Origin of the sequence: Ochrobactrum sp. P6BSIII (genome assembly GCF_014138065.1) — a bacterium.
In the GTDB taxonomy this organism is placed as follows: Bacteria; Pseudomonadota; Alphaproteobacteria; order Rhizobiales; family Rhizobiaceae; genus Brucella.
Window position 1 is genome coordinate 57,672 of record NZ_JACGXB010000002.1, and the last position, 57,671, is coordinate 115,342.

Sequence of the window (57,671 nt, forward strand, 5' to 3'; positions counted from 1 at the left end):
AGCTCGTTCCTGGCTTCACCATCACCCCGGAAATTTCGTACACCAAGTTCGGTGGCGAATGGCGCGATCGCGTTTCCGAGAAGGACGCTTGGGGCGGTATCGTTCGCTTCCAGCGCTCGTTCTAATAACGGGTATGAAGATCGGATATCGGGGTAACACCCCGATATCCAAACAGGCTTCGCCTAGGCTCATGTGCGCAGAAATGTGTCGAGTCGTCTGATGAAGCTTGAAAAGACGAACTGATAATAATGTGACCTCCAGTCCATTGTTATAGGCAGGCGACAGGTCTCCGATCTGTCGCCTGTTTTTTATTGTGGCGTCTGCTTCCCTCTTTGAGGCGCACCATTCCGGGTCGAGCACAGTCGTTCCCCGGTCGTTAAAAACATGCCACTCCCCTGGAAAAACGCTGTCGTCTCAGGTCATCACGCGCTGATCACATTGGCGTGCCCAAGCGTGAATGGAACTCCCGCGCGTAGTGTTTCCTGTTATAAATTTGTCATGGAGGATTTACCGCGCGTGAACATCATCGTGACAGCACCCAAGACGGACGGAACAGTGACGCAAACCGGTTTGAGCAATCTTCAGGTGGAGGTAGCGCATAAGATGCTGGCGCTCATCACCAAGGAGCGCTGGCAGATCGGTGATCGCATTTCCGATGCTGCCATTGCGCGCGAACTGCATGTTTCCCGCTCCCCGGTCCGGCAGGTTTTGCATCTTCTGGTGCAACGGGGAATTGTCGCGCAGGCGCCGAACCGTGGTTATCTGTTGCAGCGTTTTCCCGAGCATGATGAGCTGTCGAACGAGATTTTGCCACCCTCCGATTTCGAAGACCTCTATCACAGGCTGATGAACGCCCGCGCGTCCGGTGCAGTCGGTCTCGAAATTTCGGAAGCCGCGCTTGCCGACCAGTTCGAAGTAACGCGCGGCACGGTGCGTCGGACATTGATGCGCTTTGCTGCTGAAGGGTTGGCTGAGCGTCTGCCCGGCTACGGTTGGCGCTTCGCGGAAACGCTTGATAACGAACATGCCGTTCATGAAAGCGATTCTTTTCGGATGGTCATCGAATGCGGTGCGCTGACGCAAGCCGACTACAGTCCGGTACGGTCCGAGCTTCAGGAGTTGAAAAAGGCGCAGATCGAGATACTCGAACGCTCGATATCCGATTTTCCAGACGGTTACTGGTTCGACGTCAATGCGAACTTCCATGAAACGCTTGTATCATGGGCGAATAACCGCTTTCTTACCCAGACCATCCGCTGGCAAAATCATCTGCGGCGACTGACGGAATCCTGCGAAGTTGATCGTCTGTGCGACGCGCGCATTCATCAGGCTTGCACGGATCATCTGGAAATTCTCCAGGCCATCGAGGCCGGGGATTTCGAATTTGCAGCTGCGCTGTTGAAACGACATATCGCCCGTCCATCGCATGACGGCGTATAATTCGATATCGCAATTTGGATATTAAAAAAGACCGGGATCTGAAACGATCCCGGTCTTTTTGTTTGTTAGAGCATTTCCAGCAAAAGTGCGTAGCGGTTTTGCGTAGGATAATGCGTAAAAACAAATAGATAGAGCGGTTCCACGATTCCGTTTTTACCGGAACCGCTCTAGATCTTTGCCGCCTGCACAAAACGCGGGTCGAAAGTCTGCGCGAATGAAATGTCCGCGTTGGCAAGCTCCGGATCGAGCGCTTTCAGCATTTCATAGAGGCTCTTGAAACCCTCTTCGGCAATCAGGCCCTTTTCGGAATACATGGCGCGGGATTTCTCGAAACCCGTCTTGTAAAGTTCGCGGTCGCCGAGCAGATATTCCTCCGGCACAGCGTCGGCCACGTCGTCTGCCGAAGCCTTGTGAATCCAGTCCAGCGATTTGGCGAAAGCATTGACGACACGCTGCGTGGTGATCGGGTTCGCATCAATGAAGCTCTGCTGCACGTAAACCGTCGCAGCCGGATTGGTGCCGCCAAACAGCTGGCGCGTGCCTTCTTCGGTGCGGGTGTCGATCAGCAAGGTGATATCGCCATCGACCTCGAGACGGGTGATGACCGGGTCGAGATGGACCAGAGCAGCGATTTCGCCCTTCTTGATCGCTGCAACCGCGCTCGCACCGCCGCCAACGCCGATGATGGACGCGGCGTCTTCCGACAGACCGTTCTTCATCAATGCATATTGCAGGAATAGCGAAGTCGAGGAGCCGGGCGCCGTGACGCCGACATTCTGGCCCTTCAGGTCAGCGATGGTCTTGATCTCGCCTGCGAGGTCCTTGCGCACGCCGATACAGATGCCCGGAAAACGTCCAAGCTCGCAGATTGCTTTGATGTCCTGGCCCTTGTTCTGCATACGGATCGTGTGCTCGTAGGCGCCGGTCACGACATCCACCGAACCGCCGATCAAGGCTTGCAGCGACTTTGCGCCGCCGCCAAAATCGTTGATGGTCGCTTTCAGGCCCTGTTCTTCAAAGAAGCCTTTGCGCTCGGCAATCGTCAGCGGCAGGTAATAGAACAGCGGCTTGCCGCCGACACCGAACATCAGTTCGGGCTTTTCTGGTGTTGCCGATGCATCCTGCGCATAGGCAGGCAGGCGGGAAGCAATGCCAGCCAGCCCAAGAGCTGCAGCGCCCAGCAGGGCGTCTCTGCGACTAATCTTCATGATTTTCCTCCTAGTAAGAATTCATGCGCCGTTATGCGTTGTGGGTTGCCGCTTTCGGACGCCAGACAAGCAAGCGTTCCTCGATGATGGTCACGCCCCAGTCGATGATCAGGACGAAGACGGTTAGTACCAGCATTCCGGCGAAAACGCCGGTTACGTCGAACACGCCTTCGGCTTGATGGATGAGATAGCCAAGACCGGCGGACGAACCGAGATATTCGCCCACAACCGCGCCGACGACGGCAAAGCCGACGGCGGTGTGGAGGCTCGAGAACATCCACGACAAGGCTGATGGCAGATAGACATTCCGCAGCAATTGTCGCTCGTTCATACCGAGCATGCGGGCATTGGAAAGCACGGTCTGGTTCACTTCCTTCACGCCCTGATAGACATTGAAGAAGACGATGAAGAAGACCAGCGAGACGCCAAGCGCAACCTTGGACCAGATGCCGAGGCCGAGCCAGAGAGCGAAAATCGGCGCAAGAACAACGCGGGGCAGGGAGTTGGCGGCTTTCACATAGGGGTCGAAAACAGCTGCCAATATGGGCTTGCGCGCAAACCAGAAGCCGATCAAAACACCGGCAATCGAGCCGATGGCAAAGGCGAGCATGGCTTCAAGCAGTGTGATGCCGAGGTGATACCAGATCGTGCCTTCGGCGAACCATTTATAGATGCGCAAGGCGACATCACCCGGCGCGGCAAAGAAGAACTTCGCTTTGGCGGGGTTGCCGAAAAGATGTGTGGCGGTGAAGACGTGCCACACGAGAACAATGGCGACAGCGACACTGAGCTGCGCCAGAAACAGCACGGGCTTTTTCATGCGCGTTCTCCGCTTGTCTGCTGGTAGCCTTTGAGGACTTCTTCCTTCAGCGCGCCCCAGATTTCACGGTGAATTTCGTGGAACTGGTTGTCGAGGCGAATTTCGGAGATTTCGCGTGGGCGTTCGAGCGGAATGCGATATTCTGCCATGATGCGGGCGCGTGGGCCAGCCGACATGATGACGACGCGGTCGGCAAGAGCGATAGCTTCTTCCAGATCATGCGTGACGAACATGACCGCTTTCTTGTCCTGCGACCATAGATCAAGCAGCAAGTCGCCCATGATGACGCGGGTTTGCGCATCGAGCGGACCGAATGGCTCATCCATCAGCAGATATTTCGGGTTGCGGATCAGCACCTGCGCCAGGCCGACGCGCTTGCGCTGGCCGCCGGAAAGCATATGCGGATAACGGTCGCCGAAGCTCGAAAGCCCGACGCGGGCAAGCCATTCCTGAGCCTGCCTGCGGGCCTCGGCCTTGGCCGTGCCGGCGATTTCAAGGCCGATGGCGACATTGTCGAGAACGGTCTTCCAGGGCATCAATGCATCCTGCTGGAAGAGATAACCCGCCTTGCGATTAAGCCCTTGCAGGCGCTGGCCGTTGATCTCGACGATGCCTTGCGCAGGCGTCAGAAGACCAGCAACCGCGTTCAGCAGAGTGGATTTTCCGCATCCGGTCGGCCCGACAATGGCGACGAATTCGTTTTCCGCGACCTTGAGATTGCTTTCGGCAACCGCATCAAAGCGACCGCCATCGGCCAGCTTGAACGATATCTGCACATTCTTCAGCTCGATGGCCGTCGTATCGGGTTCGCTCGATTGGGCGAGCTTCACTTGGGCGTTCATCGTCTTCTCTCCTCGGGAAGCCGACGAGGCGCCTTGCCGCAATATTGCATATAATCACTCCTCCGAAGGCGCAGCTTCAACGATGGGGGTTGAGCAAGACGGCCTGAAAAGGGGTGGCCTTGCATGTCGCGAATGAAGCGCGCAAACGTTCAATTCAGCCTTTCCTATACCGGGCATGCAACAAGGCGCAATGGAAAGCTGCTCGCGCTTTGCATTATATCTACATAAATAAGTCTATACGAAATAATATTGCTGTTTGGCAATGTGCCGCAAATTGGCTGCTGTACAAAAGGTCAAGCCATCGGTTTTGTCTTAATTGCATGCTGTCCGGCTGCTCACGCTTGCCCCTCGCGGCGCTATGCGCCTATATAACAGACCAGTTCGTACATTTCTAAAACAGCCTAACGATTATAATGGACAGCGCAGTGGAGCTTGCACAGGCCCGCGCGGGACGGAAAAACGATCCCGACAGCACCAAGGAAAACATCCTCGAAGTCGCGACGGAGGAATTCGTTCATTCGGGATTTTCGGGTGCGCGTGTCGATACGATTGCCGAAAAGACCAAGACGTCCAAGCGGATGCTCTATTATTACTTCGACAGCAAGGAAGGCCTCTATCTGGCCGTTCTGGAGCGCGCTTATGCCAAGATCAGGGCGCTGGAAAACCGCCTTCAGCTTCAGGACTTCGAGCCGGAAGAGGCGATGCGCCGATTGATCGAAGCCACATTTGATCACGATGATGCCAATCCCGATTTCGTTCAGCTGGTTTGCATCGAAAATATCCATCGCGCCGAACACCTGAAAAATTCCAGCATTTTCCAGCGCACCAATTCCGGCGTGATCGGGATCATTGCGGGAATTCTGGCGCGCGGTGAAGCAAGCGGTGTGTTTACCCGCAAGGTCGATCCGGTTGACCTGCATCAGATGATCAGCGCCGCCTGCTTTTTCCGGGTTGCCAACCGGCATACATTCGGCGCGCTTTTCGATCGGGATTTGATGGCCGATGAGTGCCGGACACGACATCGCAAACTGATCGCGGATATGATCCTGGCATACCTGAAATCGTGAGTGTCTGATCCAAAAGTCGCCATGCCGGTCTGCAAATGGCAATTTCTGTGCTTACCTAGGCTCACGTACCCAAATGTACGCTCCGTTCCGGTTCTCGAAATCACCATTTTCGCCACGGCTGCCGCTTTTTGATTCAGACACTACGTGCCCTTGGCGTTGCATTCATTTCCGTGCGCTTTGCAAAAATAGTCGTCATGCCAGATTGACCTGACTAACTAGTTCGTACATTTTCTCCATAAAGAAACCTGCTGTGCGAAAATGGCGGGACGATAGGGGTGGAGTTTAAATTCCGTGACGGAAACAGTGACGCGGTCGGTTCGCGTAGGCTTGATTGGCAGCGGCATTGGCGCCTCTCGCACTCCAGCCATGCATATGCACGAAGGACGCTTGAACGGCATCGATTACCGCTATGATCGGCTTGATCTGTCAGTGCTGGGCGTAGGCGTGGAAGCGCTGCCTCAACTCATGGATCAGGCAGAGAAAGGCGGCTTTGCCGGGTTAAACGTCACCTATCCCTGCAAACAGGCAGCGATTCAGTTTGTCGATGAATTGTCGCCGGATGCGGCGGCACTTGGTTCGATCAATACGGTAACATTCAAAAATGGCCGCAGGACGGGCTACAACACCGACTGGTGGGGTTTTGCGCAAGGCTTCCGCCGCGCTTTGCCTGACGCCCGGATCGACAATGTTGTGCTGATCGGTGCAGGCGGGGCGGGAGTGGCAGTTGCGCATGCACTGGCGACGATGGGTGCGCGAACCGTTCAGGTTTTCGATCTGGATGCTGCCCGAACCGAAGCTCTGATCGCGCAACTTGCACCAAGGCACGATGCCTGTCGGTTTGAACGGGGCGAGGATATTGCCGCCGCGTTGGAGGCTGCTGACGGATTGGCTCATGCCACGCCGACCGGAATGGCCAAGCATCCCGGCGTGCCGCTGGATACGAGCCTTCTGATGCCCCGGCATTGGGTGGCGGATATCGTTTATTTCCCGCTTCAGACCCAGCTTCTTCTCGAAGCGGCAAAGCGTGGATGCGGTGTCGTCAATGGCGGTGGTATGGCTGTCTTTCAGGCCGTCGGCGCGTTCGAATTGTTCACGGGTGTGACACCAAAAGTCGACCGCATGATCGAGCATTTCAGCTCTCTTGGCGAAGGCGGCGGCATTTAAAAAACGGCCCGCATGAAGCGGACCGTTTCTGCTTGGGGGGGGGGGAGAATAGGGTTTACTCCGCAGGCTCCAGTTGTGGCACCGCGTCGGTGATGACCGGTGCGCCAGCCAGTGCGGCTGCAAGCTTGTCCTGATCCAGCTCGTTTTCCCAGCGTGCGACGACGATGGTGGCGACGGCATTGCCAACGAGGTTGGTCAGTGCGCGGCATTCCGACATGAACCGGTCGATGCCGAGAATGAGCGCCATGCCCGCAACGGGAACCGACGGAACGACGGACAAGGTTGCCGCCAGCGTGATGAAGCCAGCACCGGTAATGCCTGCGGCGCCCTTGGAGCTGAGCATCGCCACCAGCAGCAGCAGGATCTGGTCGCTCAACGACAGCGGAATGTCCGTCGCCTGCGCGATGAAGAGGGCAGCCAGCGTCATATAGATGTTGGTGCCGTCCAGATTGAACGAATAGCCGGTTGGAATGACGAGGCCGACGACCGAGCGCTTGCAGCCGGCGCGTTCCATCTTGTTCATCAGTGCTGGCAGGGCTGCTTCCGACGAGGAGGTGCCGAGCACCAGCAACAGCTCTTCCTTGATGTAACGGATCAGGGCCAGAATGGAGAAGCCGTTATAGCGCGCCACGGCACCCAGAACCACGAGTACGAAAAGCAGCGAGGTCAGGTAGAAAGTGCCGATCAGCATGGCGAGATTGGCAATGGAGCCAATGCCATATTTGCCGATGGTGAAAGCCATCGCGCCGAAAGCACCGATTGGGGCAGCCTTCATCAGGATCGACACCAGCTTGAAAACCGGTGCGGTGAGGACATGCAGGAAGTCGGTGACAGGCTTGCCGCGATCGCCAACGAGGGCGAGGGAAATACCGAACAGGACCGAGAAGAACAGAACCTGGAGAATGTCACCCTCGGCAAAGGCGCCCACAATCGTCGTCGGGATGATGTTGCTGAGGAAGCCGGTAATGCTCTGCTCATGCGCCTTGGTGGCGTAATCCGCGACGGCCTTGGGGTCGAGAGAGGCCGGGTCGATATGCATGCCAGCGCCCGGCTGCACGACATTGGCCACGATGAGGCCAACAATTAGCGCGAGCGTGGAGAAGGTGAGGAAGTAGATCATCGCCTTGCCGGCAACGCGACCGACCTTCTTCATGTCGGTCATTCCGGCAATGCCGGTTGCGACCGTCAGGAAGATGACGGGGGCGATGATCATCTTCACCAGCTTGATGAAGGCATCGCCGAGTGGCTTTAGCTGCGTGCCAAGCTCTGGATAGAAATGGCCGAGCAGAATACCGGCGGCAATCGCAACCAGTACCTGAAAATAGAGATGCCGATAAAGCGGGATGCGGCCGCGCGGTTCATCCGCGGTGCCTGTCGGAACTGCAATCATTGTGTCCTCCGTTTGGCTCAGTCTGGATACTGTCCAGCCTCCCGAGCCTTTCAGTCTGGGATTTCAACGGCCTCGACCGCTGTTGGAGGTTCTATTTGCAATGTCCGTGCCAGTTTGTGCGGTATCAATTATCCTATTGAATAATATGCATATTATTAGAAATGCAGTGTTGAGCTTACCCAATACTGTGCGAACTTTTACACATTCCCCTTTTCTATTTGTGCGAAATATCGCACAATAATTTTGATGAACAAGCTTTTGCCGCCTATCATTGACGAAGCAGCTCTTCGGGCCTCCAATCGCCGGGCCTGGGCTCTGTTTGCGCTTATATGCGCTATGTTCTTCGCGCTTGCATTCTGGCTGGTCGGCAACACCGCGCATGAGCGGGCCGTCGTGGCTTTGAGCGAACAGGCGCGCATCGATGCCAATCTCAACACGGCGCTGCTACGCGCTGTCCTCGACAAGCAACGCGCTCTGTCGCTTGTCCTGTCGAAGGATCAGGAACTGGCATCGGCGCTTCAGGACAAGACGGTTACGACCATCGCTCCCGCGAACCGGAAACTGGAAACGCTAGCGGAGGGCACGCAGGCGGCGGTGATCTATCTGGTGGGTATGGATGGGATCGCGATTGCGGCCAGCAACTGGCGCGGACCGGTCAGTTTCGTCGGCAATGATTACAAGTTCCGGCCCTATTTCCAGCAAGCCCTGATCAATGGCGGCGAGGAATATTTCGCGCTCGGCAATGTGAGTTTTCGCCCGGGCCTTTACATCTCGCGGCGCGTTGATGGCCCCAATGGGCCGCTTGGTGTCATCGTCGTCAAACTGGAATTCGACGATCTGGAACAGGATTGGCGCAATGCGGGCCGCCCCACTTTCGTGACAGACGAGCGCAACATCGTGCTCATAACCAGTCTGCCGTCATGGCGTTTCATGACCATCGGTCGGATCGGTCCGGAACAATCGCAGTCCATTCGCGACAGCCTGCAATTTGGCGATGTTTCGTTGCAATCTCTGCCGTTGTCCATGACGCCGGTGGGCGAGGGCGATGTGCTGTTGATGAATGCACAACTACCGGGCGAGGGGCGCAGCACGCAGTTTCTGGCCATACATTCCGCGGTGTCGTCCACGCCCTGGCAGATGTACAGCATGGCCCCGACAAAACCGCAGATTCCCGGCGCGGTGCGCGAGGCGCGCCTGATAGCCTTCATCATTCTGGCGGCTATTGCGACAATCGCCGGGCTGCTGCTGCGCAGGCGGCAGAAGGTCGTGGCGCGCATTGCCGCCGCCGGGCGTACGCAACTGGAGCTGGAACAGCGCGTCGAGGAACGCACCCGCGATCTCAGTCTGGCACGAGATCGCCTCGAAGCGGAGATCAGCGATCACCATCGCACGGAATCCATGTTGCAGGGGGTGCAGCAGGATCTGGTTCACGCCAACCGTCTGGCCATTATGGGGCAGGTTGCAGCGGGCGTCGCGCACGAAATCAACCAGCCTGTCGCGACGATACGGGCCTATGCGGACAATGCGAAAACCTTCATCACGCGAAGCCAGCTGGATGCCGCGACCGAAAATCTTGACGAAATTGCCGCACTGACCGACCGCATCGGCACCATTACCGGCGACCTCAAGGCTCTTGCCCGCAAGGGGCGATCACCTTCCGAGCCGACACCGCTCAGCCAGGTCATAACGGGTGCGCTCGTGCTGCTGCGCAGCCGTTTTTCCGGGCGTATGGATCAGCTCGATATTGAGTTGCCGCCGCCCGATCTGCGCGTCGTCGGGCATTCCCTTCGACTGGAACAGGTTCTCATCAACCTGTTTCAGAACGCGCTGGAAGCGGTGGAAGTCAAAGGCAATGAAGGCCGTATCGAAGTGCGTGCCACAGAAAAGAGCGAGACGGTGCTGGTCACCGTATCGGATAACGGGCCGGGCATGCCGCAACATATTCGCGACAACCTGTTTTCGCCCTTCAACACGTCGAAGGAAAAAGGCCTTGGTCTCGGTCTGGTGATCGTCAAGGAAATCGTCACCGATTATGGCGGGACCATATCTGCGGAAAGCAGTGTCGAAGGCACCGTATTCCGCGTCGAATTGAGAAAAGCATGATGGATAATTCTCTTCCCGTTATTCTGGTCGATGATGATAAGGCTTTGCGCCGCGCCACGCGGCAGACGCTGGAGCTTGCCGGTTTTACCGTCGCCGATTATGCCAACGCCATCGACGCACTGGCGGATATCACAGCGGATTTTGAAGGTGTCATCGTTTCCGATGTGCGGATGCCACAGATTGATGGCCTGCAATTTTTTGCACGTATCAAAACCATCGACGCGGATCTGCCGGTGATATTGATTACCGGCCACGGTGATATTCCAATGGCGGTTCAGGCCATTCAGGACGGTGCCTATGATTTCATTGCCAAGCCCTTTGCGGCCGACCGTCTGGTGCATAGCATTCGGCGTGCCGGTGAAAAGCGCCAGCTTGTGCTCGAAAACCGTGCGCTGCGTTCCGCAGCGACGGATGCGGAAGGTGATCTGCCGCTGATCGGTCAGACGCCTGCGATGGAAAACTTGCGCCGCACGCTGCGCGACATTGCGGATACGGATGTGGACGTGCTGGTGGCGGGCGAAACGGGCAGCGGCAAGGAGGTCGTGGCCCAGCTTCTGCACAATTGGAGCCGTCGTCGCAAAGGCAATTTCGTTGCACTCAACTGCGGCGCGCTACCGGAAACCGTGATTGAAAGTGAATTGTTCGGCCATGAGGCCGGTGCTTTCACCGGCGCGCAGAAAAAGCGGTTGGGACGCATCGAACATGCAAGCGGCGGCACACTGTTTCTCGACGAGATTGAAAGCATGCCCGCAGCAACGCAGGTGAAGCTGCTGCGCGTGCTGGAAATGCGCGAGATCACCCCGCTTGGAACCAATGAGGTCCGCCCGGTCAATCTGCGTGTGGTGGCGGCTGCCAAGATCGATCTCGGCGATCCAGCGCAACGTGGAGATTTTCGCGAAGACCTCTATTACCGGCTCAATGTGGTGACGCTATCGATACCGCCGCTGCGGGAACGCCGCGAGGATATTCCGCTGCTTTTCGCGCATTTTCTGACGCGTGCGGCAAAGCGCTTCAATCGCGATGTGCCGGAGATCGACGCCGCCACGCATCGCCATCTGATGGGCCATGCCTGGCCGGGCAATGTGCGTGAACTGGCGCATTTTGCTGACAGGGTGGCGCTCGGTGTTTCGTCCGCTAACGGCGGGGTTCGTCCAGTGTCGGATGATCAGGAATCTTTGCCGAAGCGTCTGGAGCGCTATGAGGAAACGCTGATCCGTGAAACGCTTGCCGCCCACGGCGGCAATGTGCAGGAAACGATCAAGGCGCTCGGCATTCCGCGCAAGACCTTCTACGACAAGATGCAGCGCCACGGCATTACCCGCGCTGACTATCGATCCAGTGAATAGAGCATTTCCAGCAAAAGTGCGAAGCGCCTACGCGGGGAAATCAGTCCGCTGGACCGATTTCTGGTCCCGCTTCGATGCGTCGGAGAATACGTGAAAAATAGATGGAGCGGTTCCGACGATTCCGTCATTACAGAAACCGCTCTAGCACTAGAATGAAGGAGAGCGGGCTCCTCCCCAAGAACCCGCTCTCCAGATGCATCGCCCCCCGCTTCGAAGCGATGCTTGTTTTGTCAGCCTAACTATTAGCTTTCTATATTTATGTTGCAAGCAAAACGTTACGCAGTTTTGCGGGAAATAATCGCTGTCCTCAACCGTTGCCAACGATGCTCTGCTCAAGAAGTTTAAGCGCATCCTTTTTGGTAAGTTCGGTTGGATTGCCGCCTGCTGTCGGATCAACAATTGCCATTTCGGCAATCAGATCCTTGCGGGCGTCGTCCATCTCCAGCCCCTTGATGAATTCCGGCAATGTGTTCGGCACGCCGAGGTCCTTACGCAGCTTCACAATGGCAGCGACGAAGCCGTCGAAACCGCCCTTGATGCCCAGATAATCTGCAAGCCGCTCAATCCGCTTTTCGATCGCGGCGCGGTTGTGGTGCAGCACATAGGGCATGAAGACGGCATTGGTCATGCCGTGATGGGTGTCGTAGAGCGCGCCAATCGGATGCGACAGCGAATGGATCGCGCCGAGCCCTTTCTGGAAAGCGGTCGCGCCCATCGCGGCAGCGGCCATCATATTGGCGCGCGCTTCGATGTTGTTGCCGTCGGCATAGGCCTTGGGCAGATTTTCGAAAACGAGGCGGATGCCTTCAACCGCAATGCCGTCTGCCATGGGGTGGAAGCCCGGTGCGCAATAGGCTTCAAGGCAATGCGCCAGCGCATCCATGCCGGTGCCTGCCGTGATGAAAGGCGGCATGCCGGTGGAGAGTTCCGGATCAGCGATCACGGTAACCGGCAGCATTTTCGGGTGGAAAATGACCTTCTTCGTGTGGGTGGCTTCGTTGGTCAACACGCCTGCGCGGCCTACTTCCGAGCCGGTGCCGGCGGTGGTGGGAACGGCGATCACCGGCGCGATGGCATTGCTGTCGGCGCGGGTCCACCAATCGCCAATATCTTCGAAATCCCAGACCGGGCGCGTTTGGCCCGCCTGAAAGGCGACCAGCTTGCCCAGATCGAGCGCCGAGCCACCGCCGAAGGCGATGACGCCATCATGTTTGCCATCCTGGTAGACCTTGACGCCCGCATAGAGATTGCTCTCAACCGGGTTGGGCTTTACGTCGGAAAACACGCCATACTGAACGCCCGCCGCATCGAGAATGGCCAGCGTGGAAGCGACCACGGGAAGTTTCGCCAGACCCGGATCGGTGACGAAAAGCGGACGCGCAATGCCTGCCGCCTTCAAAACGGCTGGCAGTTCCTTGATGCGCCCGGGTCCGAAAAGAACGGTGGTCGGGAAGTTCCATTTAGCGGTCAGTGTCGTCATATCAATTGCTTTCAAAGTGGGGCAGAACAGGGATCAGTTCAGATTTTTTCACGCAGATGGAAGGATTTTGGTCGGGTCAGATTGCCGTAGCCAATCGGCGAAAGGGAAGCGCCTTTGCCCGTATCCTTGACACCCGTCCAGACAAGGCCGGGATCGAGATAATCGCAACGGTTCATGAAAAGTGTACCGGTTTCGATGCGATCGCCCAACGCCGCGGCGCGGTCGGTATCCGTGGTCCACAGTGAAGCGGTCAGTCCATAGATGCTGTCATTCATCAGGGCGAGCGCTTCTTGATCGTTGCGCACTTTCATGATGCCGACAATGGGGCCGAAACTTTCCTCGCGCATGACGCTCATCTGGTGATCAACGTGGGTGAGCACTTCCGGCGCGACATAGGGCGAACCGGCCACATCATGATCGACCTTCATGTTCACATGCGCCTTGGCGCCCTTGCGCAGCGCTTCGGCCTTTTGCTCGCGAATGAGATCGGCGAAACGCGCCTGCGCCATCGGTCCAAGCGTCGTGCCAGCATCCAGCGGATTGCCGACAACATATTGGCGCGTCAGATCGATGAAGCCGTCGACAAAGCGATCATAAACATCTTCGTGCACATAGATGCGTTCGATGCCGCAGCAACATTGACCCGAATTGAAGTAAGCGCCATCGACCAGATTGGCCACGGCGTGGTCCAGATTGACGTCCGGCAGAACATAGGCCGGGTCCTTGCCGCCAAGTTCCAGTCCCATCGTCATGAAGGTGCCTGCGGCTGCCTTTTCGATGGCTCGTCCGCCGCCGACCGATCCTGTGAAATTCACATGATCGACCGTGCCCGAAGCCAGCAGTTTTTCGGTGGAGGCATGATCCAGAACGATATTCTGGAAGACACCCTTGGGCAGTCCGGCCTTCTCAAACGCCTGTGCGAAGCGTTCACCAGCCAGAAGTGTCTGCGTTGCATGTTTGAGGATGACGCTGTTACCCGCCATCAGGGCCGGAATGATGGTATTGACGGCAGTGAGGTAAGGATAGTTCCACGGCGCAATCACCAGAACGACGCCAAGCGGCACATGTTTGACATAGCGGCGGAAGCCGTCTTTCGGCGCTGGGAGATAAGGTTCCAGCGCTTCCCCGGCAATGTCGATCATGTACTGACCACGTTCCTGAACGCCGCCATTTTCGCCGCCATAACGGGTCGGTCGCCCCATTTGCCAGGCAATCTCCGGCACGATTTCATCCTGCATCGCGGCAAGCGCTGCAAGCGCAGCACGGCAATAACGCGCCCGCTCTGTTATGCTCAATTCGGCCCAGGCAAGTTGAGCTGTGCGCGCGGCAGCAACCGTGGACTGGATGGCGGTTTCGCTCAAAAATGGGCGCTCGGCATAAACCGAACCGTCGATAGGCGAGATGATCTTGGCGGTGCCGCTCATCGGGCATGTCCTTCATATGTCATTCGAGATGGTGGCCGGTCAGTAGCGTTCGAAGCCGCGATGCAGTTCCCAGTCCGTGACACGACGATCATATTCGATCTGCTCCCAATGGGCCGTGTGAACATAATGGTTGACCACATCCTCACCGAGCGCCTCTTTCAGGAAAGACGAGTTCTTGAGAGCAAGGGCGGCTTCGCGCAGCGTATAGGGAATTTCCTTCAGTTTCACCGCGCCATAGGCATCGCCCACGAAAGGCTCTTCCAGTTCCAGCTTTTCATCGACGCCCTGAAGCCCGGCGGCGATCAGCGCTGCGAAAGCGAGATAAGGATTGAGGTCGGCCCCGCCGATACGGCATTCGATACGGATCGCCTTGGTGCCTTCGCCGCAGAGACGGAAGCCCGCCGTGCGGTTGTCTTCGCTCCAAGTGATCTTGGTCGGCGCAAAGGTGCCAGCCTGAAAGCGCTTGTAGGAATTGATGTAAGGCGCAAGGAAATAAGTGTAGTCGGTCGCATATTTCAGCTGTCCCGCCACCCATGACCGCATCAGCGGCGTCATCGTATGCGGTGCTTTCGGGTCGAAGAAGAGCGGCTCCTTGCCGTCGGCGCTCCAGACGGAATTGTGCACATGGCTGGAACTGCCCGCTTTGTTGTAATCATATTTTGCCATGAAGGTGATGCATTTGCCGTGCTGTTCGGCAATGTCCTTCATCGCGGTCTTCATGATCACATGCCGGTCGGCCATTTCCAGCGCCTCGGCATAACGCACATTCAGCTCTTCCTGACCCGGGCCCCATTCGCCCTTCGAGTTTTCGACGGGAATGCCTGCCGCAGCCAGTTGATTGCGCATGGCGCGCAGAACCGGCTCTTCTCTGGTGGTGAGGTGGATCACATAGTCCTGAATATATGGCGAGGCCGTTTCCATGGCCTGCCAATGCTTGTTGCGGGCCGTCTTGTAGGACTCGTCAAAGATATAGAATTCCAGCTCGGATGCGAAATAGGCGCGATAGCCGCGCTCATGCAGGCGGGCGAGCTGCTTTTTCAAAATAGCGCGTGGCGAATGGGCCAGATCGTGATGGTGGTGATCCTGCACGTCGCAAAGGATGATGGCAGTCTTTTCCAGCCATGGCGCAAGCCGGATGGTGGAAAGATCCGGCTTCATGACGAAGTCGCCGTAACCCTTGTCCCAGCTTGCGGCCTCGTAGCCCGGCACCGGCTCCATGTCGATATCATCGGCAAGGAGATAGTTGCAGCCATGGGTTTCGTCATAGGCGGATTCCACGAAGAACGGCGCATAGAAGCGCTTGCCGATCAGGCGCCCCTGCATATCCACGATGCAGGCGAGAACCGTATCGATATCTCCGGCGGAAACGGCTTTCTTGAGTTCTTCAAACGATAGGGATCCAGCCATTCTTGTGCTCTCCAAAAATTATCCGATGGGAAGCTCTGGCCGGATGAACCGGCCAGAGTTGCTGGTTAGTGGGCAGTTTCGCCGACGGCTCGTTCTGCGGCTGCGATTTCAGCCGCACGTTTGGCGATCCGGTCGCCAACCGGCGGGCCCTGGAAGCGCTTGTTCTCGACGGTCAGCCAGAGAACACCGGCAAGCAGGACGAAGCCGACAACGATCCACAGCACCTTGTCGTTTGGCGGCTGCACGGCGATGTAGAAGATCACTGCCATGCCGACGACCGAAAGGAATGTCACCAGCTTGTAGAGGCCACCCGACATCGCCCATGGTCCCGGGTTCGGCCATTTCGGCGTGCCATAGGCGAAGATCGCCAGAACGAGCGGAATGGTGAAGGACAGGAACAGGAAGACGAGCGTCGAGTTGACGACGATGGTGTAGAGGTTGGTGCCGCCGATGGAGACGAACTGCGCCGCGAAAACATAGATGATTTCGAGGAAGGCAGCAGTCCAGATCGCGGCAACCGGCGTGCGGTATTTCGGCGAGACACTGGCGAGCGTCTTGGAGCCGATCGGCATGCCGTCATCGCGAGAGAAGGCGAACAGCATGCGTGATGCGGACGTAACCGTCGCCAGACCGCAGAGAAGCTGCGTGATGACGATGGCGAAATAGATCACATTCTTCAGCGGTCCGGGCAGGATAGCGTCCATGGTACCGAAGAACATGCCCCAGCCTTGTGCGGCGGCTGCATTCATGTCCGGGATCGCCAGCGTGATGGCGCAGATCATGATCCAGCCGACGAGCGAAGACCAGAACACAGCCGATACGATACCGCGCGGAACCGTATGGGCTGCCTTGATGGTTTCCTCGGAGGTGTGGGCCGAGGCGTCATAACCGGTGATCGTATAGACCGGCAGCAACAGGCAGAGCAGGAACAGGTAGCCCATATTGTCGCTTTGCGGGAAGACTTCGCCGCCCGCTGCGCCGGAATAGTTGGTGAAGGTCCACAGACGCGAGAAATCCAGCGCTGGCGCATAGACCAGACAGCCGACGACCAGAGCGGCAGTGGTGACGAAGATGATATAGCCCGAAATGTCGGTCAGGAATGTCGTAACCTTGATGCCGAGATGGTTGAACAGGGCCTGCCCGATTGTGATGATCGAGACAAAGAGCACGATATGCCCGGCCGAGGTGTCCATGCCGATCAGGTGGCCGAACGTCCCCTGAAAGAAGAAGGCGGTGCCGATATTGATCGCGCCCAGAACGGTGATCAGCCCGAGCAGATTGAGCCATGCGGTCAACCAGCCGGTGAAACGGTTACCGAGAATGGACGCCCAGTGATAGAGGCCGCCAGCGGTCGGGAAGGCCGAAGCGATCTGCGCCATCGACAGGGCGAACATGCCGGAAATCAGACAGCCGACAATCCAGCCAATACCTGCGCCGGCGCCGCCGACCGAGGAAATAGCCTGGGCGAAGGAGTTGATACCGCCAGACAGGATGCAGATGATGGAAAATGAAATTGCGAAGTTCGAAAATCGGCTCATGGAACGTTGCAGTTCCTGAGCGTAACCCATGCCATGCAGGACTTTGATGTCCTCGCTTTTATCTTTATCGGAGTAATCTGAGCTCATGGTTGTTCCCCTTTGATCTCTGCTCTCTACTCACTCATGCGGATGGTACTTTCAGTCTTCTTCTCTTGTCATAAAACCTGATCAGGCTTTCAGGTTGCGGAAGATTTCCGCAAGCCGTGAAGCCCATGCTGTCTGCGCCTTTGCGTCAGCGATTTCGTTATTGCGGATTTCGATCATGGCGCAGGGCGCATTGCGCGGGCGCGCATGGCGTTCCAACGTGTAATAAACGCGGTCGGAAGGCGCATAAGGCTCGTTAACGCCCACATTGAGCGCGGAATCCTGCTTCAGTGCTTCAATCAACGGTTTGGCCACGCGATCATCCGCATCGTGAATGATGCCGATTTGCCAGGGCCGCGCCACATCGCGATAGACAGGCGTGAATGAATGGATCGTGACGATCCATGATGGCAGGCCGCGTGCTGCACGCGCCGCGATCAGTTGTTCAATGCGCGCATGAAACGGCCGATGCGACAGGTCGATTCGCGCCGTGCGTTCGAGCGAGTTCAGCTCGTGATTGCCCGGAATGACGGTCATCTCGCTGACTTCCGGAATGAGGTCCGGCGCGTCGAGCGGTCGATTGCAATCAATCAAAAGGCGCGACAGACGCGACTCAACCAACGGCGCGTCGAGCGCGGTGCTGAGATGCCGTGCAACCTCAACCGCACCGGGGTCCCAGGCGATATGGGCGCGCAGGGCATCTTCGCCCAGACCCAAACCGTCGAAACGTTCCGGCACATGATTGGAAGCGTGTTCGCAAACGAAAAGCCAGGGGCTTTGCCCTGTTTCGTTGACGACAAAAACCGGCTCATGCGAAGCCGGGCGTTCCTCTCGCTCGTCCGCCATATGTTTGTTCCCTGCGCTGTAACTTATGTTACGTTTTTTAAAATTCTGCGCTATTGCGGATTATTTGATACGCCGTATGATAATTTGTCAAATATAATTTGGCTCACAATTCACAAGTGTTGTCGGGCCGAAACGTCGAATGGAAAACGCTTTGTCGGAAACCGCCAGCGTCGCCGAACGCATCAATGAACGGATCGATACGATGCCCGCCGGAGAGCGTGCCGCAGCCCAGACATTGATCGCCAATTACCCGATGCTGGGATTGAAGACGGTGGCGGAATTTTCGGCGCAGGCAGGGGTCAGTTCACCGACGATCCTGCGTTTCGTGAACCGGCTCGGTTTCCAGAACTATCCCGAGTTTCAGGCGCATCTGCAAAACGAGCTTGCGGCGCAATTGCAGTCGCCGCACCATCGCAATGAACACTCGGACAAAAGCCCGGACACGGCCTATCCGGCAGTGGAACACACGCAGGAAAATATCCGCGAAACGTTCCGTCACCTTGGCGCCAAGCAGTTGCGGCAAGCGGTGGCAGCGCTTTCGAACGCCAAGGGCAATATTTATCTGATCGGCGGTCGCTTCACCGACCCGATCGCGCAATATATGACGGCGCATATGACGATCATCCGTCCGCATGTGTTTCATCTTGGCGGACAGGAAAGTATCTGGCGCGACAGGTTGCTCGATATGGGCAAGCGCGACGTGCTCGTCGTTTTTGACATTCGCCGCTATCAGGACAGTCTCCTGAAGCTTGCGGAAAAGGCGCGGGCGCGAGGCGTGGAGGTCATTCTCGTGACCGACCAGTGGCTGTCGCCGATTGCCCGTGTTGCACGCCACGTGCTGGCTGGCCGCACGGCTGTACCCTCCGCATGGGATTCGTCGGCGGCCCTGTTCGTGCTGGCCGAAACCCTCATTCGCGAAATGACGCGGATGCTGGAAAAGGACAGCGCCGCGCGCATTGCCGAACTGGAAGGATTGCGCTGATTTTGCCGAAACGGCGTTCAACTCGTTTCAATAGTGTAACTTTACGTTACTGAGTAGTCGAGAAAAGCTATTTAAGTCATTGCTAACGTTGCGTTAGGTTCTGGTTCCTCCCAACCAGAAAATATCCAGAAATTATTAGCAACATGGCTACAACCTATTCTCTTCCGGATTTATCCGGCATTCTCCCCGCGCGCAAAATAAAGGTAGGAAAAGCTGGCTTCGCCGATCGCTGGCGCATGCTTTTTCTGGCGCTTATTTTCCCTGTCATTTCGTTCGTCGTGGTCTGGGCCTGGGGTCCGGGCCTCTATGCAGATTATCAGATCAAGCAGGATCCGGTGGTGATCGAAGATGCCACCATTTTCGACGGCAATTGCCGGACAAAGAAGATGATCACCGACTGCAAGGCCAATATCTCCTATGAGTATGAAGGCGAGCGCCTGATCAAATCCGTCGATTTCTCTTTCGTCAGCTTTTCAAGCGGCGATTATGAAACCGATGTCGTGATGCAGAAATCGCACCCTGAAAATGTCACGCTGTCGCTGGCTCTCGATGAGTTCTGGAACCGCCTGACGGTGGGCGTCGTCCTGCTTGGCATCATGCTTGGCTGCTCTGTCCTGTTCATCAAGCGTTTTCTCAACATTTCGAAGACGGTCGGCGCCGCGAAAAGCGAAGCGGAATTGCAGCTCTACTGGGCGAAAATTCTTTCGCGCAAGGACAGCATGGGCAAGTCGCGCATCGGTTACAGCCCGCTGACCGGCGTGAAAAAGCCGCCGCACATCGTGACCGTTTTCGGCAAGAAGGAAGCGCCTTTCTTCCATTATGACGAAAAGAGCGATGAGACATTCGGCGTTGTCGCAGCGCATCCGGATGGCACGTTGCCGATCCTTCTCGATGAACAGCTTGAGCGCCTCGAACTGACGCCTGAAGAACGGGCAAAGGCGGAAAACGCGCTCGGCAATCTGGCGACTGCATAACAACAAAAAGCGCCGCCTGTTTTCAGGCGGCGCTTTGCTATTCAAGTACCGATGCGGCTGACTTCAGTCAGCCAACCCACAGGCGCGCAAAAACAGCGTCGAGACTTCTTTTTCGATGCGCTCGAAATCCAGCGGGTCGTCTTTGCCGACTTCCATCATGCTGCGCACCTGCGTTTCAAAATCGGCATAATGCTGTGTCACCGCCCAGATATGCATCTGGAACAGCAGCGGGTCGACCGGCTTGATACGGCCGGTATCCACCCATGACTGGATCAGCTTGACCGCGCGATGGGTGGCGGTGACATGCTTGGTCCAGTGGCGGCTGAGATAGGGCGCACCATTGGCGATTTCTGTGGTGAAAAGCCGCGACGCTTTCGGGTTCTTCTGGCTGTAGTCGAGTTTCGCCCGGATATATTGGCGTATCACCTTGGCCGGGTCGTCTTCCGCGCTGGCATCAAGGAAGATATCCTCCCACTCATCGAGGATGAAGACGATGATGTCCTCGTAGAGTTCTTCCTTGCTGGAAATATAATAATGCAGCTGCGGCTTGGTCAGGCCAGCGCGGTGCGCAATGCCCTGTGTGGATGCGCCAACCAGACCCTTTTCCGCAAATTCATCGATAGCAGCGGTGCGGATCGCGCCGAGAATGCGCCGCCGGCGGTCGAGAACCTTGTCCCGTCCGGTCGGCTCGATGTCGTCATTCTCGTCGTCGATCGTCATATTTGTAACCGTGGTCAGAGGAGAAGCCGCCGGGCATTTCAGAAACGCGGGGCGGCTTTCCGTTTTCGTTGGGGGGACTTACTGGCCCAGCTGCTTTTTGATGTCGAGGCCTGCGCCCTTATTGACGAAAGCGTCGGTTGCAACCTTGCTCATGTCGAGTTCTTCACCACTGACGATGCCGGACTTGCGCGCCAGCTCGTAGAACGCCTTGACGCGGTTCATGTCGATGGCGCCAATGCCCTTGGTGACCGCGTCGCCGCTGTCGATCAGCTGAAGTTCCTTGAGATTAGCCAGTTCGGCGTCGAGCGTTTCCTTGCTCATATCCGCATTGTCCTTGAGGATCATCTCATAGGCTTTGCTGTGGTCGCCATACATGAAGTTGACCCAGCCTTCGATGGAAGCCGTTACGAAACGCTGCACAAGGTCAGGGTTCTTGTCGACCAGCTCCTGACGCGTTTCGATGGTGTTCGCATAAGTGTTGTAGCCCTCATCGGCGAGCAGGAACGTCTTGACCTTTGCGCCTTCCTTGGCCGCATAAAGCGGTTCGGCGGTCGCATAGGCCTGCTGCACGGTCTTCTTGTCGCCGAGGAATTGGGCGAGGCTATAGCCATAGGGGCGCAGCTGTTCGTCCTTGAAGCCGAATTCCTTCACCAGCCAGGGCCAGAACGAGAACTGGCCGTCCTTGGAAATCAGGATCGTCGGTGCGTTCACCAGATCCTTGAAATCCTTGTATTCGCCGTCATGCGCCATCAGCGCCTGCGGGTCCTTCTGGTAGAAGGCAGCCACAACCGTGGTCGGAACGCCATTGGCGACATTGTTGAAGGACAGGAGCAGATTGCCGGTGAGCAGGAAGTCGAGGCGGCCTGCGGCCAGCATCGGACGGTTGTTGACCTGCGGTCCGCCCATCTCGATCTTTACGTCGAGGCCGTATTTTTCATAGGTGCCATCGGCGAGCGCCTGATAGAAACCGCCGTGACCGGCCTGCGCCAGCCAGTTGGTGCCGAGCGTCACCTTGTCGAGCGCAAAGGCCATCTGTGCGGAAAGGCCGAGCGAGAAAGCGGCTACTGCCGCAAAGAGTGCTTTTTTCATTCGTTTCGTTCCCCTGTTATCAGTTCGAAAGTGCCATGTCGGCGGTCCAGCCGCGCGTTTTGCCGGGATTGAGCAGACCGTAAGGATCGGCCAGTTTCTTGAATTCGATCTGCACGCCGTCGATCTCCTTCATGCCGCCATCCTCGATGGTATAGGCATGGGGATCGTAGATGTCGCAACCGTCGACCTGTTCCAGCTCGGCGATGAGATTATACATCGCATCACGGTCTTCGAAGCGGACGAGCGGCAGGCCAAAAATCTGCACTTCGCCTTCAAGGCGCGCCATTTCATGGTGCATATATTGCGTGTCGCCATAACGTTCGATCTGGCGATTGACCAATGCCGGGTCGAAGGGGCGCGGATAGGCAACCTGAAGATAGGTCCAGCCCGGTTCCGCCTTCAGCGCCTGAAGCGTGGTGTGGTTCCAGCCACATTCATAGGCAGGCTGAAGGCCAGCCTTGTGCAATTCCTCCAGTGTCATGGAGAACGACACCTGACCGTTGAATTCGGTCGCGAGTTCTGCGAAGCGCTCGCGCTCCTCCGGCGCGATCATGGCGAAAACGGCATCCTTGTCGGATGGGAACAGATCGCCGAACTTGGTGTAGAAGCGCGCAAAGCGACGATCCACAGTGGTCAGAAGATAGCAATCCAGATTTTCTTCCAGCGCCTTGAGGCAGAAGTTCAGCGTTGCTTCATAGCTATCGAAAAGCGCCGCGGTATGGATCCAGTCGGTCGCCTTGGTCAGCCCGATTTCCAGCTCCAGAATGATGCCGTTGGTTCCATAGGCATGCTGGACCTTGTGGATATCGCGGCCCGTCAACTCGATGATTTTCGGTTCCGGCTCGACGGTCAGAACCTTGACCGAATAGACATTGCCATCATCGCGCAACATGCCGTGGCGCAGCGAGCCGATACCGCCCGAACCGCCGGAGAAGAAGCCGCCAATGGTGGCGATGCGGCGGGTGGACGGATACATCAGCAGTTCCTGTCCGGTTTCGCGCACGGCATCGTCAAGACGCGAAATGCGTGCACCGCCTTCAACGCGCACCTTGCCCGGCTCGATGGCGATGATGCGGTCGATCTTGGTCATGTCGAGAATGACGCCGCCTTCAAGGGGCACGCACTGGCCGTAATTGCCGGTGCCGCCGCCGCGAACCGTGATCGGAATGCGCAGTTTCGCAGCTGCCGCCGCCACGCGGCGCACTTCGTCCTGATCCTTCGGAATAACGACGAGGTCACCGACATAGTGGCCGATATCTTCGGTCAGGATCGGGCTGTACCAGAAGTAATCGCGGGAGCGCAGCTCGACCTGCTTGGGGTCGTCATAGATGCGGATGCCGTCGATTTCGGCGCGGAATGCGGCCCAGTCATAGATGCGCTGCGGGGCGACAGAATTCATGGGTTTCTCCCGTAAACATGGTCCGAAACAATGCCGTCGCGCCAGACACGGCGGAGGGCTTGCGGACGGCTGATGAGATCGTTGAGGTCTTCGGCGTCGTGCCAGATGAAATTGGCGGCGCCACCTGCTGACAGCACCTGCACGCGCTCGCTCCTGATCAGGCGTGCGGGCAGGGTGGTGATGCTGTCGAGCCATGCGTCTGGCTCCAGATGGCAGACAGGCGCTGCAAGGCGCAGGATCGCAAGCGGATCATAGTCGCCATAGGGGTAGAAGGCATCGCGCACATTGTCGGAGCCGAGCATGGCTTCAACACCAGCCAGTCGTGCTTCTTTCAACGGAGCCACGCCACGAAGACGCGGCGATTTTCCGCCGATCCGGTCTTGCAGATAGAGATTGGTGGTGGGCAGCGAGACAAGCGCGACGCCTGCTTGCGCGGCGGCATCGAGAATGCGGGTCAGTTCATCCACAGTTCGCAGCGAAAGCGAGCAGGCATGGCCACACAGCACGCGGCCCGCCATGTGATGCCGCCGGGCGGCATCCACGATCAGCGAAAATCCGTCGGCTTCGACATCCAGACCTTCATCGACATGAAAGTCGAGATCGAGATCGTTTTCGACAGCGAGAAGAAACATTTCCTCGATCTTGGCTGCAAGATCGGCATTGCGATAGAAGAACGCGCCCAGCACGCCGCCATCGGCTTTCACCCGGGTCGCGATATCACGACCGGCTTCCAGCACCAGATCGCCGTGGACGAGGGCCGCGAGTTGAAGGTCGATGCGGTCTTTCCATTCCTGACGCAGTTCGTTGAGAACAGGCCAAGCAGTCGGAACTTCCGGGCTCGTCCAATCCACATGGCTGCGAATAGCGCCGACGCCCTGCACGAAAGCCGCCTCAAGGCCGCGTGTGGCGCGGGCGCGGATGTCTTCGGCATGCCAGTTCTGGCGGTCGGTGTTCATCAGGTCGATAGCGTCGAACAGGCATTCGACCTTGGTGTCGCCATTCTGTGCAATGCGCTGGATCGTGAATGTCTTGTCGAGATGCACATGCACATCGGCCAGAAGCGGCGTCACACACCCGCCGCCGGTCGACTGCGACGGCGTGATCGCGGCAATACGGCCATGCTCGACATGCAGGTCATATCGGCCCGGACGGCCTGTAATGGCAACGCCTTGTAGCGTGTCAGCGGGCTTCATCTTAGCGATCTCTGCGGATTTCGCTTTCGTGCCAGCGTCCAAGGACAAGGCGCGACAGCCAGCTGGTGATCAGGAAGATCACAATGCCGAGCAGCGAGACGAGGAAAAGTGCTGCAAACATGCGCGGGATTTCATTGCGGAAGCTCGATTCGAGAATACGCGATGCAAGGCCGGTGCTCTGGCCTGCGGTGCCAGCGACGAATTCAGCCACCACAGCGCCGATCAGCGACAGGCCACCGGCGATTTTCAAGGCCGCCATGAAATAGGGCAGAGCGCTCGGAGCCAGCAGATAGCGCAGGCGCTGCCACGGCGAGGCGCGATAGAGCTTGAACAGATCACGCAGATTGTGGTCGGCGCTGCGCAGTCCGATCACCGTGTTCGACAGGATCGGGAAGAAAGCGACAATCCATGCGCAGATGAGCAGGGCCGAGAAAGTATCGCGCACATAGATCAGGATAAGCGGTGCGATGGCGATCACCGGCGTCACCTGAAGAATGACGGCAAAGGGGAAGAAAGCCATTTCAATCGGGCGCGACAGCGCAAACACCATGCCGAGCAGAACGCCGCCAATAATGGCGCAGGCCAGCGAGATCAGCGTCAGCTTGACGGTGAACCACATGGAGGCCATCAGCGACGGGCCATCCTTGAAAAGCGTCTCGGCAATCAGCGACGGAGCCGGGATCAGGTAATGCGGCACTTCATAGAAGCGCACCAGACCTTCCCAGATGCCGAGCGCGATGATGATCGCCAGCGTCGGCATGAGAATGCGGAGGTTGCGCTCGCGCCGCGCGAGACGATCCTGTTCGGAATTGAGGACTGGCAGTTCGTTTTGCATCTGGTTCATTTGCATGTCCTCAGTGATCGATATCTTCAGAGGAAAGCGTCGCGGTCAGCGTATCGGAAACCTTGGCGCAATATTTCGCGTAAGAATCCGTGGTGCGGTAGTTTTCAGCCCGCGGATAAGTGCCGATGATGGGAATATCGGCCACGACACGGCCCGGACGCGCCGCCATCACGATCACGCGGTTGGAGAGATAGACCGACTCGTAAACGCTGTGGGTCACGAAAATCACAGTCAGCCCGTGCTCCTGCCAAAGGCGCAGCACGTCATTATTGAGCTTGAAGCGTGTCATCTCGTCGAGCGCTGCAAAAGGCTCGTCCATCAAAAGCAAACGCGGACGCGTGACCAGAGCGCGCGCAATGGAAACGCGCATTTTCATGCCGCCAGAAAGTTCACGCGGAAACGCATTGGCAAAGCGTGACAGGCCAACCTGCGTCAGCACCTCTTCAATGCGGGGTTTGGCTTCCTTGCGCGAAACACCGGAAAGCCGCATCGGCAGATAAACATTGTCGTAGACGCTGGCCCAAGGCATCAGCGTCGGCTCCTGAAAAACGAAGCCGATGTCCTGCGCGCCTGAAGGGCCCTTGCCGGGGGCGTGGCCATTGACGCGAATTTCGCCCGCCGAAACCGATTCCAGTCCGGCGATCATGCGCAGAGCCGTGCTCTTGCCGCAGCCCGAAGGCCCAAGAAAGCTGACGAACTGGCCTTGCTCGATCTTGAGCGACATGTCGTTCACGGCCATGACGCCCGTGCCGTACTGCTTGTAGACACCGTTGATGTCGATCAGTGGTGACTGGTTCTGCGAGTTGGGGGCCACGCTCATCGTCCTTACCAGGCAGGTTGGTTATTGAGCCAGGAGAGCGGCGCGCGCTCAATCTCGCCCAGCGCTTCAATCAGCCGGTCGGCAGCGAAATCGATGGTCTTGCGGCCCTTTTCGGCGGTTGCAATCGATGCATTGCCGGCTGCGCCATAGGCGTTGATGTCTTGCATCTGCCATGCGGGCTTTGCGCCGCCGCCGAGGCTGATATGCTTGTAGTCGTCGGCAAAAACTTCAGTCAGCGCGCGGAAATCCTGCGCCTTTTCCATGACCACCAGATCGGGATGCATTTCCAGCATCACCGATGTTTCCATGTCGCCAGCATGAATGCCATGCTTCAGGTCGTGCTCGCTGTAAACGCCATCGGGCATGCCAAGGCCGAACCAGTTGAGGCAGAAGACCATCATATTATGCTGCACGCGCAATTCGCGGGCAACAATGTCCATCACCGGAATATTGCCGCCATGGCTGTTGAACAGCACCATCTTGCGCACGCCGCTTGCCGCCACGCATGCGCCGATCTCACACCACATGCGGATGACCGTCTCGACTGAAAATGTCAGCGTACCGGGATAGCGCTTGTGTTCATTGCTCTTGGCGATGGCCTGTGTCGGCAGGAACAGAACATTGCTTGTATCGGGCAGCCGCTTGATCAGCTCCGCCACCATGCCGTCGGCGACGGCTGCGTCCACACACATCGGCAGATGCGGTCCGTGCTGCTCGATTGCGCCAACGGGCAACACCACCACGAGCTTGTCGCGCTCGAGACGCGAAAACGCCTCGCTGGTGTAATCGGACCAATATCGTTTCAAGGCGGCGCTCCAAGTTTGTTTGGCGTATTGAAGCAGGAACCTTACTAAACAATCTGACCGATTGGTCAAACTAAATGTTTAAAAATCGCGGGCGGCGTGTAATTAAGATGTGAATCCGTGGTAGATGCGCCACGCGACAGACCAGCACATGACTATGATGCGCGGAAATTTCCGGAGGTCCTATGGACGAGAGATGCATTATTATAGGCGCGGGCCATGCGGGCTCGCAGGCCGCAATCAGCCTTCGTCAGGAAGGCTATGCCGGAGACATTGTCCTCATCAACGATGAGGCGGATATTCCCTATCATAAGCCGCCGCTTTCCAAGTCTTATCTCAAAGCGCCGGAACATGGCGGCCTGGTGCTGCGTCCGGAAAGCGCCTATCGCGACAACAATATCGAGATGCTGTTCGGGCATCGGGTCGAGGGCGTGTCGCCGACCGGGCGCACGGTGACCCTTGATGACGGCCGCGTGCTGAACTGGTCCGATCTGGTCTTTGCAACGGGTGCCCGCGCGCGCATTCCCGATATGCCGGGCATCGATCTTGACGGCGTGGTCACGCTGCGCCGGATGGAAGATGCGCGCCGCATTGCCGATCTGATGCCGACGATCAGCAATGTTGTGATCATCGGCGGCGGATTTATCGGGCTTGAAATGGCGCATAGCGCGCTGGCGCTCGGCAAAAACACCGTGCTGATCGAAGCAGCTCCGCGTGTTCTCGGTCGCTCGGTCGCGACGCAAATCTCCACACATGTCGAAACGCGCAGCCGCGCCGCCGGTATCACGCTGCACACCGGGCTTGGTGTGATAGCAATTGAGGGCGAAAACGGTCGTGTAACGGGCGTGAGGACCAGCGATGGGACCGTTTTCCCGGCGGATATAGTGGTGATCGGCACCGGCGCGCTGCCGAATGTGGAACTTGCCGCTGCCGCGGGACTGGCCATCGACAATGGCATTGTCGTGAACGACCATATGCGCACATCCGCGGACCATGTTTACGCCATCGGCGATTGTGTGAGCTACGATCATTTCCATGCCGGTCGTCGTGTGCGGCTGGAATCGGTGCAGAATGCGACCGATCAGGCCAAGCATGTGGCCCGCAGCATTGTCGGTCGCGCCACGCCGTTCCGCGAAGTGGCTTGGTTCTGGTCCGATCAGGGCGACATGAAGCTTCAGACGGCAGGCCTGTCGTTTGAAACCGACCGTCATATTCTGTCGGGCAATCCCGACGATAATGCCTTTTCGGTTTTCCATTTTGCCGGTGACAGGCTGGTTGCTGTCGATTCCATCAATCGTCCGGCGGATCACATGATCGCCCGTCGTCTGCTGGCTGCCGGTATCAATCCCACGGAAACCGATATTGCGGCGGGTGCGCCCCGTTTGAAGGAACTTCTGGCCAGCGCGCCCAAATCATAAGGATTATTCGATGAGCACTTTGCAACATTTGCTGCCCGCCGACATGGCCGCGCCTTTCGCGGCCTATAGCCACGGCGTGAAGGTGAAAGCTGGCGCCGAACTGGTATTCTGCTCGGGCCAGCTTGGCATTGCGCCGGACGGAAGCGTGCCGGAAGATGCAGGCGCGCAGGCAGAGCTTTGCTTCGAGAATATCCGCCGCATCCTGCGCGATGGCGGCATGGAGCTTTCCAATGTCGTGCGCATCAACGCGTATGTGACAGACCGTGCGCATATGCGTCCTTATATGGACGTGCGCGACCGGCTGTGTCCACACCCAGCGCCAGCGTCGACATTGATGATCGTTTCCGGCTTCACCCGCGAGGAATTCAAGGTCGAAATCGAAGTCGTCGCAGCGCTCTGATTCTTTACGCGTGACAAGAAGGCGTATCGCCTTTGCCTGAAATGGGTGGTAGGTTTGCACAGCATTCTCCACTCCCTTCAGGCCTGTTCATGTCAGAATTTCAGTCTTCCGCTGCGATGCGGGAACCTTCGCCGCGCTCGTCCGAGCGTATGGCGGAACTCGCGCTTGCCATTGGCGGTTTCGGCATCGGCACCGGTGAATTCGCCATCATGGCGCTTTTGCCGGATATTGCCCGCGATCTCAATGTATCGATCCCGCAGGGCGGGCATCTCATCAGTTCCTATGCGCTGGGCGTGCTGATCGGCGCGCCGGTTCTGGCGGTCATTGGTGCGAAGCTCGACCGGCGCAAGCTGCTTTTCCTGCTGATGGGCCTCTTTGCCTTCGGCAATCTCGCCAGCGCTTTCATGCAGGACTATTCCAGTCTTTATATGATGCGCTTCATCGCAGGCTTTCCGCATGGCGCTTATTTCGGCGTTGCATCGCTGGTTGCCGCATCGCTGGCCGAGCCGGGCAAGCGCGCGCAGGCGGTAGGGCGTGTGATGATGGGTCTGACGATTGCCACACTGTGCGGCACGCCGCTGGCGACATGGCTGGGGCAGGTGGCTGGTTGGCGCGCCATGTTCGGCTCTGTCGGCCTGATTGCCATTCTGACGATGGTGATGGTGACGCTTTATGTACCCAGGCTGCCCGCAGCTGAAGGCGCGTCGCCGCTGCGTGAACTGGGTGCGCTGCGCCGCAGGCAGGTGCTGCTCACGCTTGCCATTGGCGCCATCGGCACCGGCGGGCTGTTCTCCGTCTTCTCTTATGTCGCCGCCACCGTGACGGAGGTTTCGCATATCGATGTGAAATGGATGCCGCTGGTCTTCGTCATGTTTGGTCTCGGCATGGTGCTGGGCAATATTGTCGGCTCCCGGCTGACTGACCGTTCCGTCATGGGAACCGTCGGGATCGTGCTGCTTTACGACATGGCGGTGATGCTGGCCTTCCCGCTGCTGATGCAGCATCCACTCACTGCTTTCCTCAATGTGCTTCTGGTCGGTGGTGGCTTCGCGCTGGTGCCTGCACTGCAAACCCGTCTGATGGACGTGGCCGCCGATGCACAGACGCTTGCAGCGGCGCTCAACCATTCAGCGCTCAATCTGGCCAATGCACTCGGCGCATGGCTCGGCGGTTTAGCGATAGCATGGGGCTATGGCTGGACATCGACCGGTACGGTCGGCGCGCTGTTGGCTCTGGCCGGTTTGGTTGTGTTCGGAATTTCGATGCTGCTGGATCGGGGCACGGCGACGACGCTTGCCTCGCAGGAAGGCTGACCGGCCATCCAAGCGGTCCGTAAAAACAAAAACACCCGTCGCGGGAGGAGCGACGGGTGCTTATGGGGAAGACCGGACAATGGGGGGAGGAGGACGTCCGGTCTTTGATCGCCAGGGAAAAATGGGAGGAGGAAACCCCGGCGATAACTTGTTTGAGCAATTGAATGCTCTGGAAACCATAAGGACCGCGCGGTTATGAGGTCGCGATCCTGAAAGAAGGCTGGTGCCTTCTGGTGGCGCTTTTCCCGCTGATTAGCGAGCAGCAGCCTTGCGTGCGACGAACGGAATTTCCGAAGGCAGGATGCCGAGGTCGTTCAGTTCACGTGGGCTCAGGCGGCTCAGTTCGTTTACGGTTGTACGGTAACGGCGCCAGTTGTTGTACGAGCGGATCAGGTTCATTTCTCTCACCTAGTAAAATCTATCTCTCTGTGTTGCAAACAGCATATAGGCTTGTGCGTTCTGAAAAAGGAGAGCCAGATTTGCATAGCTGATGTGCAATTAAGCTTGGAGATTGCATGTTTTTTACGCAGATCGGTCATTATGTTATCACAATTGCCGTTCTCCATGGCCAAATCACCATTTTTGAGAGTCTGAACGGCCTCCATCGCTATCATTTTCCGCATAGCTAGTGAAAACCTCCGATTTATACATGCATGATGGCCAATCCTCGGGTGGTTGGCGAGGCGGCTCAAGTTTTGTCGCAAAAGTTCTGGAATTTGTCGGTTGAAGACCACAATTCTACATGACTCCCAAAGCGGATTGAGCTAAGGGATTTGTGTCGGGTGCCGAAGCATGCGTTTTACAAATGCTTTTTCACTGTCTGTCTGCGGGAGAGCGCCAATTGGCCGCCGAAGGGGAAATCGCCCGAAATCTCTCAGGTACAAGGAACCGCAGACGGGTAAGACAACTCTGGAAAGTCGGGGGAAACTCCGCGCCGAAGGTGTAAGTATAGCGCTTTGCTATGCGAGTCTCTCAGGCCTGAGACAGAGGGGCACGAAGCTACCGCATTTTGCGGAAGGCACACGTGCGACTCTGGAGTTGTTATGGGCGATACCGCACATTTGAATACCCTGCCTTTGCAGGATTTGCATGAACAGGCTGGCGCGCGCTTCGGCGGCTTTGCAGGCTGGAACATGCCGATCACCTATCCGCTGGGCGTTATGAAGGAGCATCTTCATACGCGTGACCATGCGGGCCTTTTTGACATTTCCCACATGAAGCTGGTCGAAGTCTCCGGCAGCGATGCTGCGGCACTTCTGGCGGAAACCTGCCCGCTCGATCCGACGGTGCTGAAGACCGGCCAGTCGAAATATACTTTCTTCCTCAATGACAAGGGCGGCATTCTCGACGATCTCATCGTCACGCGCCTCGGCGAAGACCGCTTCATGGTCGTCGCCAATGCAGGCAATGCCGATGCCGACATTGAGCATCTGAATGAAGCCGCATCCGGCAAGCAGGTCACGGTCAATCCGCTCGACCGCGTATTCCTCGCCATTCAGGGCCCGGAAGCCGAAAGTGTTATCGTCGATGCCGGTCTTGCCGGCGCTGCTGATCTCGCCTTCATGAGCGGCTTTGAGCCCAAGCAGGGCTGGTTCATGACCCGCTCGGGTTATACTGGCGAAGACGGTTTTGAAATCGGCCTGCCTGCCGATGAGGCGCGTGCGCTGGCAACCAAGCTTCTCGCCGACGAACGTGTTGCGTGGATCGGCCTTGCCGCCCGCGACAGCTTGCGCCTTGAAGCCGGGCTTTGCCTGCACGGTCAGGACATTACGCCCGAAACCGACCCGGTTTCCGCTGGTCTGACCTGGGCCATCACCAAGCCTGTGCGCGAGAAGGCTGCCTTCAACGGCGCCAAGCCAGTGCTGGATACTATTGCCAAGGGTGCGAGCGCCAAGCGCGTCGGCCTCAAGCCGGAAGGTCGCCAGCCGGTACGCGGCGGCGCAGACCTGTTCGATGAAAGCGGCCGCCAGATCGGCACGGTCACATCGGGCGGTTTCGGTCCTTCCGCCGGTTTCCCGGTTGCCATGGGTTATGTCGAGGCCAGCCTCGCTACACCCGGCACACGTGTTTTCGCTGACGTTCGCGGCAACAAGGTTCCCGTTGACGTTTCGGCGCTTCCCTTCACACCGCATCGCTATCGCAAAGGATAATTTCCATGGCCAAAATCCTGTTCACCGAAGATCACGAGTGGATCAGCGTCGAAAACGGCGTCGCCACTGTCGGCATTACGATCCACGCACAGGAACAGCTGGGCGACCTCGTTTTCGTCGAGCTGCCGGAAGTCGGCCGCACCGCCTCCAAGGGGGAGGGCATCGTGGTTGTGGAATCGGTCAAGGCCGCTTCCGACGTTTATGCGCCGGTTGACGGCGAAGTGGTGGAAGTCAACGAAGCCGTATCGTCCGATCCGGCTCTGATCAATCAGGCTGCCGAAGGCGATGGCTGGCTGTTCAAGCTGAAGCTTTCGGATGAAGGCCAGCTTTCCGGTCTCCTCGACAAGGCCGGTTACGACGCACTGGTAGGATAAAGCGATGACCCAGCAGGTTCTTCCCTTTGTTGCCCGTCATATCGGGCCAAGAGTTGAAGACGAGCGCGCCATGCTGGCCGCGCTCGGCCTTCCTTCGATGGAAACCCTCATCACGCAGGCTGTTCCGGCATCCATTCGCCTCAACCGCGCGCTCGATCTGCCAGCGCCCTTGAGCGAACTTGCGGCACTGGCCGAACTGAATGAAATCATGGGCCGCAACGTGGTGAAGAAGAGCTTCATCGGTACGGGCTATCATGGTGTGCACACGCCGCCGGTGATCCAGCGCAACCTGTTTGAAAATCCGGCCTGGTACACGGCTTATACGCCGTACCAGTCGGAAATCAGCCAGGGTCGTCTGGAACTGCTGTTCCACTTCCAGACGCTTGTTGCCGAACTGACCGGCTTGCCGGTGGCTTGCGCTTCGCTGCTCGATGAAGCAACCGCTGTTGCGGAAGCCGTGGGCGTTGCCTGCCGTCATCATCGCGACAAGCGCAGCCGTGTGCTTCTGGCTGGCGATCTGCATCCGCAGACCGTCGATGTCGTCAATACGCGCGCCGAGCCGCTCGGCTGGCTGGTTGAAGCTGGCAGCACGGTCGATGACAACACCGCTGCAGTCGTCGTGCCGTGGCCGGATACCAAGGGCGTTTATGGTGACTTCTCCGGCGTTATTGCCGATGCAAAAGCCAAGGGCGCGCTGGTTATCGCCGTTGCCGATCCGCTGGCGCTGACCATCATGGAAGCCCCTGCCAAGTGGGGTGCGGACATGGCTGTCGGTTCCATGCAGCGTTACGGCGTGCCGATGGGTTTTGGCGGCCCACATGCCGCTTATCTCGCTGTGTCCGAGCTGCTCACCCGCATCATTCCGGGCCGCATTGTCGGCCAGTCGGTCGATGCACATGGCCGCGCGGCCTATCGTCTGGCGCTGCAGACCCGCGAACAGCATATCCGTCGCGACAAGGCGACTTCGAATATCTGCACCGCGCAGGCGCTGCTCGCCAATATGGCGGTGTCCTATGCCATCTGGCATGGTCCGGCTGGCTTGCAGGCAATTGCAACGCGCATTGCCGGTCTTGCTGCCCGCTTCGCCGCTGGCCTCAAGGCCGCTGGCGTCGAAATTGCCGGTGACAGCCTGTTCGATACGGTTTCGGTCAAGGTGGCTGGCAAGGCTGCGAAGATCGCCGACGAAGCCGACAAGGGCGGTCGTCTGCTGCGTATTATCGATGCTGACACGGTTGGCGTGACTTTTGATGAAACCTCGACCGAAGACGATCTGGCTGCACTGGCTGTTCTGTTCGGCGCGAAGGCTGTCGAAGGCGATGCGGTTCTCGTTCCGGGCGACGCGCGCGGTGAGGGCTTCCTGACGCAGGATGTATTCCATTCGCACCGTTCGGAAACCGAGATGATGCGTTTCCTGCGTCGTCTGGCCGACAAGGATCTGGCGCTTGACCGCGCAATGATCCCGCTCGGTTCCTGCACTATGAAGCTCAATGCGGCGGCAGAAATGATGCCGGTGAGCTGGAACACGGTGGCCAATCTGCATCCCTTCGCACCTGCGGCACAGACCGAAGGCTATGCGAAGATGACGGCTGATGTCGAAGCATGGCTTTGCGAAATCACCGGCTTTGCAGGTGTTTCGCTGCAGCCGAATGCAGGCAGCCAGGGCGAATATGCCGGTCTTTTGGCCATTCGCCACTATCACCAGTCGCGTGGCGAAGGTCATCGCAACATCTGCCTGATCCCGTCGTCTGCGCATGGCACCAATCCGGCCAGCGCCTCGATGGCAGGCATGAGCGTTGTCGTGGTCAATTGCCGTCCGGATGGCGATATCGATATCGACGATCTCAAGGCCAAGGCCGAGAAGCATCGCGATAATCTCGCCGCCTTCATGATCACCTATCCGTCGACCTATGGCGTGTTCGAAGAAGGCATCAAGGCTTTCTGCGAAATCGTCCATGACAATGGTGGTCAGGTCTATTTCGACGGCGCAAACCTCAATGCGCTTGTTGGCCTTGCGCGCCCTTGTGATATCGGCGCCGATGTCTGCCACATGAACCTGCACAAGACCTTCTGCATTCCGCATGGCGGCGGTGGTCCAGGTGTCGGTCCGATTGGCGTAGCAAAGCATCTGGTGCCTTATCTGCCGGGTCATGTCGACCTCGGTTCCAAGCACGCTGTTTCGGCTGCACCGTTCGGCAGCGCGTCCATTCTGGTCATCACGTGGATGTATATCCGCATGATGGGTGGCGCGGGTCTGAAAAAGGCGACTGAAGCCGCGATCCTCAACGCCAACTATATCGCGCATCGTTTGAAGGACGCTTATCCGATCCTTTACACAGGCGCGCATGATCGCGTGGCGCATGAGTGCATCGTGGATACGCGTGTTCTGAAAGATAGCGCGGGCGTGACCGTGGAAGACGTGGCCAAGCGCCTCATCGACTATGGTTTCCATGCGCCGACCATGTCGTGGCCGGTCGCTGGTACGCTGATGATCGAGCCGACGGAATCCGAGCCGAAGTCGGAAATCGATCGTCTTTGCGATGCGATGATTGCCATTGCAGGCGAAGCGAAGAAGATTGCCGATGGCGTTTGGCCGCAGGATGACAATCCGCTCGCCAATGCACCGCATACGGCAGGCGATACGCTGGCCAGCGAATGGATGCATCCTTACACCCGGGAGGAAGCGGTTTTCCCGGCGATTGCCCTCGGTGGCGAATTCGACGCGACGGCAAAATACTGGCCGCCAGTCAGCCGCGTGGACAATGTCGGCGGCGACAGAAACCTCATCTGCTCTTGCCCACCAGTTGCAGCCTATGGTTGATTGCCGGTCTGGCCATTGAAAATGCAAAAGCGCCGCGGAAACGCGGCGCTTTTTTAATGGCAATATCTTTATTGTAACTTGGGATTTCGCGTGCGGTGCGAGTTGGCGCATATATTCAACGTGTTGAATGATGTATAATATCGATCATACGGAGAATTTGTGAAGTTTATTGTCTCGATAGCGTTGGCCTCTTTTACTTATACTGGATTTGCCTCAATTGAATCGCAAGCTGAAGTCTCGCCCAATGAGCCTGATGCTGCAGCACAATGTTGGTGGGAGGGTGCGCCTCCTAAACGTTGTTGCATAGACTCTTATGGAAATCATACATGCTGACCGTGTCGTAGCGGTTTGGGGGTAGGCTGATGATTGAGCCGACGGAATCCGAATACCGGCCGCCGGTCAGCCGTGTGGACAATGTCGGCGGCGGCAGAAACCTCATCTGCTCCTGCTCAACAGGCGCAGCCTATAGTTGATATAAATTTGGCTTAACTAAAAAAGGCTTCTCCGAAGTGTGGCGCCTTTCTGTGTAGTAATATAATTATTTGTTATTGGGATTTTACAAAAATGATAATTTTTAACATTAATACGCATGTATTCTATTAATGAGTACTTTAAAAATGGAGAAGTATATATGAATAAAGTTGCTCTCGCATTCACTATTACTTCAATCCTCACGGGATTTGCTGCATCGGCTGCTCGAGCGGACGACCCTAAGAACTGTTATGTTAAATTAGACAAGCAAGTAATCTGCTGCCTCGATCAGTATGGAACGCCAATATGTAAGCCGATTCCCGCAAGAAAATAGGATGGAATAAAGTCTATTGTATGCGGAAGCTCTACTTCGGTGGAGCTTCTTTTTATTGGGCGCTACAGAAATCTGGGCAAAAAAAGAGCCGGACTAAGAAGTCCGGCTTAGTTATGAAGGTGCCACTTGGGCAAACCTCCAGAGGGGAACACTTACCGCGCGCAATGGGAGGAGGCACAGCGGTAAGTAACCCCGATATGGATCAGTTAGCCCCATTGTTCAACCCCTTAGTCGCTTTTTTTTGACGATTTCGGAAGATTACGAAGTTTTTCACCCGTTTATGGTCGCGGCTAACGATGCAAACATGGGTTGTGTTTCATTTCGGATCAGGTTGCGATTGCTAAAATACAAAACCTTTTCCGTAGGATAGCCCATGAGTCTGGGTGGATCAAACGTCCGTATTTTGTCAGGCTTGCCTTATTTGCTCCCATAAACGCATGAAATCATTAGAATAATTCTAAAACATTCCTATCGTAGTCATGTTCATTTGTCTTGCAGTGGGCGCGAGCTACTTATAAAAGGTGACCAACCGTCGGCACTTAAATCGAGCGCGATTTTTTGTAAGCACGATGCGTGGATTGAAAAGTTAAGTGCGTGCTTTGTGCGCCCGGCCGGTCGTGCAGCGCACTCATTGAAGAAGGCTTAGGCTGATCGAGAACTTGCCCGAGAACTGATTAAAGGGGCGGGCCGGTTTCTTTGTCTGTTTGGATAGATCGAAATGCTCGTACCGTTTCTCATCATGTTCCGCGAAGGCGTGGAAGCAGCGCTGATCGTTGGTATCATCGCGAGCTATCTACATCAGACGGGACGCAGCGCCTGGATGCCGGTTGTCTGGATCGGCATTCTGCTGGCACTTGCCATGTCACTCACGGTCGGCGCGATCCTGCAAATTCTGAGCGCGGAGTTTCCGCAAAAGGCGCAGGAGCTTTTTGAGGCCACCATCGGATTGATCGCCGTTTTCGTGCTGACCTCGATGGTGTTCTGGATGCGCAAGGCCGCACGGTCGATCAAGGCCGAGCTGCACCATTCCATCGATGCGGCTTTCGAAACGCCGACGCATAAAGGCGTCGGCCTTATCCTGATGGTGTTTTTCGCGGTTGCTCGCGAGGGGTTAGAGTCGGTCTTCTTCCTGCTGGCTGCGTTCCAGCAAAGCGAAGGACCAGCAGCACCGCTTGGCGCTTTGTTGGGCGTGCTGCTTGCCGCCGCTGTTGGTTATTGCATCTACAAGGGCGGGTTGAGGCTCAATCTGCGCCGTTTCTTCCGCTGGACTGGCGTTTTCATCCTGATCATCGCCGCTGGTATTCTGGCCAATTCGGTGATGGCACTGCATGAAGCTGGTCTGTGGAACCATTTCCAGACGGTCGTCTTTGATGCGAGCGATGTTCTGCCGCTCGACAGCACGCTTGGTTCGGTTCTGGCTGGCATCTTCGGCTACATCGCCACGCCGACCGTGAGCGAAGTCGTGGCCTATGTTGCCTTCCTTGTTCCAGCCCTCATTCTTTTCCTGATGCCGTCGTCTGCGCCCGTTCAGGGTGCGCAGGCCAAGCATAGCGCCTAGTCAACGAGATTTTCATGACGAACCCAAAAGCCACCGAACCGTTTTCCCGCAATCTGGTTCGCATCGGACTGGTGCTGGCCGTGCTGCTGCTCGTGGCTGCGGGCGCAGCCTTCTATTACGCATCACGCGTTTCGGACAAGGCGCGCCATGCGGATACCGAAGGCAAAATTCAGGTGGCGATCAATGCGAAAAGCTGCGAGCCGAACGAATTGACCGTTCCCGCTGGCCGCTCGGTGTTCGAGATCATCAACAAGTCTGACCGTACCGTCGAATGGGAAATCCTCGATGGCGTCATGGTGCTGGAAGAGCGCGAGAACATTGCGCCGGGTTTCAAGCAGACCATTACGGCAAAGCTTGCTCCCGGCGAATATCAGATTACCTGCGGCCTGCTGTCCAATCCGCGCGGCAAACTGACGGTGACGCCATCCGCCGCAAGCGATGCCGAAAAGGGCAACAAGCTGCCGCTAACCGCCTTCATCGGCGCGCTGGCGGAATATCAGATCTATCTGGCAACCGAAGTGGCGGAATTCCAGAAGGCGACTGGCGATCTGTCGGCTGCCGTTGCCAGCGGCAATCTGGAAACCGCGCAGGCCGCCTATGGTCCGGCCCGCGCTGCCTATGCCCGTATTGCGCCTGTTTCGGAAGCGTTCTCCGATCTCGATACGGCCATCAATGCCCGTGCGGATTATTTCGAAAAGCGTGAGCAAGACCCTGCCTTCGGCGGCCTGCATCGTATCGAATATGGCCTGTTCGAGCAGAAATTAGCCGACGGACTGGCCCCTATCGCGGACAAGCTGGCACAGGATGCCGGTGCATTGAAGGAGCGTATTCGCGCCCTGCGTATTTCACCGGATCGTATGCTCGCAGGCACCGCATCGGCGCTTGATCGCTTCGCCTCCACGGCAGGCGATACGGGCGAAGACCGCTATGCCCATACCGACCTGCAAGCCTTTGCCGGTCTCATCGAAGGTGCGGCCAAGACGGCTGATGTATTGCGTCCCATCGTGGACAAGGTCGATGCGAAGGCATTTGAAGGCATCGACAAGGAACTGGCTGCGGTGAAGGCTCTGTTGAGCGCCAATGCCGAAGGCAATGGTTTCAAGGCCTACGACAATCTCTCGTCTGATGAAAAGGCGAAGATCAAGGACGGCGCAGCTTCGCTCGCCGCCCAATTCTCTAAACTCCGCGATCAATTGGGAGTGGATTAATGACCAAGAAATTTTTGAAAACTGATAATCCTGTTTCACCTTCACGCCGCGCATTGCTGCTTGGCGCCGGGGCAACCGGCGTTGCCGGCGTCGTGGCGGGCGTGTTGAACCCGCAACCGGCTCATGCGCTGTCTTCCGACAGCGTGACCAATGCGCCGGAAAGCGACAAAATTCACGAAAGCCAGCCTTTCCATGGCGTTCACCAGCCGGGCATTGTCAATGCACGCCCGGCGGCCGGTCTGGTTGCGGCCTTCGACGTTCTGGCGCGGGATCGCGGTGAACTCGAACGCATGTTCAAACTCTTGACCGAGCGCGCTGCCTTTCTGATGAAGGGCGGCGAGCCGCAGCAGCTTGATGCGAAGTTTCCCCCATCGGATTCGGGCATTCTCGGCCCGACCGTGACGCCGGATAATCTGACCGTGACGATTGCGCTCGGCCACTCGTTATTCGATGACCGGTTTGGTCTGAAGCCGATGAAACCACAACAGCTTCAGCGCATGACCGGCTTTCCCAACGATGCCTTGCAGAAAGACATCTGCCACGGCGATCTGATGATCCAGTTCTGTTCCAATACGCCGGACACTAATATTCATGCGCTGCGCGATATCATGAAGAACATGCCGGACTTGCTGATGGTGCGCTGGAAGCAGGAAGGCACTGTGCCGGTCCAGCCGCCACATTCGCCGAAAGCCAAGGAAAGCGCACGCAATTTCCTCGGTTTCCGCGATGGTTCGGCCAATCCGGATGCGTCCGACAAGAAGCTGATGCAGCAGGTCGTCTGGGTGCAGAAGGAAAGCGACGAGCCCGATTGGGCTGCCAATGGCAGCTATGTCGCGGTGCGCATCATCCGCAATATGGTGGAGCGCTGGGATCGCACGCCGTTGCAGGAGCAGGAGACGATTTTCGGTCGTCGCAAGGATAGCGGCGCGCCGTTCGACGGCAAGACGGAAGCCGATGTGCCGGATTACGCCAAGGATCATGAAGGTAAGGTCACGCCGATGGATTCACATATCCGTCTGGCCAATCCGCGCGATGCCATGGCGCATGAGAACCTGATCCTGCGCCGTCCTTTCAATTATTCGAACGGCGTCACCAAGTCGGGCCAGCTCGATATGGGGCTTCTGTTCATCGCCTATCAGGCCAATCTCGAAAAAGGTTTCATCACCGTCCAGAACCGCCTCAATGGCGAGCCGCTGGAAGAATATATCAAGCCCATCGGCGGCGGATATTTCTTCGCGCTGCCGGGTGTGAAGGACGATCAGGACTATTACGCACGTGGATTGCTTGCGGCGAGCGGGCCGCAAAACGCCCGCGGGTGAGGTGGAGGCATTTCCCAACTGCCCCAAGCTGTTTGGTGAAATGCATAAACAAGATGACAGAGCGTTTTGAACGGTTGAGGCCGCAGCGCTCTGTCGATCATCATGGAGAGGCTAAACATGAAGTATCGTCTGCCATTATTAGCATCGGCTTGCGCCGTCGCGCTCTCGCTCAGCTTCGGTGCTGCCAAGGCCGAGGTTTCGCCGCTGGATCTCGTCCAGCCGATTGCCGACTACAAGGTCTATGTGCAGGAGCACCTCGACATTCTCGTGAAGGATACCAAGGCTTTCACGGATGCGATCAAGGCTGGCGATCTGGCGAAGGCCAAGGAACTCTATCCGTCTTCACGCGTCTCTTATGAAAAGATCGAGCCGATTGCCGAGCTTTTCGCCGATCTCGATGCATCCATCGACAGCCGCGCTGACGATCATGAAAATGGCGAGAAGTCAGACGACTTTACCGGTTTCCACCGCCTTGAATATGGTCTGTTCGCACAGAACACGACCGATGGCCTGGCTCCTTTTGCCGACAAGCTTTATGCCGACGTTCTGGAACTCCAGAAGCGCGTCAAGGATCTGACCGTTCCGCCTGAGAAGGTCGTGGGTGGTGCAGCCGCGCTCATGGAAGAAGTGGCCGCTGGCAAGATTTCCGGTGAAGAAGACCGTTACAGCCACACCGACCTTTGGGATTTCAAGGCCAATGTCGATGGCGCGCAGAAGATTGTCGAGCTGTTCAAGCCGCTGATCGAGAAGGAAAATCCTGATCTGATCAAGAAGGTTGAAGCTAACTTCAAGACCGTCGACGATATTCTTGCCAAGTACAAGAAGGGCGACGGCTATGAGACCTATGACAAGCTGTCGGAAGACGACCGCAAGGCTCTTGCCGGTCCGGTGACCACGCTGGCAGAAGACCTGTCCACGCTGCGCGGCACGCTCGGCCTGAACTAATCAGTTCCAGCACTGGAAAATGGAAATGGCGGGCATTGCCCGCCATTTTTTTAGATTGCGCCGGGATAGACTCTCACCGGCCGATTATCCTTGACGGATTCCATCACCACGAAGGTCGATGTGCTTGCCACATTGGGCAGGCTGGAAATCTTTTCGCCCAGCACTTCACGGTAGCGACGAATATTGGGCGTTCGCACTTTCAGAAGATAATCGAATGAACTTGCGATCATGTGGCACTCTTCAACCTCGCGTATCTTGCGAACGGCAGTGTTGAAAGCATTGAGCGCCGCCTCGCGCGTATCGGACAGTTTGACGGTCGTGAAGGCGATGTGGTCGATACCCAGTTTTTCAGGATCGATCGCCGCGCGAAAGCCCAGAATATAGCCCTCATCGACCAGTCTTTTCAGTCGTGCCTGACAAGGCGTCTTGGAAAGACCGACCTTTTTCGACAGCTCGGTGACCGGAATTCTGCCGTCTTCGCTCAGGACTTCCAGAATGCGCCGGTCGAACTGATCCAGATCGTCTACAGACTCTATTTTTCGCATTCATTTTGCCTTTATAGATCGCAATAATAAGATCGATTTTCCTTTATATGGTTCAAATCAAGGCAGAATGCAATTTGCGCCGATGATAGTGTGCACCCAAATAAAACAGAGGTAAACTGGGCGCTACGCCCGGGCCTGTTCTCTTTTGCGAGCCTTGCACCATGACTGATAAAATTCCTGCTTCCACAAATCCGGTTTTCCAGAATTTTGCGCCGCCGATCCGCGAGCAGAGCGCTCTGCGTCAGATCATTACGAGCGCTTATCGCCGTTCGGAAGCGGAATGTGTGACGGCTCTGGTTGAGCAGGCGACACTTCCGGAAGAAACCCGCAAGTCTGTTCGCGCCACGGCCCGCAAACTGATCGAGGCGCTGCGCGCTAAGCACAAGGGCACCGGCGTTGAAGGTCTGGTGCATGAATATTCGCTGTCGAGCCAGGAAGGCGTGGCGCTGATGTGCCTTGCCGAAGCGCTGCTGCGCATTCCGGACATGGCAACCCGCGACGCGCTCATCCGCGACAAGATCTCCAATGGCGACTGGAAGTCCCATATTGGCGGCGGTCGGTCGCTGTTCGTCAATGCGGCAACCTGGGGCCTCGTCGTTACCGGCAAGCTCACCAACACCGTCAATGATCGCGGCCTTTCGGCTGCGCTGACGCGCCTTATCGCCCGCTGCGGCGAGCCGGTCATCCGTCGTGGCGTCGATATGGCCATGCGCATGATGGGCGAGCAGTTCGTTACCGGCGAAACCATCGACGAAGCGCTGAAGCGCGCCAAGCCGCTGGAAGAGCGCGGCTTCCGTTATTCCTACGATATGCTGGGTGAAGCCGCGACCACCGCTGCCGACGCCGAGCGTTATTACAAGGATTATGAAACCGCCATTCATGCCATTGGCCGCGCTTCCGCCGGTCGCGGTATTTATGACGGCCCGGGCATTTCCATCAAACTTTCCGCGCTGCATCCGCGCTATGTCCGCTCGCAGAGCGAACGCGTCATGGGTGAATTGCTGCCGAAGGTGAAGGCGCTTGCGGCCATTGCCAAGTCCTACAATATCGGTCTGAACATCGATGCCGAAGAAGCCGACCGTCTGGAGCTGTCGCTCGATCTGTTGCAGAGCCTGATCGAAGATCCGGATCTGGCCGATTGGGAAGGCATAGGCTTCGTGGTGCAGGCCTATGGCAAGCGCTGCCCGTTCGTGCTCGATTTCATCATCGATCTGGCTCGGAGTAACAAGCGCCGCGTCATGGTTCGTCTGGTGAAGGGCGCTTATTGGGACGCTGAAATCAAGCGCGCGCAGGTGGACGGTCTGGAAGACTTCCCGGTCTATACCCGCAAGGTGCACACCGACGTGTCCTACATCGCCTGCGCCCGCAAGCTGCTGGCGGCGACCGATGCTGTCTTCCCGCAGTTTGCGACGCACAATGCGCAGACGCTGGCGACGATCTATCACATTGCCGGACAGGATTTCAAAACCGGCCAGTTCGAATTCCAGTGCCTGCACGGCATGGGCGAACCGCTTTATGACGAAGTTGTCGGCCCGTCCAAGCTTGGCCGTCCGGCCCGTATTTATGCGCCTGTTGGTACGCATGAAACGCTGCTGGCCTATCTGGTGCGCCGTCTGCTCGAAAACGGCGCAAACTCGTCCTTCGTCAACCGCATTGGCGATGAAAACGTGTCGGTTGATGAACTCGTTGCCGATCCGGTCGAGGTCGTGCGCTCCATGGCTGTCGTCGGTGCGCGCCATGACCAGATTGCGCTGCCGGAAGGCCTCTATGGCGCTCGCCAGAATTCTGCGGGTTTCGACCTGTCCAACGAAGTGACGCTCGATGCGCTGAGCAAAAAGCTTGAAGCAACGGCAGATCGCAACTGGACATCCGAGCCGCAGGTTGCAGGCACCATGGTCAAAGGCGCAAGCCGTCCGGTACTCAACCCGGGTGATCGCGAAGATGTTGTCGGCACGGTTACTGAAATCGATGCCTCCGACGTTGCCAAGGCCATGGCTGTTGCGAAGACGGCGACTGCAAGCTGGTCGGCTGTTGCACCTGCTGAGCGTGCCGCTTGCCTTGATCGCGCTGCCGACATTATGCAGCGCGACATGCCGGAACTGCTCGGCCTTGTGATGCGCGAAGCGGGCAAGTCCATGCCGAACGCCATTGCAGAAGTGCGCGAAGCCATCGACTTCCTGCGTTATTACGCCGAACAGACGCGTCGCACTTTTGGCGTTGCCCATAAGGCATTGGGTCCAATTGTCTGCATCAGCCCGTGGAACTTCCCGCTCGCCATCTTCACCGGTCAGATTGCTGCAGCACTTGTCGCTGGCAACCCGGTGCTGGCGAAGCCTGCCGAAGAAACGCCTCTGATTGCCGCGCAGGGCGTGCGCATCCTGCATGAAGCCGGTATTCCGGCTGATGCGCTTCAGCTTCTGCCGGGCGACGGCCGTATTGGTGCAGCGCTGGTTGCAGCGCCGGAAACCTGTGGCGTGATGTTCACCGGCTCGACCGAAGTTGCGCGTCTCATTCAGGCCCAGCTTGCGTCGCGTCTGCTGCCGAATGGCAAGCCGATCCCGCTGATCGCCGAAACCGGCGGCCAGAACGCGATGATCGTCGATTCTTCGGCACTTGCAGAACAGGTCGTCTTCGACGTTATCGCTTCCGCTTTCGACAGCGCCGGTCAGCGTTGCTCGGCGCTGCGTGTGCTCTGCCTTCAGGAAGATGTGGCCGACCGTATTCTGGCCATGCTGAAGGGTGCGCTGCGCGAATTGTCCATCGGACGCACCGACAAGCTGAAGGTCGATATTGGTCCGGTCATCACTGATGAAGCCAAGGATATCATCGAAAAGCACATTCAGGGCATGCGTGAGCTTGGCCGCAAGGTTGAACAGCTTCCGCTTGGACCAGAAACGGCCAAGGGCACCTATGTTGCACCGACCATCATCGAAATCGAAACACTGCGCGACCTGAAGCGTGAAGTGTTCGGCCCGGTTCTGCATGTGGTTCGCTACAAGCGCGACGACATGGAGCGCCTGATCGACGATATCAACGCGACGGGCTACGGCCTGACTTTCGGTCTGCATACGCGTCTTGACGAAACGATCGCCAATGTCGCCGACCGTATCCGCGTCGGTAACGTCTATATCAACCGCAACGTCATCGGTGCGATTGTCGGCGTGCAGCCATTTGGCGGGCGTGGCCTGTCCGGCACCGGCCCGAAGGCGGGTGGTCCGCTCTATCTCGGACGGTTGGTCGATACGGCGCCGATCCCGCCGCGTCACAGCTCGGTTCACACCGATGCTGCGCTCAAGGATTTCGCAAAGTGGCTCGGCCAGCGCGGCATGAATGATCTGGCGCAGGCTGCGCGTGAGACGGGGAGCGTTTCGGCACTTGGTCTCGATATCGAGCTGCCGGGTCCGGTCGGCGAACGCAACCTCTATGCGCTGCATCCGCGTGGCCGCATTCTGCTGGTGCCGCAGACCGAAATCGGTCTCTATCGCCAGCTGACGGCAGTGCTTGCTACCGGTAACACGGCTGCAATCGATGCGGCTTCCGGCTTGCAGGCAAGCCTGAAGGACCTTCCGGCCAGTGTCGTTGCCCGTATCAGCTGGAGCAAGGACTGGCAGGCAGATGCGCCTTTCGCCGGTGCACTTGTGGAAGGCGACAGCGCACGCATTCTTGAGGTCAACCAGAAGATCGCAGGGCTGCCGGGACCGTTGGTTCTGACGCAGGCGGCATCGACGGAAGAACTGGCCGCAAAGGATGACGCTTACTGCCTCAACTGGCTGTTGGAAGAGGTATCGACTTCGATCAACACGACGGCTGCGGGCGGCAATGCCAGCCTGATGGCAATTGGCTGATCACACTCTGTTTACATGTTTGGAAAAGGCGGCTTCAGGGCCGCCTTTTTCATAAACTTGTCATCCATGAGGGATAGCGCAACAAAGATTTGTTCGTTTGGTTCTCACTGGAAAGTAGTCATGACATTGCAATCTCGACAGAATCTTGAAGCGCGGCTGGCGCTTGCACAGACGCTCGCGCAGGAAGCGGGCACGAAGGCGCTGGATTATTTCAATCGCCGCGAGACGCTGGTGATCGAAACCAAGGGCGACTTGCAGGATGTGGTGTCTATCGCAGATCGTGATGTCGAGCAGCTTATTCGTGCCCGGGTCTCGGAAGCCTTTGCCGATGACGGATTTCTCGGTGAAGAGTTCGGGCTGAATGCGGGATCGTCCGGTTATACCTGGGTGGTCGATCCCATTGATGGGACCAGCCCCTTCGTCAACGGCATGCCGAGCTGGTGCGTTTCCATTGCTGTTCTCAAGGATGGTGAACCCGTTGTCGGTGTCATTTATGCGCCATGCTTCGACGAGCTTTATGTATCAGCCGAAGGGCAGGGCGCGACCCTCAACGGCAAGACGCTGACGCTCGATCCGTCGCGCACCGTTCGCAATGCGGTTACCGGTATTGGCGCAAACCATCACGTCACCCCGCAGACGATTGCGAAGATCGTTGAGAACCTGCTTGAAGCAGGTGGCACGTTCATTCGCAACGGTTCTGGCGCGCTGATGATTGCCTATGTGGCAGCGGGGCGTCTTGTTGGTTATTACGAGCCCTATATGCGCGCGTGGGACTGCATGGCGGGCATCTGCCTTGTGCGCGAGGCTGGTGGCTATACCCATCCTTTTCCGACCGATGGTGAAAACCTCACCAAGGGAAACAAGGTCTTCGTTGGGGGTCCCGGCGCGGTGGATGATCTGAAGCAAGTCGCTGGATTATAAAAGAAAGCCCCGGATTTCCGGGGCTTTTTCTATGGATTGTCACGTTGGAAAATCCAGTCATGGTCTGGATGATTCTTGAAGCGCCATTTGCGCAATGGTCCGGCCATGACATTGAGATAATACATCTCGTAGCCATAAGGTGAACCGCAGGGGTGATGCCCTTTCGGGACCAGCACGACGTCACCGTCTGAAACGGCCATTGTCTCATCAAGGCTGCCGTCTTCGGTAAAGACGCGCTGGATGCCGTAACCCTGCGCCGGATTGAGCCGGTGATAATAGGTTTCCTCCAGATAGGTCATATCCGGATAATTGTCCTCGTCATGCCGATGCGGGGGGTAGGACGACCAGTTGCCCTGTGGCGTGAACACTTCCGTCACCAGCAGGCTGTCGGCAACGTCACGGCCTTCCATCGCAATATTGTGGATGTAGCGCGTGTTGGCGCCCTTGCCGCGTTGCTCCAGCGTCAGGCCTTCGGGGCCAAGTTTCTGCGCTTTGCGTCCGGGCTTGCCCGGCGCAGTGCAAACGGCCAGAACGCAATCGGTCGTCGCCATTGCGATCCAGTCGCTTTCCGCCGGAACATAGACGCAGTGCGGTGGCAGCTTGTCGAAAACGCTCATGCGTTCGCCCATATCGCCAAAATCCTCGCCTGATGCGGTAATTCTGGCCTTGCCTTCCACCAGAACCAGAATGACCTCGGTGGCGTCGGTCCGCTCGGAGACGGTGTCGCCCGGCTTCAGCCGGTAGAGACCGAAACCGACATAGCCCCATTCGGCGCTTTCCGGTGTGATGTCGTGGACTTTGCCATGCGCGCCCTGCGGCTTGCGTAACAGATTGGCCATGTCTCAGTCTCCCTTGTCGAGTCCTGCTTCTCTGGCGAATGCTTTCAGCGATTTCAGCCCAAGCGTCTGATATTCGAACGGGTTGCGAATATCCGGGTCTTGTTCGGCTTCGATGACGAGCCAGCCCTGATAACCATGTTCGGCGGCTTGCTTGAGAACGGGTACGAAATCGACCGCGCCTTCCTTGTCGCCGGGGACCGTGAACACGCCACGACGCACCCCTTCAAGGAAGGAAAGGCTCTGGTCGCTGACTTCGGTCGCGATCGCCGGGCGAACATTCTTGGCGTGGATATGGCCGACACGCGCCATGTGCTTTTTCGCTGCGCGCTCAGGATCGCCACCGCCAAACAGGCAATGCCCGGTATCGAGCAGGAGTTTCGTCGCCGGACCGGTATGTTGCATCAGCAAGTCGATCTCGTCCTCGCTCTGCACGATCGTGCCCATATGGTGGTGATAGACGAGCGCGATCCCCTGTTCAGCCGCATGGGCGGCGAGCGCTTCGACGCCTGCGCCGAACGCGGCCCAACGGGCCTCTTCCAGCACAGGGCGCTCGGAAAGCGGCTTATCATTGTCACCATGAATGGCGTTGGAGGTTTCGCAGACGATGATCACCCTCGAGCCCATGGCTTTCAGAAGATCGAGCGCTGGCTGCATCGCGGCCTTCTCGTCTTCGACCGAATTGACGAGCAGGTTCAGCGAGTGCCAGCCTGAGACATAGTGCAATCCGCGCAGCTCCAATACAGCCTTGAGTGCTTGCGGTTCCTGCGGGAATTTATGGCCCTTTTCTATGCCGTCGAAGCCGATTTTCGCAGCTTCATCAAGGCATTGATCCAGCGTGATATGCGCGCCAAGGCTGCGATCGTCATCATTGGACCAGGCAATGGGATTGGTGCCGTAAAGGATCATCGGTCAGTTTCTTTCCTTGAGCTGGGCTTCATAGTCACGGCGGGCTGCGCGCACCTGTTCGCGCTCCGATACTTCCGGCACCGCGACATCCCACCACCAACCGCCGGTGTCGGGCGTTGGATAGGGATCGGTATCGATGACGATCACGCTTGTGCGCAGGCTTTCGCGCGTTTCGGCAAGAGCAGCTTCCAGCTCCTTGATCGAGGTAACCTTGCGCGTGTCAGCCCCCATGGCGCGGGCATGTGCGGCAAAGTCGATCTGCGACGGGTTCACATGGGCCGAATGGTCGAGCAGATTGTTGAACTCCGCGCCACCTGTGGCCATTTGCAGCCGGTTGATGCAGCCAAAGCCCCGATTGTCGGTCAGGACAACGGTGATTTTCTGGCCAAGCATCACGGCAGTGGCGAGTTCGGAATTCGCCATCATATAGGAGCCATCGCCAACCATGACGATGACATCGCGATCCGGCTCCGCCATCTTGATGCCAAGGCCGCCCGCGATTTCATAGCCCATGCAGGAGAAGCCATATTCCATGTGATAGGACATGGCGCGCCCGGCTTTCCAGAGCTGGTGCAACTCGCCCGGCATCGTGCCGGCTGCGCACATGACAACGGTATTGTCACGTGACTGGCGCTGCACGGCACCGATGACCTGCATGTCGGTGGGCAGTGCATTGCCTTCCGCCGGTGCAGCGGTAATCCGGTCCGCATCGGCAAACCATTTGTCTTTCAGGCGCGTGTCGACCGGCTGGCGCTTGTAACCAGAAAGCCCAGGGTTAAGCGCTTGCAACCCGATCCGCGCATCCGCCACCAAAGGCAATGCACTGTGCTTGGATCCGTCATAGGGCTGGACGTTGAGCGACAGCAGTTTCCGGCCGGGATGCTTGAACAGCGCCCATGAGCCGGTGGTGAAATCCTGAAAGCGGGTGCCGACGCCGATCACCAGATCCGCTTCTGCGGCAACGGCGTTGGCACTATCGGCACCCGTTACGCCGACGGGGCCAAAGTTGAGCGTATGATCCCATGGCAACGCGGATTTGCCAGCCTGTGTTTCGATGACGGGAATGCCGTGCGTTTCGGCAAATTGTTTCAAAGCCTCGTGTGCGCCGGAATAATGCACCCCACCGCCTGCGACGATCACAGGCTTGGTCGCGCTCTTTATAGCCGCGATGGCGGTTGCCAGCTCCAGCTCATCGGGTGGAGGGCGACGCCAATGCCAGACTTTGGGCGCAAAGAATTCCAGCGGCCAGTCATAGGCTTCCGTTTGAACATCCTGACAAAAAGCGAGCGTCACCGGGCCGCAATCGGCCGGGTCGGTCATGGTGCGGAAGGCGCGGGGCAAGGCGGTAAGAAGCTGTTCCGGCCGGGTGATGCGGTCGAAATAGCGGCTTACCGGGCGGAAACAGTCATTGACGGTCATGGTGCCGTCGCCGAAATCCTCGATCTGCTGCAGCACAGGATCAGGGCCGCGATTGGCGAAGACATCGCCCGGAATAAGCAGAACGGGCAGGCGGTTCACATGGGCGAGCGCCGCAGCCGTCACCATATTCGTCGCGCCGGGGCCGATGGAGGATGTGACGGCGCAGGCGCGTTTGCGACCAAGCTGCTTGGTATAGGCGATGGCCGCATGGGCCATGGTCTGCTCGTTATGGCCGCGCCATGTCGGCAGTTGCTCGCGGATGCCGTAAAGCGCTTCGCCCAGCCCCGCCACATTGCCATGACCGAAAATGGCCCAGACGCCTGCGATGAATGTGTCGCCTTCCGGCGTCATCTGGTTCGCGAGATAACGCACCAGCGCTTGCGCGGCGGTCAGTCGAACGGTTGTCATGTTTCCTCCCGACATATGAATCAGTGTCTGCGCACTTTGTCCCAGACATCGCACAGGTTTTTGTAGCGCGCGACCATTTCGGCAATGGCCTCATCATCGCTGATCTTGCCGTTCAGCCATTTGCGCGCTGCGTCACCGAAGATGGTTCTGCCGACGGCAAAGCCTTTCACAAGATCGAAGCCTGCCGCAATTCCGAGGCTCGATTCCAGTTCCTCTGCAGGCGCATCAAGCCCAAGAACGACAATACCACGGGTGTATGGATCGTTGCGGGTGATGGCTTCACAGGCATTGGCCCAGGCCGCCTTGGTCTTCATAGGCTCCAGCTTCCACCAGTCGGGATAGACGCCGATATCATAGAAGCGCTGAATGACACGCGCAGTGGTCTCGTCATCGACGGGGCCTGCCTTGGACGGAATGATCTCCAGCAGGAATTCCAGCCGGTTGCGTCGCGCCGCCGTGAAAAGCCGTTTGACGGTGTCTTCCTGTTCAGCCTTCATGTCTGCGGTATCGTCCGGGTGGTAGAAGCACAGGAGCTTCACCACATGCTCGACCGGCCATTCCACAAGCCCGCCGCAATCTGCTCCAAGGTCCGGTTCAAGCTTCAGCGGGCGCGATCCCGGCCATTCGGTGGGTCGCCCGATCCAGAGGCCGGAACCAGCCGCACGATAGAGCGCATCCCGGCCCAGCCTGCCGTCGCACAGGATGCCATAGCCGCCGCTTCCACCGGATACCTGCAAGGCGGCATCGAGGCACAACCGTTTGAACTCACCGATCCTGGCACTGTCCACGCCAGCCTCGATAGCCATCTCTTCCAGCTGGATGCGATGATCGAAAGCGAAGACCCGCATATGCGGCCAGTCACCATTGCGGTTGGTGGACCAGTGCACCTGCTCCAGTTGCGCGTCCTTGCGAAGCGCCTGATTGCGAATGCCGGTGCGGAAGAAATATTGCATCTCTTCCCAGCTTGGATAAGCGGGCGTGCAGCCATGCCGGGAGACGGCGAAAGCGCCGCAGGCATTGGCGAATTTCAGGCTGGTCGGCCAGTCTTCGCCTTTCAGCCAGCCGCGCAACAGGCCGGACATGAAGCCGTCGCCTGCGCCCAACACATTGAAAACGTCGATAGGAAAGCCTTCTCCGCTCTGTCCTTTGTCGAGATCGTCCGGAATATCGCCTTCGAAAACAACCGCGCCCATCGGCCCGCGTTTGCAGACGAGGACAGCATCGGTGATCTTGCGAACAGCATTGAGGGCTACCAGCGTATCGGTCGAGCCGCCTGCAATGTGAAACTCTTCTTCCGTGCCGACGATGAGATCGAAAAGCGGCAGGCTCGATTGCAGCTTGGCAGTGACGGCAACCGACTCGATAAAACGGTTTTCGCCATCGCCGTGCCCCGACAGACCCCAGAGATTGGGACGAAAGTCGATATCAAGCGCAGTACGGCTGCCATTCTGACGCGCAAGACGCAGCGCCTTGATGACCGCTGCTTCTGTGCGGGGATGCGACAGGTGAGTGCCGGTTGCGAGAACACATCCGGCTTCAGCGATGAAATCCGGGTCGATATCGTCTTCGCAGAGCGCCATGTCGGCGCAGTTCTCGCGATAGAAGATGAGCGGGAAATGCTGCTGGTCACGGATGCCGAGAATGACGAGTGCCGTCAGACGCTGCGGATCGGTGACGATGCCGCGCGTGTCGACACCTTCCCGTTCCAGCTCGCGCAGCAGGAAACGGCCCATATGTTCATCGCCAACCCGCGTAATCAGCGCGGATTTGAGGCCGAGCCGGGCGGTTCCTGTCGCTATATTGGTCGGTGAGCCGCCGACATATTTGTTGAAGGAAGCCATATCTTCGAGAAGGCCGCCGATCTGCGCGCCATAGAGGTCCACCGAAGACCGGCCAATCGTTATCAAGTCGAGCGGCTTCTCCATGAAATGCGCTTCCTCCCTCGGCACCTCTTATGATGACCGCAATGCGATTCTGTGCGCATAGCAGTTATTCCATTTCTGATTAAAATGGATTTATTATTCCATTTCAACCGAAAAATGGAATGCAAGCATTTCCAGCAAAAGTGTGAAGCGGTTTTGCGTTCGGAAATGCGTATAAATAAAATGCTAGGGCGGCTTTGATGAGAAACAGCGCCGCCCTAGCTCGATTGGCGGGCGGTGCCGACTGCGACGGCAAGCGCAATAGCGAGGCAGAGAGTGGCGGAAAGGGAGCGGAAAGCGCCGAAATCCACTTCGGACACCAGCAAGGTCTGGCGTGAAAGCTTGCTCAGGGGACTGACGATCGTGTCCGTGATGCCGACGACATCGATGCCGCGAGCGGCAGCTGATTCCGCCATCTCAATGGTTTCAGCAGAGTAGGGAGAAAAGGTGATTGCCAAAAGCACATCGCCTTTGCGGATGGCGTGCATGTTTTCCAGTTTGCCGACAGCGCTGTGCAGCATCGCCGGAACCTGCATCTTTTCCAGCGCATAAGCGAGATAGCTTGCTACCGGAAATGCGCGGCGGATGCCGACCAGATGGATGGTCTCGGCGCGCGCCAGAATCTCGACGGCCTTTTCCAGCGCCTCCGGTTCTATGGTCTTGAGCAGGCCTTCAAGCGATGTGCGACCAGCTTCGGCAAATTCGGCCAGCAAGGCAGGCGCGCTGTTGGCTGCTGTCTCGCGCAGATGTTCCAGACGGGTCGAATAATCCGGCCAGCCGCCAGCATAGGATTCGCGGAAAAGCTTCTGCATTTCCGAGAAGCCGGAAAAGCCGAGCAATTGGCAAAATCGCATGAAGGCAGAGCTTTGAACACCCGCGCCATCGGCCATTTCTGCCACTGTCGAAACCGCGATGCGATCCTGATTGGCCGCGACAAAATCCGCGCATTGCTTAAGCCGTTTTGGCAGACGGTCTGAAACTTCCAGCAGACGCGCTTCAAATTCCTTGACGGTCGCTGGGGCTGGGGATGAAGTGGAAACACTATCCATCGCGGACTTTCCAAAAGGGTGTCTTGACAATCTTTATGCTACATTCTAGCAAAATAGAATAAATATTCCAATATGCCTTGCGCGTGATCCCCAATAACCGGGGCAATTTAGCGGTAAATGCATCGGTAGGAATATCAAGCATTTTTGTAGCCGTTCAACGGCTGTTTCCTGGGAGGGATAAGGCAATGGTGACACGTCTGGCACTGCTTGGCGCAGGTCGCATCGGCAAGGTTCATGCGGGCGCGATAGCGTCGGACAGGCGCGCCAGACTGGTTGCGGTCGCCGACGCCAATGAAGCGGCGGCGCATGCGATTGGCGACGTCGCCGGTGCGGAAGTGCGCACAATCGAAGAGATCGAAAAGTCCGGTGATATCGATGCGGTGTTGATCTGCACGCCGACCAACACCCACGCCGATCTGATCGAGCGCTTTGCACGGGCAGGCAAAGCGGTGTTCTGCGAAAAGCCAATTGATCTCGACATCGCCCGGGTGCGGGCTTGCCTGAAAGTCATCAAGGAGACTGGTGCGAAGGTGATGCTCGGCTTCAACCGCCGTTTCGATCCGCATTTTGCAGCAGTCCGCAAAGCGATTGACGATGGCCAGATCGGCAAGGTCGAAATGGTCACGATCACGAGCCGCGATCCCGGCGCGCCGCCAGCCGAATATATCAAGGTTTCAGGCGGGATTTTCCGCGATATGACGATCCATGATTTCGACATGGCGCGTTTTCTTCTCGGCGAAGAAATTGACAGCGTTTCTGCCTCCGCCTCGGTGCTGGTGGACCCGAAGATTGGCGAATTTGGCGATTTTGATAGCGCCAGCGTCATCCTCACCACGGCTTCCGGTCGTCAGTGCATCATCTCCAATTCGCGTCGCGCCTCCTATGGCTACGATCAGCGTATCGAAGTGCATGGATCGCTGGGTGCGGCATCGGCAGAAAACCAGCGTCCGGTGTCGATTGAGGTGGCGTCCAAGGATGGTTACACCCGTCCGCCGCTGCACGATTTCTTCATGACGCGCTACACACAGGCCTATGCAGCGGAAATCGCGTCTTTCATCGATGCGCTGGATAGCGGCAAAGCGCCGTCACCTTCCGCCGAGGATGGCTTGCAGGCCCTTGCTTTGGCCGAGGCGGCTTTGCGCTCGGTTAAAGAGGGCCGCACGGTGAAAGTTGCGGACGTTCTTGCCTAGCTATTGATTTCCGTTTGCCTTTCCGGTCGCGAGGCTGCGATATGCGGATATGGCTTACAAAATCGATGACCTGCCGCTTGAGGAACTTTTCTTGGCCGTGACTGGTGCGACTGCCGCGCTGACACGGCTGGATGAGCGGTTGGCACGTTCTCCCATCTGTGACGGATTGATACGGCGCATGCATATGCATGACGCCGTTTCATCCATGTGGCTGGAAGGCGAACTGGTGCATCTGGAAGACCTCGTACTCCATGATGCGCTGATGGACAGCCGCACGCCGAGCCATGCCCTGACCGTCGCCCATGCCGTGCTGCGCATGCGCCGCCAGATTGCGAACCGTGCTGCTGGCTGGGCGATGAGCCCTGTCGGTATGCGGCAGCTCTTGGGGCTTAACTCCGATATCGCTGAAACGCCGGAGCCGGAGCCATCCGCCCTGTCAGATGATGATGACAGCGATCCGTTGCTCGATGATATAGATGCGCTTCTGGCGCGGACTGATGCCCTGTTGAAAGGCGTGACGAGTGAAGCCCGCAAGCCGAAACCGTTGCCGCGCGATACGCTGATTTATGAAGACGACTGGGACGAGGCCGAGCGACTGCAGGAATGGCGCGATATTTTCGATTCAACCCGGCCTTTGCCGCCGCTCCTGCGCGCCGCAATCATGCATGACGCCTGGTTCTCGATGCAGGTGGTGCAGCGTTCATCCTGGATTGGCCGCCTGTTGACGGCTTCCTTTCTGAGCCAGTCGGGCATTGCCGCCCATCATCTGCCCGCGATCAGCGTCGGGTTGCAGACGAAGAAGCCCAATGAACGCCGTGCGCCGAACCGGCTGACGCGCCTCAAGGTTTTTCTGGCGGCGATCGAAGAGGCTGCGGAAGCTGGAATGAAGGAGCATGACCGCCTGATGCTGGCGCGCGAGCAGATGCAGCGCAAGCTGAAGGGTCGCCGTTCTTCATCGCGTTTGCCCCAATTGATGGAGATGATCCTGAGCAATCCGCTGGTTTCAAGCCAGATGATCGAGAAGGAGCTGCAAGTCACGCAGCAGGGCGCGTTGAAGCTGGTCGGTGAACTCAACCTGCGGGAAATGACGGGCCGAGGCCGCTTTCGTGCCTGGGGCGTTCTGTAGTTCAGGTCAGGCTTCGTCGCCCATGCAATTGTCGCGCAGATGGCTGGCGAAGAGCTGAAATTCCTTGCGCCGGGCCGCATTTGCCCGCCACGCCAGAACCAGCGAGCGGTAATTGTTCTTGCCTTCATAGGGCACGATGCTGAGATCGGTGCCGCGCGCCACATTGGCCTTGACCGCCAGCTCCGGCAACAGCGTGACGCCCATGCCGAACTGTACGAGCTGAACCAGCGTCATTATGCTGGTGGCATGCACATCGCCACCGCTTTGCGCAGGCTTCGAGCCGATGGCCGCCATCACATGTTCACGCAGGCAATGGCCGCTTTCCAAAAGCAGAAAAGGTTCATCCAGCACGTCGTCGGCATCGACGCGGTCCCGGTTGGCAAGCGCGTGGTCGCGACGCACGGCGAGGAAAAACGGATCATGACCGATTTCCGCCATTTCGAACTCGTCGAGATCATAGGGGTGCGCCACGAGCGCGACATCCAGCGTGCCGGAGCGCAGGCTTTCAAGCAGGCTGCGCGTCAGCCCTTCGCGAACCGTCAATTGCAGCTCGGGAAAGGCATTGGCTGTAGCAGGCAAAACTTTCGGCAGGAAAAAAGGCGCGACGGACGGAATGACACCCAGCCGCAGGCGCGTGGTCAGTGGACGTTCGGCCTGCCGCGCATGTTCGGGCAGTTCTTCGATGCGCGCCACAATATCACGGGCGCGGGCCAGAAAATCCTCTCCGGCGGGCAATAGCTGCATGCGTCGGCCCGTACGGTCGATCAATGTGACGCCCAGTTCCGCTTCCAGCGCCTGAATGGCGGCGCTCAACGTGGACTGGGTGACGCCGACGGCATCCGCTGCACGCGAAAAGGAGCCAGCCTGTACGAGCGAGAGAAAATAGTGAAGCTGGCGGACGCTGATATTGAGCATAAAATGAAGGACTTATCGTTATAATCGATATGAACAATCGCTTTAATCGCTTTGACCGATATGGGCAAGCCGACTATAGATGACTCGCAAGCAGAAAGTTCTGAAAATTCTGAATTTTCTGAATCTTTATAGAATTTACAGGCAGGTGTTAAGATGCTCGGTATTGGCGATAAGCTTCCCTCTTTCAAGGTCACCGGCGTAAAGCCCGGCTTCAACCATCACGAAGAAAACGGCGTTTCGGCATTCGAAGAGCTGACGGAAACGAGCTTTGAAGGCAAGTGGAAGGTTATCTTCTTCTACCCGAAGGATTTCACCTTTGTCTGCCCGACGGAAATCGCTGAATTTGCCCGCCTGGCTTCGGATTTCGAAGACCGTGACGCTGTAGTTCTCGGCGGTTCCACCGACAATGAATTCGTGAAGCTGGCATGGCGTCGCGACCACAAGGATCTCGACAAGCTGCCGATCTGGTCGTTTGCCGACACCAATGGTTCGCTGGTTGACGGCCTCGGCGTTCGTTCGCCGGATGGCGTTGCCTACCGCTACACCTTCGTTGTTGATCCGGACAACACGATCCAGCACGTTTACGCAACCAACCTCAATGTTGGCCGCGCTCCGAAGGACACGCTGCGCGTTCTCGATGCTTTGCAGACCGATGAGCTGTGCCCTTGCAACCGCGAAGTCGGTGGCGACACGCTGAAGGCAGCCTGATCTGCCGCGTACAAGCAATCAAAAGGCGGGTTCAGGCCCGCCTTTCTTTTATCCAGCAATAAGAAATAAGAGGGTTCCATGTCGATTGACGACCTGAAGTCAAAAATTCCGGATTTCGCCAAGGATGTCCGCCTCAACCTGTCATCCATGGCCAGCGACGAAACGCTGACCCCGCAGCAGAAATACGGTCTGTTCGTGGCTTGCGGCATCGCTTCGCGCAATGCTGATGTACGCAAGGCGCTGACCGCCGAAGCCGCTGGCAAGGTCGACGCATCGGTGGTGCAGGCTGCAAAGTCGGCTGCATCCATCATGGGCATGAACAATGTCTATTACCGTTTCGTGCATCTGGCCTCCAACAAGGACTACCGCACACTGCCAGCCAAGCTGCGCATGAATGTGATCGGCAATCCGGGCGTGGACAAGGTCGATTTCGAACTTTGGTCGCTTGCCGTGTCGGCGATCAACGGTTGCGGCATGTGCATTGACGCGCATGAAGATGTGCTGCGCAAGGCCAATGTGACGACGGAAGTCATTCAGACGGCAGCGCGTTTTGCGTCGATCATCCAGTCGGTCGCAATCGCACTGGA

The 57,671-nt window shown here is 57.6% G+C and carries 48 protein-coding genes and 1 riboswitch (2 of these 49 cut by a window edge); of the genes, 24 read left to right on the top strand and 24 right to left on the bottom strand.

Annotation, left to right across the window (positions count from 1 at the left end; translation table 11 throughout):
• Both FHW00_RS02655 and FHW00_RS02660 read left to right on the top strand, forming a co-directional pair.
• Window positions 1-125, top strand: partial view of a porin gene (locus FHW00_RS02655; protein WP_078336764.1) — the final stretch only. 934 nt of this gene lie to the left of the window's left edge; only the last 125 of its 1,059 coding nucleotides appear in the window; its start codon lies off the left edge, out of view; it ends in the stop codon at window positions 123-125.
• A 391-nt stretch (window positions 126-516) separates the two neighbouring features.
• Complete coding sequence (locus FHW00_RS02660) at window positions 517-1,440, top strand: GntR family transcriptional regulator (protein ID WP_445557843.1); 924 nt, start codon at window positions 517-519, stop codon at window positions 1,438-1,440.
• Between the two features lie 167 nt (window positions 1,441-1,607).
• Here the strand turns inward: FHW00_RS02660 and FHW00_RS02665 are convergent, their stop codons facing one another.
• From FHW00_RS02665 to FHW00_RS02675, 3 genes are read right to left on the bottom strand one after another with little or no spacing between them, the layout of a single operon-like run.
• On the bottom strand, window positions 1,608-2,648 hold the full coding sequence (locus FHW00_RS02665; RefSeq protein ID WP_078336766.1) for an ABC transporter substrate-binding protein: 1,041 nt from the start codon (window positions 2,646-2,648) through the stop codon (window positions 1,608-1,610).
• Between the two features lie 31 nt (window positions 2,649-2,679).
• Entirely contained in the window at window positions 2,680-3,468 is a 789-nt protein-coding gene (locus FHW00_RS02670; RefSeq protein ID WP_078336767.1) for an ABC transporter permease, read from the bottom strand.
• Complete coding sequence (locus FHW00_RS02675) at window positions 3,465-4,310, bottom strand: ABC transporter ATP-binding protein (RefSeq protein WP_078336768.1); 846 nt, start codon at window positions 4,308-4,310, stop codon at window positions 3,465-3,467. The genes FHW00_RS02670 and FHW00_RS02675 overlap by 4 nt, the downstream gene beginning before the upstream one ends.
• Before the next feature lie 413 nt (window positions 4,311-4,723).
• On the opposite strand from FHW00_RS02675, the gene FHW00_RS02680 reads away from it, so the two are divergent.
• Together FHW00_RS02680 and FHW00_RS02685 are read left to right on the top strand one after the other, a co-directional pair.
• Window positions 4,724-5,377, top strand: coding sequence for a TetR family transcriptional regulator (locus FHW00_RS02680; RefSeq protein WP_113533410.1), 654 nt, complete (start codon window positions 4,724-4,726; stop codon window positions 5,375-5,377).
• A gap of 291 nt (window positions 5,378-5,668) precedes the next feature.
• A complete protein-coding gene (locus FHW00_RS02685; protein ID WP_078336770.1) occupies window positions 5,669-6,541 on the top strand; it encodes a shikimate dehydrogenase in 873 nt (290 codons plus the stop codon).
• Between the two features lie 55 nt (window positions 6,542-6,596).
• Here the strand turns inward: FHW00_RS02685 and FHW00_RS02690 are convergent, their stop codons facing one another.
• Window positions 6,597-7,931, bottom strand: a complete 1,335-nt coding sequence (locus FHW00_RS02690) for a dicarboxylate/amino acid:cation symporter (protein WP_078336771.1) — start codon at window positions 7,929-7,931, stop codon at window positions 6,597-6,599.
• 246 nt (window positions 7,932-8,177) lie between these two features.
• On the opposite strand from FHW00_RS02690, the gene FHW00_RS02695 reads away from it, so the two are divergent.
• On the top strand, window positions 8,178-10,034 hold the full coding sequence (locus FHW00_RS02695) for a sensor histidine kinase (protein WP_078336772.1): 1,857 nt from the start codon (window positions 8,178-8,180) through the stop codon (window positions 10,032-10,034).
• Window positions 10,034-11,380: a sigma-54-dependent transcriptional regulator gene (locus FHW00_RS02700; protein WP_078337061.1), complete on the top strand. Its 1,347-nt coding sequence runs from the start codon at window positions 10,034-10,036 to the stop codon at window positions 11,378-11,380. The genes FHW00_RS02695 and FHW00_RS02700 overlap by 1 nt, the downstream gene beginning before the upstream one ends.
• A 307-nt stretch (window positions 11,381-11,687) precedes the next feature.
• Here FHW00_RS02700 and FHW00_RS02705 read toward each other — a convergent pair whose 3' ends face one another.
• The 5 genes from FHW00_RS02705 to FHW00_RS02725 form a co-directional block, all read right to left on the bottom strand.
• Window positions 11,688-12,860 carry an iron-containing alcohol dehydrogenase gene (locus tag FHW00_RS02705; protein WP_078336773.1) on the bottom strand — a complete coding sequence of 391 codons (1,173 nt, stop codon included), beginning with the start codon at window positions 12,858-12,860 and terminating at the stop codon, window positions 11,688-11,690.
• Window positions 12,861-12,898: 38 nt separating this feature from the next.
• On the bottom strand, window positions 12,899-14,284 hold the full coding sequence (locus FHW00_RS02710; protein ID WP_078336774.1) for an aldehyde dehydrogenase family protein: 1,386 nt from the start codon (window positions 14,282-14,284) through the stop codon (window positions 12,899-12,901).
• A gap of 39 nt (window positions 14,285-14,323) precedes the next feature.
• Entirely contained in the window at window positions 14,324-15,691 is a 1,368-nt protein-coding gene (locus tag FHW00_RS02715; protein ID WP_078336775.1) for a glutamine synthetase family protein, read from the bottom strand.
• A gap of 65 nt (window positions 15,692-15,756) precedes the next feature.
• The gene (locus FHW00_RS02720; RefSeq protein ID WP_113533412.1) at window positions 15,757-17,316 is read right to left on the bottom strand and encodes an amino acid permease; all 1,560 of its coding nucleotides are present in this window, start codon (window positions 17,314-17,316) and stop codon (window positions 15,757-15,759) included.
• 81 nt (window positions 17,317-17,397) lie between these two features.
• Entirely contained in the window at window positions 17,398-18,159 is a 762-nt protein-coding gene (locus FHW00_RS02725) for an N-formylglutamate amidohydrolase (protein WP_078336776.1), read from the bottom strand.
• Window positions 18,160-18,298: 139 nt separating this feature from the next.
• Here FHW00_RS02725 and FHW00_RS02730 point away from each other — a divergent pair, with 139 nt between their 5' ends.
• Together FHW00_RS02730 and FHW00_RS02735 are read left to right on the top strand one after the other, a co-directional pair.
• On the top strand, window positions 18,299-19,141 hold the full coding sequence (locus FHW00_RS02730) for a MurR/RpiR family transcriptional regulator (RefSeq protein WP_078336777.1): 843 nt from the start codon (window positions 18,299-18,301) through the stop codon (window positions 19,139-19,141).
• Window positions 19,142-19,284: 143 nt separating this feature from the next.
• Window positions 19,285-20,115: a hypothetical protein gene (locus FHW00_RS02735; protein WP_139364318.1), complete on the top strand. Its 831-nt coding sequence runs from the start codon at window positions 19,285-19,287 to the stop codon at window positions 20,113-20,115.
• Window positions 20,116-20,178: 63 nt separating this feature from the next.
• Here FHW00_RS02735 and FHW00_RS02740 read toward each other — a convergent pair whose 3' ends face one another.
• The 7 genes from FHW00_RS02740 to FHW00_RS02770 all read right to left on the bottom strand — a co-directional run bounded on the left by FHW00_RS02740 (window position 20,179) and on the right by FHW00_RS02770 (window position 26,986).
• On the bottom strand, window positions 20,179-20,835 hold the full coding sequence (locus FHW00_RS02740; protein WP_078336779.1) for a TetR family transcriptional regulator C-terminal domain-containing protein: 657 nt from the start codon (window positions 20,833-20,835) through the stop codon (window positions 20,179-20,181).
• Between the two features lie 78 nt (window positions 20,836-20,913).
• Window positions 20,914-21,924, bottom strand: a complete 1,011-nt coding sequence (locus FHW00_RS02745; RefSeq protein ID WP_078336780.1) for an ABC transporter substrate-binding protein — start codon at window positions 21,922-21,924, stop codon at window positions 20,914-20,916.
• A 19-nt stretch (window positions 21,925-21,943) separates the two neighbouring features.
• Entirely contained in the window at window positions 21,944-23,323 is a 1,380-nt protein-coding gene (locus FHW00_RS02750) for an FAD-binding oxidoreductase (protein ID WP_078336781.1), read from the bottom strand.
• Window positions 23,320-24,516: an amidohydrolase family protein gene (locus tag FHW00_RS02755; RefSeq protein ID WP_078336782.1), complete on the bottom strand. Its 1,197-nt coding sequence runs from the start codon at window positions 24,514-24,516 to the stop codon at window positions 23,320-23,322. Before FHW00_RS02755 ends, FHW00_RS02750 begins: the two co-directional genes overlap by 4 nt.
• 1 nt (window position 24,517) lies before the next feature.
• Complete coding sequence (locus tag FHW00_RS02760) at window positions 24,518-25,360, bottom strand: ABC transporter permease (RefSeq protein WP_176168275.1); 843 nt, start codon at window positions 25,358-25,360, stop codon at window positions 24,518-24,520.
• Window positions 25,361-25,370: 10 nt separating this feature from the next.
• Window positions 25,371-26,180 (bottom strand): ABC transporter ATP-binding protein, encoded by an 810-nt coding sequence (locus tag FHW00_RS02765; protein WP_078336783.1) that lies wholly within the window; start codon window positions 26,178-26,180, stop codon window positions 25,371-25,373.
• Window positions 26,181-26,185: 5 nt separating this feature from the next.
• Window positions 26,186-26,986: a creatininase family protein gene (locus tag FHW00_RS02770; protein ID WP_078336784.1), complete on the bottom strand. Its 801-nt coding sequence runs from the start codon at window positions 26,984-26,986 to the stop codon at window positions 26,186-26,188.
• 182 nt (window positions 26,987-27,168) lie between these two features.
• Here FHW00_RS02770 and FHW00_RS02775 point away from each other — a divergent pair, with 182 nt between their 5' ends.
• From FHW00_RS02775 to FHW00_RS02785, 3 genes are all read left to right on the top strand, one after another.
• The gene (locus tag FHW00_RS02775; RefSeq protein ID WP_078336785.1) at window positions 27,169-28,401 is read left to right on the top strand and encodes an NAD(P)/FAD-dependent oxidoreductase; all 1,233 of its coding nucleotides are present in this window, start codon (window positions 27,169-27,171) and stop codon (window positions 28,399-28,401) included.
• Between the two features lie 10 nt (window positions 28,402-28,411).
• Window positions 28,412-28,801 carry a RidA family protein gene (locus tag FHW00_RS02780; RefSeq protein ID WP_078336786.1) on the top strand — a complete coding sequence of 130 codons (390 nt, stop codon included), beginning with the start codon at window positions 28,412-28,414 and terminating at the stop codon, window positions 28,799-28,801.
• Window positions 28,802-28,890: 89 nt separating this feature from the next.
• A complete protein-coding gene (locus FHW00_RS02785) occupies window positions 28,891-30,114 on the top strand; it encodes an MFS transporter (RefSeq protein ID WP_078336787.1) in 1,224 nt (407 codons plus the stop codon).
• Window positions 30,115-30,366: 252 nt separating this feature from the next.
• Here FHW00_RS02785 and FHW00_RS02790 read toward each other — a convergent pair whose 3' ends face one another.
• A complete protein-coding gene (locus FHW00_RS02790; protein ID WP_078336788.1) occupies window positions 30,367-30,513 on the bottom strand; it encodes a DUF1127 domain-containing protein in 147 nt (48 codons plus the stop codon).
• A 418-nt stretch (window positions 30,514-30,931) separates the two neighbouring features.
• Window positions 30,932-31,015, top strand: a riboswitch (glycine riboswitch).
• 142 nt (window positions 31,016-31,157) lie between these two features.
• Here FHW00_RS02790 and gcvT point away from each other — a divergent pair.
• From gcvT to efeO (FHW00_RS02825), 7 genes are all read left to right on the top strand, one after another.
• Window positions 31,158-32,264, top strand: coding sequence for a glycine cleavage system aminomethyltransferase GcvT (gcvT, locus tag FHW00_RS02795; RefSeq protein WP_078336789.1), 1,107 nt, complete (start codon window positions 31,158-31,160; stop codon window positions 32,262-32,264).
• Window positions 32,265-32,269: 5 nt separating this feature from the next.
• Window positions 32,270-32,638 carry a glycine cleavage system protein GcvH gene (gcvH, locus tag FHW00_RS02800; RefSeq protein ID WP_078336790.1) on the top strand — a complete coding sequence of 123 codons (369 nt, stop codon included), beginning with the start codon at window positions 32,270-32,272 and terminating at the stop codon, window positions 32,636-32,638.
• 4 nt (window positions 32,639-32,642) lie between these two features.
• On the top strand, window positions 32,643-35,456 hold the full coding sequence (gcvP, locus tag FHW00_RS02805) for an aminomethyl-transferring glycine dehydrogenase (protein ID WP_078336791.1): 2,814 nt from the start codon (window positions 32,643-32,645) through the stop codon (window positions 35,454-35,456).
• A 1,523-nt stretch (window positions 35,457-36,979) separates the two neighbouring features.
• Complete coding sequence (gene efeU / locus FHW00_RS02810; RefSeq protein ID WP_078336793.1) at window positions 36,980-37,819, top strand: iron uptake transporter permease EfeU; 840 nt, start codon at window positions 36,980-36,982, stop codon at window positions 37,817-37,819.
• A gap of 14 nt (window positions 37,820-37,833) precedes the next feature.
• On the top strand, window positions 37,834-39,027 hold the full coding sequence (efeO, locus tag FHW00_RS02815) for an iron uptake system protein EfeO (RefSeq protein WP_078336794.1): 1,194 nt from the start codon (window positions 37,834-37,836) through the stop codon (window positions 39,025-39,027).
• Window positions 39,027-40,346: an iron uptake transporter deferrochelatase/peroxidase subunit gene (efeB, locus tag FHW00_RS02820; protein WP_078336795.1), complete on the top strand. Its 1,320-nt coding sequence runs from the start codon at window positions 39,027-39,029 to the stop codon at window positions 40,344-40,346. The genes efeO (FHW00_RS02815) and efeB overlap by 1 nt, the downstream gene beginning before the upstream one ends.
• 117 nt (window positions 40,347-40,463) lie before the next feature.
• On the top strand, window positions 40,464-41,291 hold the full coding sequence (gene efeO / locus FHW00_RS02825) for an iron uptake system protein EfeO (protein WP_078336796.1): 828 nt from the start codon (window positions 40,464-40,466) through the stop codon (window positions 41,289-41,291).
• 50 nt (window positions 41,292-41,341) lie between these two features.
• Here efeO (FHW00_RS02825) and FHW00_RS02830 read toward each other — a convergent pair whose 3' ends face one another.
• Window positions 41,342-41,836 carry an Lrp/AsnC family transcriptional regulator gene (locus tag FHW00_RS02830; RefSeq protein ID WP_078336797.1) on the bottom strand — a complete coding sequence of 165 codons (495 nt, stop codon included), beginning with the start codon at window positions 41,834-41,836 and terminating at the stop codon, window positions 41,342-41,344.
• A gap of 161 nt (window positions 41,837-41,997) precedes the next feature.
• Here FHW00_RS02830 and putA point away from each other — a divergent pair, with 161 nt between their 5' ends.
• Both putA and FHW00_RS02840 read left to right on the top strand, forming a co-directional pair.
• A complete protein-coding gene (gene putA / locus FHW00_RS02835; protein ID WP_078336798.1) occupies window positions 41,998-45,681 on the top strand; it encodes a trifunctional transcriptional regulator/proline dehydrogenase/L-glutamate gamma-semialdehyde dehydrogenase in 3,684 nt (1,227 codons plus the stop codon).
• Window positions 45,682-45,801: 120 nt separating this feature from the next.
• A complete protein-coding gene (locus tag FHW00_RS02840) occupies window positions 45,802-46,602 on the top strand; it encodes an inositol monophosphatase family protein (protein ID WP_078336799.1) in 801 nt (266 codons plus the stop codon).
• A gap of 29 nt (window positions 46,603-46,631) precedes the next feature.
• Here FHW00_RS02840 and iolB read toward each other — a convergent pair whose 3' ends face one another.
• The 5 genes from iolB to FHW00_RS02865 form a co-directional block, all read right to left on the bottom strand.
• On the bottom strand, window positions 46,632-47,441 hold the full coding sequence (gene iolB / locus FHW00_RS02845) for a 5-deoxy-glucuronate isomerase (protein ID WP_078336800.1): 810 nt from the start codon (window positions 47,439-47,441) through the stop codon (window positions 46,632-46,634).
• Between the two features lie 3 nt (window positions 47,442-47,444).
• Window positions 47,445-48,347, bottom strand: coding sequence for a myo-inosose-2 dehydratase (gene iolE / locus FHW00_RS02850; RefSeq protein WP_078336801.1), 903 nt, complete (start codon window positions 48,345-48,347; stop codon window positions 47,445-47,447).
• Window positions 48,348-48,350: 3 nt separating this feature from the next.
• Window positions 48,351-50,174 (bottom strand): 3D-(3,5/4)-trihydroxycyclohexane-1,2-dione acylhydrolase (decyclizing), encoded by a 1,824-nt coding sequence (gene iolD / locus FHW00_RS02855; RefSeq protein WP_078336802.1) that lies wholly within the window; start codon window positions 50,172-50,174, stop codon window positions 48,351-48,353.
• Window positions 50,175-50,194: 20 nt separating this feature from the next.
• On the bottom strand, window positions 50,195-52,099 hold the full coding sequence (locus FHW00_RS02860) for a bifunctional 5-dehydro-2-deoxygluconokinase/5-dehydro-2-deoxyphosphogluconate aldolase (protein ID WP_078336803.1): 1,905 nt from the start codon (window positions 52,097-52,099) through the stop codon (window positions 50,195-50,197).
• A gap of 215 nt (window positions 52,100-52,314) precedes the next feature.
• Window positions 52,315-53,145, bottom strand: coding sequence for a MurR/RpiR family transcriptional regulator (locus FHW00_RS02865; protein WP_078336804.1), 831 nt, complete (start codon window positions 53,143-53,145; stop codon window positions 52,315-52,317).
• A 185-nt stretch (window positions 53,146-53,330) separates the two neighbouring features.
• On the opposite strand from FHW00_RS02865, the gene iolG reads away from it, so the two are divergent.
• Both iolG and FHW00_RS02875 read left to right on the top strand, forming a co-directional pair.
• Window positions 53,331-54,335 (top strand): inositol 2-dehydrogenase, encoded by a 1,005-nt coding sequence (iolG, locus tag FHW00_RS02870; RefSeq protein ID WP_078336805.1) that lies wholly within the window; start codon window positions 53,331-53,333, stop codon window positions 54,333-54,335.
• Between the two features lie 49 nt (window positions 54,336-54,384).
• Window positions 54,385-55,461 (top strand): RHE_PE00001 family protein, encoded by a 1,077-nt coding sequence (locus tag FHW00_RS02875; protein WP_078336806.1) that lies wholly within the window; start codon window positions 54,385-54,387, stop codon window positions 55,459-55,461.
• A gap of 6 nt (window positions 55,462-55,467) precedes the next feature.
• Here the strand turns inward: FHW00_RS02875 and FHW00_RS02880 are convergent, their stop codons facing one another.
• Complete coding sequence (locus FHW00_RS02880; RefSeq protein ID WP_078336807.1) at window positions 55,468-56,376, bottom strand: hydrogen peroxide-inducible genes activator; 909 nt, start codon at window positions 56,374-56,376, stop codon at window positions 55,468-55,470.
• A gap of 153 nt (window positions 56,377-56,529) precedes the next feature.
• On the opposite strand from FHW00_RS02880, the gene FHW00_RS02885 reads away from it, so the two are divergent.
• A complete protein-coding gene (locus tag FHW00_RS02885) occupies window positions 56,530-57,084 on the top strand; it encodes a peroxiredoxin (RefSeq protein WP_078336808.1) in 555 nt (184 codons plus the stop codon).
• 78 nt (window positions 57,085-57,162) lie between these two features.
• Window positions 57,163-57,671: the 5' portion of a carboxymuconolactone decarboxylase family protein gene (locus FHW00_RS02890; RefSeq protein WP_078336809.1), read on the top strand. Its footprint extends 19 nt past the window's final position; the window shows 509 of its 528 coding nt (coding positions 1-509); it begins with the start codon at window positions 57,163-57,165; its stop codon lies off the right edge, out of view.

Coding starts and splice junctions, on each gene's coding strand:
- FHW00_RS02720 (WP_113533412.1), bottom strand. CDS start 17,316: ATGAGCTCAGATTACTCCGATAAAGATAAAAGCGAGGACATCAAAGTC.
- FHW00_RS02695 (WP_078336772.1), top strand. CDS start 8,178: ATGAACAAGCTTTTGCCGCCTATCATTGACGAAGCAGCTCTTCGGGCC.
- FHW00_RS02730 (WP_078336777.1), top strand. CDS start 18,299: ATGGAAAACGCTTTGTCGGAAACCGCCAGCGTCGCCGAACGCATCAAT.
- iolB (WP_078336800.1), bottom strand. CDS start 47,441: ATGGCCAATCTGTTACGCAAGCCGCAGGGCGCGCATGGCAAAGTCCAC.
- FHW00_RS02665 (WP_078336766.1), bottom strand. CDS start 2,648: ATGAAGATTAGTCGCAGAGACGCCCTGCTGGGCGCTGCAGCTCTTGGG.
- FHW00_RS02780 (WP_078336786.1), top strand. CDS start 28,412: ATGAGCACTTTGCAACATTTGCTGCCCGCCGACATGGCCGCGCCTTTC.
- FHW00_RS02840 (WP_078336799.1), top strand. CDS start 45,802: ATGACATTGCAATCTCGACAGAATCTTGAAGCGCGGCTGGCGCTTGCA.
- efeB (WP_078336795.1), top strand. CDS start 39,027: ATGACCAAGAAATTTTTGAAAACTGATAATCCTGTTTCACCTTCACGC.
- gcvH (WP_078336790.1), top strand. CDS start 32,270: ATGGCCAAAATCCTGTTCACCGAAGATCACGAGTGGATCAGCGTCGAA.
- putA (WP_078336798.1), top strand. CDS start 41,998: ATGACTGATAAAATTCCTGCTTCCACAAATCCGGTTTTCCAGAATTTT.
- FHW00_RS02765 (WP_078336783.1), bottom strand. CDS start 26,180: ATGAGCGTGGCCCCCAACTCGCAGAACCAGTCACCACTGATCGACATC.
- iolG (WP_078336805.1), top strand. CDS start 53,331: ATGGTGACACGTCTGGCACTGCTTGGCGCAGGTCGCATCGGCAAGGTT.
- FHW00_RS02705 (WP_078336773.1), bottom strand. CDS start 12,860: ATGACGACACTGACCGCTAAATGGAACTTCCCGACCACCGTTCTTTTC.
- FHW00_RS02725 (WP_078336776.1), bottom strand. CDS start 18,159: ATGGCGGACGAGCGAGAGGAACGCCCGGCTTCGCATGAGCCGGTTTTT.
- gcvP (WP_078336791.1), top strand. CDS start 32,643: ATGACCCAGCAGGTTCTTCCCTTTGTTGCCCGTCATATCGGGCCAAGA.
- FHW00_RS02690 (WP_078336771.1), bottom strand. CDS start 7,931: ATGATTGCAGTTCCGACAGGCACCGCGGATGAACCGCGCGGCCGCATC.
- iolE (WP_078336801.1), bottom strand. CDS start 48,347: ATGATCCTTTACGGCACCAATCCCATTGCCTGGTCCAATGATGACGAT.
- FHW00_RS02750 (WP_078336781.1), bottom strand. CDS start 23,323: ATGAATTCTGTCGCCCCGCAGCGCATCTATGACTGGGCCGCATTCCGC.
- FHW00_RS02740 (WP_078336779.1), bottom strand. CDS start 20,835: ATGACGATCGACGACGAGAATGACGACATCGAGCCGACCGGACGGGAC.
- FHW00_RS02745 (WP_078336780.1), bottom strand. CDS start 21,924: ATGAAAAAAGCACTCTTTGCGGCAGTAGCCGCTTTCTCGCTCGGCCTT.
- FHW00_RS02760 (WP_176168275.1), bottom strand. CDS start 25,360: ATGAACCAGATGCAAAACGAACTGCCAGTCCTCAATTCCGAACAGGAT.
- FHW00_RS02865 (WP_078336804.1), bottom strand. CDS start 53,145: ATGGATAGTGTTTCCACTTCATCCCCAGCCCCAGCGACCGTCAAGGAA.
- efeU (WP_078336793.1), top strand. CDS start 36,980: ATGCTCGTACCGTTTCTCATCATGTTCCGCGAAGGCGTGGAAGCAGCG.
- FHW00_RS02670 (WP_078336767.1), bottom strand. CDS start 3,468: ATGAAAAAGCCCGTGCTGTTTCTGGCGCAGCTCAGTGTCGCTGTCGCC.
- gcvT (WP_078336789.1), top strand. CDS start 31,158: ATGGGCGATACCGCACATTTGAATACCCTGCCTTTGCAGGATTTGCAT.
- FHW00_RS02830 (WP_078336797.1), bottom strand. CDS start 41,836: ATGCGAAAAATAGAGTCTGTAGACGATCTGGATCAGTTCGACCGGCGC.
- FHW00_RS02700 (WP_078337061.1), top strand. CDS start 10,034: ATGGATAATTCTCTTCCCGTTATTCTGGTCGATGATGATAAGGCTTTG.
- FHW00_RS02775 (WP_078336785.1), top strand. CDS start 27,169: ATGGACGAGAGATGCATTATTATAGGCGCGGGCCATGCGGGCTCGCAG.
- FHW00_RS02735 (WP_139364318.1), top strand. CDS start 19,285: ATGGCTACAACCTATTCTCTTCCGGATTTATCCGGCATTCTCCCCGCG.
- FHW00_RS02790 (WP_078336788.1), bottom strand. CDS start 30,513: ATGAACCTGATCCGCTCGTACAACAACTGGCGCCGTTACCGTACAACC.
- FHW00_RS02885 (WP_078336808.1), top strand. CDS start 56,530: ATGCTCGGTATTGGCGATAAGCTTCCCTCTTTCAAGGTCACCGGCGTA.
- FHW00_RS02680 (WP_113533410.1), top strand. CDS start 4,724: ATGGACAGCGCAGTGGAGCTTGCACAGGCCCGCGCGGGACGGAAAAAC.
- FHW00_RS02715 (WP_078336775.1), bottom strand. CDS start 15,691: ATGGCTGGATCCCTATCGTTTGAAGAACTCAAGAAAGCCGTTTCCGCC.
- FHW00_RS02675 (WP_078336768.1), bottom strand. CDS start 4,310: ATGAACGCCCAAGTGAAGCTCGCCCAATCGAGCGAACCCGATACGACG.
- FHW00_RS02860 (WP_078336803.1), bottom strand. CDS start 52,099: ATGGAGAAGCCGCTCGACTTGATAACGATTGGCCGGTCTTCGGTGGAC.
- FHW00_RS02785 (WP_078336787.1), top strand. CDS start 28,891: ATGTCAGAATTTCAGTCTTCCGCTGCGATGCGGGAACCTTCGCCGCGC.
- FHW00_RS02875 (WP_078336806.1), top strand. CDS start 54,385: ATGGCTTACAAAATCGATGACCTGCCGCTTGAGGAACTTTTCTTGGCC.
- FHW00_RS02880 (WP_078336807.1), bottom strand. CDS start 56,376: ATGCTCAATATCAGCGTCCGCCAGCTTCACTATTTTCTCTCGCTCGTA.
- efeO (WP_078336796.1), top strand. CDS start 40,464: ATGAAGTATCGTCTGCCATTATTAGCATCGGCTTGCGCCGTCGCGCTC.
- FHW00_RS02710 (WP_078336774.1), bottom strand. CDS start 14,284: ATGAGCGGCACCGCCAAGATCATCTCGCCTATCGACGGTTCGGTTTAT.
- efeO (WP_078336794.1), top strand. CDS start 37,834: ATGACGAACCCAAAAGCCACCGAACCGTTTTCCCGCAATCTGGTTCGC.
- iolD (WP_078336802.1), bottom strand. CDS start 50,174: ATGACAACCGTTCGACTGACCGCCGCGCAAGCGCTGGTGCGTTATCTC.
- FHW00_RS02755 (WP_078336782.1), bottom strand. CDS start 24,516: ATGAAGCCCGCTGACACGCTACAAGGCGTTGCCATTACAGGCCGTCCG.